The 48,073-nt window shown below is 59.2% G+C and carries 34 protein-coding genes; 20 read left to right on the top strand and 14 right to left on the bottom strand.

Going from position 1 to position 48,073, the window contains the following annotated elements; all coding sequences use genetic code 11:
• On the top strand, positions 1-378 hold a 378-nt coding region (locus EPN96_09115; GenBank protein TAL16442.1), incomplete at its 5' end, for a transposase.
• 113 nt (positions 379-491) lie between these two features.
• On the opposite strand, the gene EPN96_09120 is transcribed toward EPN96_09115, so the two are convergent.
• Positions 492-1,223, bottom strand: a complete 732-nt coding sequence (locus EPN96_09120; GenBank protein TAL16443.1) for a hypothetical protein — start codon at positions 1,221-1,223, stop codon at positions 492-494.
• A gap of 514 nt (positions 1,224-1,737) precedes the next feature.
• On the opposite strand from EPN96_09120, the gene EPN96_09125 reads away from it, so the two are divergent.
• Positions 1,738-2,817, top strand: coding sequence for a radical SAM protein (locus tag EPN96_09125; GenBank protein TAL16444.1), 1,080 nt, complete (start codon positions 1,738-1,740; stop codon positions 2,815-2,817).
• Positions 2,814-3,371 carry an O-acetyl-ADP-ribose deacetylase gene (locus EPN96_09130; GenBank protein TAL16474.1) on the top strand — a complete coding sequence of 186 codons (558 nt, stop codon included), beginning with the start codon at positions 2,814-2,816 and terminating at the stop codon, positions 3,369-3,371. Before EPN96_09125 ends, EPN96_09130 begins: the two co-directional genes overlap by 4 nt.
• A 111-nt stretch (positions 3,372-3,482) precedes the next feature.
• On the opposite strand, the gene EPN96_09135 is transcribed toward EPN96_09130, so the two are convergent.
• A complete protein-coding gene (locus EPN96_09135) occupies positions 3,483-4,004 on the bottom strand; it encodes a hypothetical protein (GenBank protein TAL16445.1) in 522 nt (173 codons plus the stop codon).
• Positions 4,005-4,011: 7 nt separating this feature from the next.
• On the bottom strand, positions 4,012-4,890 hold the full coding sequence (locus EPN96_09140) for a DUF4747 family protein (GenBank protein ID TAL16446.1): 879 nt from the start codon (positions 4,888-4,890) through the stop codon (positions 4,012-4,014).
• A gap of 184 nt (positions 4,891-5,074) precedes the next feature.
• On the opposite strand from EPN96_09140, the gene EPN96_09145 reads away from it, so the two are divergent.
• Complete coding sequence (locus EPN96_09145; protein ID TAL16447.1) at positions 5,075-5,332, top strand: DUF504 domain-containing protein; 258 nt, start codon at positions 5,075-5,077, stop codon at positions 5,330-5,332.
• A 146-nt stretch (positions 5,333-5,478) separates the two neighbouring features.
• Here EPN96_09145 and EPN96_09150 read toward each other — a convergent pair whose 3' ends face one another.
• Positions 5,479-6,537, bottom strand: coding sequence for an MBL fold metallo-hydrolase (locus tag EPN96_09150; GenBank protein TAL16448.1), 1,059 nt, complete (start codon positions 6,535-6,537; stop codon positions 5,479-5,481).
• Between the two features lie 184 nt (positions 6,538-6,721).
• Here EPN96_09150 and EPN96_09155 point away from each other — a divergent pair, with 184 nt between their 5' ends.
• The 4 genes from EPN96_09155 to EPN96_09170 are packed head-to-tail and all read left to right on the top strand — an operon-like array spanning position 6,722 to position 14,838.
• Entirely contained in the window at positions 6,722-7,003 is a 282-nt protein-coding gene (locus EPN96_09155; GenBank protein TAL16449.1) for a hypothetical protein, read from the top strand.
• Positions 7,000-10,971 carry a PAS domain S-box protein gene (locus tag EPN96_09160; protein TAL16450.1) on the top strand — a complete coding sequence of 1,324 codons (3,972 nt, stop codon included), beginning with the start codon at positions 7,000-7,002 and terminating at the stop codon, positions 10,969-10,971. The genes EPN96_09155 and EPN96_09160 overlap by 4 nt, the downstream gene beginning before the upstream one ends.
• A complete protein-coding gene (locus EPN96_09165; GenBank protein TAL16451.1) occupies positions 10,958-12,964 on the top strand; it encodes a tetratricopeptide repeat protein in 2,007 nt (668 codons plus the stop codon). The genes EPN96_09160 and EPN96_09165 overlap by 14 nt, the downstream gene beginning before the upstream one ends.
• Before the next feature lie 2 nt (positions 12,965-12,966).
• Positions 12,967-14,838, top strand: a complete 1,872-nt coding sequence (locus tag EPN96_09170) for a U32 family peptidase (protein ID TAL16475.1) — start codon at positions 12,967-12,969, stop codon at positions 14,836-14,838.
• A 193-nt stretch (positions 14,839-15,031) separates the two neighbouring features.
• Here EPN96_09170 and EPN96_09175 read toward each other — a convergent pair whose 3' ends face one another.
• The 4 genes from EPN96_09175 to EPN96_09190 are packed head-to-tail and all read right to left on the bottom strand — an operon-like array spanning position 15,032 to position 19,498.
• A complete protein-coding gene (locus tag EPN96_09175) occupies positions 15,032-16,651 on the bottom strand; it encodes an FAD-dependent oxidoreductase (GenBank protein TAL16452.1) in 1,620 nt (539 codons plus the stop codon).
• Between the two features lie 4 nt (positions 16,652-16,655).
• Entirely contained in the window at positions 16,656-17,651 is a 996-nt protein-coding gene (locus tag EPN96_09180) for a pyruvate ferredoxin oxidoreductase (protein TAL16453.1), read from the bottom strand.
• An 11-nt stretch (positions 17,652-17,662) separates the two neighbouring features.
• Positions 17,663-18,919, bottom strand: a complete 1,257-nt coding sequence (porA, locus tag EPN96_09185) for a pyruvate ferredoxin oxidoreductase (GenBank protein TAL16454.1) — start codon at positions 18,917-18,919, stop codon at positions 17,663-17,665.
• A gap of 12 nt (positions 18,920-18,931) precedes the next feature.
• Positions 18,932-19,498: a 2-oxoacid:acceptor oxidoreductase gene (locus EPN96_09190; GenBank protein ID TAL16455.1), complete on the bottom strand. Its 567-nt coding sequence runs from the start codon at positions 19,496-19,498 to the stop codon at positions 18,932-18,934.
• 398 nt (positions 19,499-19,896) lie between these two features.
• Here EPN96_09190 and EPN96_09195 point away from each other — a divergent pair, with 398 nt between their 5' ends.
• The 4 genes from EPN96_09195 to EPN96_09210 all read left to right on the top strand — a co-directional run bounded on the left by EPN96_09195 (position 19,897) and on the right by EPN96_09210 (position 24,639).
• Complete coding sequence (locus tag EPN96_09195) at positions 19,897-21,030, top strand: hypothetical protein (protein TAL16456.1); 1,134 nt, start codon at positions 19,897-19,899, stop codon at positions 21,028-21,030.
• A gap of 4 nt (positions 21,031-21,034) precedes the next feature.
• Positions 21,035-21,898 (top strand): right-handed parallel beta-helix repeat-containing protein, encoded by an 864-nt coding sequence (locus EPN96_09200; GenBank protein ID TAL16457.1) that lies wholly within the window; start codon positions 21,035-21,037, stop codon positions 21,896-21,898.
• Between the two features lie 318 nt (positions 21,899-22,216).
• A complete protein-coding gene (locus EPN96_09205; GenBank protein TAL16458.1) occupies positions 22,217-23,128 on the top strand; it encodes a DUF362 domain-containing protein in 912 nt (303 codons plus the stop codon).
• Positions 23,125-24,639, top strand: a complete 1,515-nt coding sequence (locus EPN96_09210) for a 4Fe-4S binding protein (protein TAL16459.1) — start codon at positions 23,125-23,127, stop codon at positions 24,637-24,639. Before EPN96_09205 ends, EPN96_09210 begins: the two co-directional genes overlap by 4 nt.
• A 151-nt stretch (positions 24,640-24,790) precedes the next feature.
• Here EPN96_09210 and EPN96_09215 read toward each other — a convergent pair whose 3' ends face one another.
• The 3 genes from EPN96_09215 to EPN96_09225 form a co-directional block, all read right to left on the bottom strand.
• Complete coding sequence (locus tag EPN96_09215; protein ID TAL16460.1) at positions 24,791-26,191, bottom strand: right-handed parallel beta-helix repeat-containing protein; 1,401 nt, start codon at positions 26,189-26,191, stop codon at positions 24,791-24,793.
• Between the two features lie 93 nt (positions 26,192-26,284).
• Entirely contained in the window at positions 26,285-26,950 is a 666-nt protein-coding gene (locus tag EPN96_09220) for a DedA family protein (protein TAL16461.1), read from the bottom strand.
• A gap of 144 nt (positions 26,951-27,094) precedes the next feature.
• On the bottom strand, positions 27,095-27,391 hold the full coding sequence (locus EPN96_09225) for a TM2 domain-containing protein (GenBank protein ID TAL16462.1): 297 nt from the start codon (positions 27,389-27,391) through the stop codon (positions 27,095-27,097).
• Between the two features lie 146 nt (positions 27,392-27,537).
• Here EPN96_09225 and EPN96_09230 point away from each other — a divergent pair, with 146 nt between their 5' ends.
• A complete protein-coding gene (locus EPN96_09230) occupies positions 27,538-30,192 on the top strand; it encodes a cation-translocating P-type ATPase (GenBank protein ID TAL16463.1) in 2,655 nt (884 codons plus the stop codon).
• A 267-nt stretch (positions 30,193-30,459) separates the two neighbouring features.
• On the opposite strand, the gene EPN96_09235 is transcribed toward EPN96_09230, so the two are convergent.
• Positions 30,460-30,828 (bottom strand): CoA-binding protein, encoded by a 369-nt coding sequence (locus EPN96_09235; protein ID TAL16464.1) that lies wholly within the window; start codon positions 30,826-30,828, stop codon positions 30,460-30,462.
• A 327-nt stretch (positions 30,829-31,155) separates the two neighbouring features.
• On the opposite strand from EPN96_09235, the gene EPN96_09240 reads away from it, so the two are divergent.
• The 5 genes from EPN96_09240 to EPN96_09260 all read left to right on the top strand — a co-directional run bounded on the left by EPN96_09240 (position 31,156) and on the right by EPN96_09260 (position 42,631).
• A complete protein-coding gene (locus EPN96_09240) occupies positions 31,156-33,042 on the top strand; it encodes a DUF11 domain-containing protein (GenBank protein TAL16465.1) in 1,887 nt (628 codons plus the stop codon).
• A 16-nt stretch (positions 33,043-33,058) separates the two neighbouring features.
• Positions 33,059-33,586: a DUF11 domain-containing protein gene (locus EPN96_09245; protein TAL16466.1), complete on the top strand. Its 528-nt coding sequence runs from the start codon at positions 33,059-33,061 to the stop codon at positions 33,584-33,586.
• A complete protein-coding gene (locus tag EPN96_09250) occupies positions 33,583-35,313 on the top strand; it encodes a DUF11 domain-containing protein (GenBank protein TAL16467.1) in 1,731 nt (576 codons plus the stop codon). Before EPN96_09245 ends, EPN96_09250 begins: the two co-directional genes overlap by 4 nt.
• 32 nt (positions 35,314-35,345) lie before the next feature.
• A complete protein-coding gene (locus EPN96_09255) occupies positions 35,346-42,020 on the top strand; it encodes a DUF11 domain-containing protein (protein ID TAL16468.1) in 6,675 nt (2,224 codons plus the stop codon).
• 272 nt (positions 42,021-42,292) lie between these two features.
• Positions 42,293-42,631 (top strand): hypothetical protein, encoded by a 339-nt coding sequence (locus EPN96_09260; GenBank protein TAL16469.1) that lies wholly within the window; start codon positions 42,293-42,295, stop codon positions 42,629-42,631.
• A 182-nt stretch (positions 42,632-42,813) separates the two neighbouring features.
• Here the strand turns inward: EPN96_09260 and EPN96_09265 are convergent, their stop codons facing one another.
• Together EPN96_09265 and EPN96_09270 are read right to left on the bottom strand one after the other, a co-directional pair.
• Entirely contained in the window at positions 42,814-43,911 is a 1,098-nt protein-coding gene (locus EPN96_09265; protein ID TAL16470.1) for a permease, read from the bottom strand.
• A gap of 39 nt (positions 43,912-43,950) precedes the next feature.
• A complete protein-coding gene (locus tag EPN96_09270) occupies positions 43,951-45,426 on the bottom strand; it encodes a hypothetical protein (GenBank protein ID TAL16471.1) in 1,476 nt (491 codons plus the stop codon).
• Positions 45,427-45,599: 173 nt separating this feature from the next.
• Here EPN96_09270 and EPN96_09275 point away from each other — a divergent pair, with 173 nt between their 5' ends.
• Together EPN96_09275 and EPN96_09280 are read left to right on the top strand one after the other, a co-directional pair.
• The gene (locus EPN96_09275) at positions 45,600-46,562 is read left to right on the top strand and encodes a tRNA glutamyl-Q(34) synthetase GluQRS (GenBank protein ID TAL16472.1); all 963 of its coding nucleotides are present in this window, start codon (positions 45,600-45,602) and stop codon (positions 46,560-46,562) included.
• A 140-nt stretch (positions 46,563-46,702) separates the two neighbouring features.
• The gene (locus tag EPN96_09280) at positions 46,703-47,803 is read left to right on the top strand and encodes a nitronate monooxygenase (GenBank protein ID TAL16473.1); all 1,101 of its coding nucleotides are present in this window, start codon (positions 46,703-46,705) and stop codon (positions 47,801-47,803) included.
• The last annotated feature ends 270 nt before the right edge of the window (positions 47,804-48,073 follow it).

The raw sequence follows: 48,073 nt of genomic DNA on the forward strand, positions 1-48,073 counted from the left end.
GTGAAGGAGAACCACCCTTTCGCGATCCTGGCGTGGGTAATTTTACCGGACCATTTGCATTGCATATGGCGGCTCCCGGAAGGGGATGACGATTTTTCCATCCGGTGGCAATTGATAAAAACGAGGTTCACGAGAAGGGCCAGGGAAGAGCGCAAGGTGTGGCAGGGGAGGTTTTGGGAGCACGTGATAAAGGACGAGGGCGATTTGATCCGGCACGTGGAGTATATCCATTACAACCCCGTGAAACACGGGTATGCAAGGTCGCCGATGGAGTGGCCGCATTCGAGCTTCAAGAGGTTCGTGGAAAACGGAATGTATTCGTCGGAGTGGGGAAACGGCGGTCCGGGGTGCGTTATCGGTTGCGTGGGAATGGAGTAACGAGTGTGCGCAACGGTTGGGGACGAAATGAAAAGGCGAAACAGTTAAGGAATTGTCGGCTTTCGTTCCTCAAGCCGACCTACGCGACTTATTAAGGAACTAGATGGCGAGTCTTAATCATCAGGGGCATCTAACAAATTTCCTTCTGAATACAAAGCTCCGTTTACACTGTCAATTTTACGTCTGTGTTCAAAATGTCGTCTAAGTCCAGCATTTGAAAATCTAATTTCCCGCTCCGAAAACCTCTCGACGCCATCTAGCGGGTCTTCATAGGTTTCTGGAAATTCAGTAAATTCATATAAACGCCTTATGGCAGACTCGCTAATAGTTCGCAATTCGGGAACGCCTTGCACTCTTTGTCTCGTCGCTAATCTAGCAGCTTCATCCAGGGATATTTCTCCCTGCAAAGGGTCATAACCATAATAAGCCACTGATGGCAAGTCAAGAAAACGGCTTAGCGTGTGCCGCCAATTATCTAACTCAATTTCGTAAATCTTACGATGATCATTATTAGTAATATTTGACGATAAATCATTTACTCGTTTTAAAATCCTAGCCGCGCCATTCCATATCGCCCTATCGTACGGAGAATCAGATAGCATCTTATCCACTTTTTCGACCGCGGAAACGCACTCTTCAAGGTAAAACTTTGATTTTGAATACCCCCGCTCGTACACAAACACACCAATAGCCAAACTCACGGCGGCAATAGTGCCAAGCGAAGAAGCGATTCCGGCTAATTCTTTATCTTTAGAAAAAAATAAAGACCAGAGGGCAAGAAGCGTTAGAAGTACTGCAAAAACCATGAACAACCAATAAAATGATAAACGCTGCCTTAGGGCCATACTATTTCCCTCCTATTTTTCATCTCCCACTACTCCCACCCTCTAGCGCATCGAATACCCGCATTATACCCTCCTCGATTTCAAAAAAAAGCATAGTCCTACACACAGCGATTATTACGTTTGTGTATGTCTTGGACCTCCTCCCCGTCATCTGAAACCTACCCCTGATACCGGCCTTCCCATAAAATTTTCCGATGTTTTTGCCTTGGGAGTCTTGACATAGTTTTGCCCGGAACTATGCTTTGAAGCGTAGGGGAGATTTGAGTGAGAACCCCGTTAAAACTGACCTCGGGAAAGGATGGTGATCGCCATGAGGAAAGTTCTCGACAAGAAGACGCTGAAAAAGGAGGCCGAGTTCTGGTCGGCCGTCAAGAAAGCGGTCTCGGCTGCGCCTGTGAGGCTATGCCGCAACTGAAAGGGCTGAAAAGGCTGAGTTGCCGGTCCGGCAACAAGACAAGCGTATTGAGGAGGCGGGCACGACGGCCCGCCTCTTCTTGATTTTAATTACCTTTTCATGAAGACCCGCCTCCCGGCGGGGTTGGCGGCTATGGACGTTTCCGGTTCCACCGATCAGGAGTTTTTAATCCAGTGGCACCTGACGGAGCGCTGCAACCTGCGTTGCCTGCACTGCTACCAGTCGGCGGACACCTTTCGCGAGCTTTCGCTGGGCGAGATTACGGAAACGGCGGCGGAGATTCGCGAGATGCTGGCGGCCTGGGAAGACGCTTACGGAATCGGCTTTTCCAAAAGCTATACCATCACCGGCGGCGAGCCTTTTTTGCGCGCCGACCTCTTCGAGGTTCTGGAGACGGCGGGAAGCGCGGGTTTCGGCATTTTTCTCCTCTCCAACGGCATCCTCATAAAGGATAGGGAGGCGTGGCGGCTGGCGGAGCTGGGCGTGGAGGGCGTTCAGATCAGCCTGGAGGGGCCGGGGCTCATTCATGACCGGATACGCGGTTACGGCAGCTTCGAGGCCGCGCTTCGGGGCGTGCGGTCGCTCATCGAGGCCTCGGTGCCGGTGAATCTTAACGTGACTCTCTCCTCCGTTAACGCCGACTATACAGACGAGCTTGTCTCCATCGCGGGCAATCTCGGGGCAAGGCGGATAAGTTTTTCGCGGCTGGTGCCCTGCGGGCGCGGCTCGGCGCTGGCGGCCGAGGTGCTCGAACCGCAGAGGGTCAGGGATATCTACGAGGATTTGTTCAGTCTGAGGATTCCAGGACTGGAGATCGGAAGCGGCGACCCGATAGCCTCGCAGCTTCGCGCAAACGGCGCGGCGGCGGGGGGCTGCACAGCCGCGGGTGGTTGCGCCGCGGGCGTCTCCGGGCTGACGATAATGGCCGACGGCGGCGTAAGCCCCTGCCGGAGGCTCGGCCTGACCATCGGGAACGTGCTGACCGATTCGCTACGGGAACTCTGGGCCTCCTCTCCCGTTCTCGAAGCGCTCCGCGACAAGACACGCTACACCGGCCGCTGCGGGGAGTGCGACCGCTGGGCGGATTGCCGCGGTTGCCGCGCCGTCGCCTACGCCCACGCCCTTTCCTTGGGGTCGGACGACTATCTCGGCGACGACCCCCAGTGTTTTTTCAGATGAGGGAAACCGCCGTCGGCAAGACCAGGCTCGTCTTCGTGCGGGGCGACATAACCCGCCAGGCCGTTGACGCCATCGTCAACGCCGCCAACTCCACCCTCATGGGCGGCGGCGGGGTTGACGGAGCGATACACCGCGCCGGAGGGCCGAAAATCCTCGAAGAGTGCCGGAAGGTAATCGCGCGCATCGGAAGCCTTTCCCCCGGCAGGGCGGTGGCGACCACGGCGGGAAACCTGCCCGCGAAGAGGGTAATTCACACCGTCGGCCCCGTCTGGCGCGGGGGCAACGGCGGCGAAGCGGAAACGCTGGCCAGCGCCTACACCGAAAGCCTCCGGCGCGTCCACGAGGAAGGGCTCCGCACCGTCGCCTTCCCCTCCATCTCCACCGGCGCTTACGGCTACCCCGTCGAAAAAGCCGCCAAAACCGCCATCGAAACCGTCACCTCCTACGTCAAAGCCCACCCCGAAGCCTTCGACGAGGTGCGTTTCGTACTCTTCTCGGAAAGGGATCTGGAGGTGTACGATAGTCATGTAAGGGCTGGGGGATACGCTCAATAACCGTTTCGCTCGCACATTTCAGAAGAATTAGCGGACGTCCTTTACAATGCTAAACGTTTACGATGTCAGGCAACATTTGGAATAGCGGCTTCCATATTCCAATCCTTATGCTTATTCATTGAATTTATTGAACCAATAAGAAAGCCTAAACAGCTCTAATACAGCGGCTAAACCAGTGAATACCGAATATACAAAAATTGTAAAACCGGACCAAGCCAAAGGCCCGGAATAAATATTTAGACCTTTGCCAATTACAGCATAGATAACAGCCATAATTTGCATCATTATGAAATGAGCAAAGGCAGCATTTACTTGAATAAATGGCGAAGGGCCCTTAGCACTATCGCCGGATATAGCTTTTTGAAAAGATTCGTTCCCAAATGCGAGCATTATTGCGTATCCGGCTAAAGTAAAACCTAACATATTAGGAATAACACTTAAGGTTAGGCTATGCCAAGTCCCTTGTTCTTTTGTGTTCCAAAAGGGCCAAATACAGGAGGATAAAATAACTGCAAAATGCAGATACGGCGACCTAACTAGTGCTAAAAATCCGCCATAAACTTCCCAGTGCCGCCTTGCAATCTCTCTAGCGGCTTTGTATGGCTTAACCCATGATTTTAAGCACTCTAACATTAAGAGCTCAGATTCTGGTTAGTTGCCTCAAAAAACGAGAGGCCATATCCTGAAAAAAAGAAAAGGTGGTTTGAATATTTGGATCGTACTCATCAGTCATTGTTCTGGGATGGTCTTGAGTAGACTCCACAACCTTTTCATCATTCCTCCCGTATCCAGTTGCCATTATCAATCCATTTGAACTTGCCACACGCATTAACTTTTTCATCTCTTCGTCCGGCAACAGACTTTCCCCCTTTTGGCCGCTCCAATTCTCTTGTAGTTTTCGAGCTTTTATTCTGTCAAAACGTCGAAAAACCTCCGCTTCATCATCCTCATCAAGAACATCACCCGGATTGGGTTTTGTAATACCTATTTCAATCTTTCTTAAAGTTGGAATCTGCAGAATAATGTCAATTGCCTCAATTGATGTCTCCATCTCTATATCAACATTGCCAAATCTCCCAACTATACTTTTCCGATTGAAAAGGGCAGTCATAAGTTTAAGCATCATCCCAGGAGACATTTCATTGATTTCGTAAATCATTCTATGCTGCTTAGGGAAAAAAGCATAGTAAGATTCTCTTAAATTTGGCTTGAGATTATCTGCAACGGGTTTTACTATTGCTCCGTTTTCATCTTTTTCCGGTTTCCTTGTATCTGTGTTGAGCCAAGCTTTATCAGGATCAATATTTAAAAATTTATAAACTCTTCCTATATAGAAATCATTTCCGTTGCGGTTCATTGTTTGCAGGGTGCCTATCATCCCCCAATCAGATCCCCTAATCTTTATGCCTTTTTTGGTTTTATTAAACATCATCATGAACAAATCCAAATACCTCTGCTCAGAGTGCGGCTGTGTTTTGATGTTTAAAGCGCCAATTCGCAAGATTTTCTTTCTAGCCATAATACAAAACCCTCCCAAAAAGGTTTAAAACCACTCAAAACTTTGCAGTTGTCTTGAGGTTCATATTGCCTCTCGCGGTATTATACTTTAATCAAAAATCTACCATACCACCAAAATGGCCCTCTTTAAACTAATATTGGCACAAGATAAAAAATTTACCGCACTGCTGGAGAGGAAATCGATTTTGCTAACCATTCACGAGCTTCTGAGCAAAATCCGGTGGGACGAGGATTTCGGGCGGGCGAAGTTCGAGCTGGGCTATTGGGACCGCGTGGAGGGAAGGGTCGTGAGGGCGCCGTTTACCTCTTTCGAGTTCGAGCCGGAGAGTTCGTCTTTTACCTTCTTCGACGAGGAGGGTCGCCGCCGGAGCGCGCCGCTTCACCGGGTGAGGTGCGTTTGGCGCAACAGTGAACTCATCTGGAGCCGCAAGTGCCGTCCCTGATCATCCGGCGCATCCTTTCCGCCCCCGGCGTCGTCATATCCTCGCTTAAGGGCTCGCCGTAGCGCTGCTACCTCGCCCTCTCGCTACGGGATTCCTCGCCGAGAACGGAAAACCGCGCCGGTAAGCTCTTTCGGCGAAGGCGTTTTTCAGCGATTCTTTACCGGAACCCCGAGGATTTTCAGCGGCCCGGCGGCCCCCAGCATCTCTTCGTAGAGCGGCATCGGGTCGTGTTCGTAGCGCTTGGAGAAGTGGAAGGGGGCGAGCCGCTTTACCCCGGCGGCGCGGGCGATTTCGACGGCCCCGAGGGTGGTGAGATGCTGGGTGGCGCGGGCTTTCCCGCTGTCTTTCGCCAGAAAACCGGCTTCGCAGAAGAAGGTGTGAGCCCCCTCGGCCAGCGCGATCAGTTTTTCGCGGTTCTCCGGGGTGTCGGCGACGTCGGTGGCGTAGGCCAGCTTGTTTCCCGGCCGCACCAGAACAAGCTCTTCGGCAAGCTCTCCAGCGGTTCTGACTACCCCGTCGGGCAGCGTTATCCCCGCATCCAGAGTTCCGGCGACGATGCATTTTTTCAGCTTTCCCAGCCACGGGCCGGGAGCCAGCCCGAGTCCGGCGAGCTTTTCTTTTCTGACGTTTATCTCGCGGCTTGACTGGAAGGCGTAGGCGACCGAGGGGGTGTGGTGGTCGCAGACTACGGCGCGGACGGTGAAATTTTCCTCCGCGAGGATTGCGCCGCCGGTGACAGGCATATCCTCCAGCTCCACCCTCGCCTTGCCGGGCTTGAGACGCGCCCGCCTCAACCTTAAGTTGTCCAGCTCGCAGACCTCGAAGACCGGGCCGTTCTCCTCTATCCGGTCCCAGGTGACGCCGCCGATAAACCCTTCTATCCGCTTTATCGTTTCCGCCGGGCCGAAGACTTTGCAAGTCTCAAGGTGGCCTATCCGCGAGCGCAGAAACCACAAAAACCCGCCGATGTGGTCGATGTGCGCGTGGCTAAGAAAGACCGCGCTCACCTGATGCGCCGCCCTCGCCGCCAGCCTCGCGGTGTCGCCGAGATCGAAAAGAAGGCTCTGCTTTTGGTAGCGCAGCCGCACGTGGAGGAGCGGGTCGCCGAAGACGCCGCCCACCAGGGTGGCGAAGGCTCCCCCCACCTTGCTTGCGACCGGCGCGGACCGCCCGCCGCCCTGCGGTTCTCCAAATCTCAGAGTCATATTTTCTCCGGGGCGACGTTGCCCGGCATTGAATCCATTGTAAAACTCACCGTGCCCATGCCGATAAGTTTACCAAGGCGGCGGGATTTTGCCGGACACGGGATGGCGGCGTTCCAATGGCCGGTTTAAATTCGGGTTAAATGGTGTATAATTTTTAAAAGACGCTCACCTTTGAAAGCGGATCATGGTGGAAATAGCTGAAACCGGTCTGAAAAAAGAAGCTGTGCAGGAGTCGGCGTCGCAAACCGCTCAGGGGCTCTCCGTACGGGCCGTGTTCAGCTGCACCCTTTTCATGCTCTTCATCAACTGGCCGCTGCTCTCGCTGGTCTTCGAGGCCCCTCCCCGGTACGCCTACCTCATACTCTTCTGCTACTGGTTTCTGGCCATTGTCCTGACTCTTCTGGTAGTGCGCTTCCAGATAGCGCGAAACGGCCTCCACAATGACAAGGGCGGCGAAACCCCATGATCTCCCCCTGGATTCTGGGGTTCTTCGCCCTGGCGTATATCGGGATCCTGTTCGGCGTGGCGCTCTGGGCCGAGGCGCGCGCGGCGCAGGGCCGCAACGTAGTCAACAATCCCTGGGTCTACTCCCTGACCTTCGCCGTCTACTGCACCTCGTGGACCTACTACGGCAGCGTCGGGGCGGCGGCCAACAGCGGCTATCTTTTTCTGGCCATCTACTTCGGGCCGATGGCCTGCGTCTTTTTGTGGTGGAACATCCTGCGCAAGATGGTGAGGATCAAAAACCGCCATCACATCACCAGCATCGCCGATTTCATCTCCGCCCGGTACGACCGCTCCCAGAACGTGGCGGCAATCGCGACCCTTATCGTCGTCGCGGGCATCACTCCCTACATCGCCCTCCAGCTTAAGTCCCTTTTCACCGCCTTTAGGATTCTCGCCGGGCCGGGCGACATGATGAGGGACAATTACGTCGCAATCGCAGTCGTCGTCCTCTTGTCAATGTTCACCATAATCTTCGGAGCGAGAAGACTCGACCCCACCGAGCGCCACAGCGGAATGGTCGCCGCGCTGGCCGTAGAGTGCGTAATCAAACTCGTGGCTTTTCTGGCGGTGGGTCTCTTCGTCACTTACGGTCTCTTTGACGGCTTCGGTGACCTCTTCGACAGAATAAGCCAGACGCCGCTTCAAAACCTGCAGGAAGAGGCCACGAAGGGGTCCAACTACCTTATCTGGACCACCTACACTTTTCTGGCGATGTCCGCCATCCTCCTTCTTCCCCGCCAGTTTCACGTGGCGGTTGTGGAAAACTCCAGCGAGAAACACCTCCTCACCTCGATGTGGCTCTTCCCCCTCTACCTTTTTCTGATAAACATCTTCGTTCTTCCGATTGCGATCGCGGGGCTTTCCCTCGGCATGGGCCCGGAGCAGGCGGATACTTACGTGCTCCGCATCCCGCTTGAGCTCGGCAGCTCGTGGCTCGCCATTTTCGTCTTTCTGGGAGGGTTTTCGGCGGCTACCGGCATGGTCATCGTGGAAACGATGACCATCGCGACGATGATAACAAACCACTGGCTGGTTCCCCTCTCCAACGCCATCAAGCCGCTTAACTTCCTGCGCAGAAACCTTCTCAAGTGCCGCTGGGTCGCCATCGTCGCCACTCTGGGGCTGGGATACCTCTTCGAGCGGACCGTCGGCGAGACCTACATGCTGGTCAACATCGGCATCCTCTCCTTCGCCGCGGTGCTCCAGTTCGCTCCGGCGGTCATCGGAGGGCTTTACTGGCGGTCGGGCAACCGGCTCGGCGCTCTTCTCGGCCTTTGGGGCGGCTTCATAATGTGGGCCTACACCCTTTTGCTGCCCGCCTTCGTCCGCAGCGGCTGGTTCTCCACCGACATACTCATCTACGGACCCCTGGGAATAGGGTGGCTGAAGCCGGAAGGTCTTTTCGGGATGACCGCACTCGATTCCCTCTCCCACAGCGTCTTCTGGACCCTTTTCGTCAACGGCGGCCTTTACGTGGGGATTCCCCTGGTGACCGAGCAGCGTAGCGAGGAGCGCCGGATCGCCGAGGAGTTCGTCGGGGCTCTCGTAATGGAGACCGCAAGGCCCCTTTCCGTCTCCAAAACTTTCGTCATCGACCTTCCCGACAAGATCGAGCGCGTAAGAAAGCTGCTGCTTCAGTACCTCCCGCCGGAAAACTGCCGCGCCATCATCGACTCCTGCATCAAGAAAAGCGGCATAGCGGCCAGGGAGTCGCTTGCCGTGCCTGATCTTGTCCAGTTTTACGACATGGTCGAGACGAATCTCTCCGGCGCGATAGGGGCGGCCAGCGCCCACCGGGCCTTTGAAATGGCCAACCTCCTCACCCCTTCCGAGAGGGAGATTCTCTCCCGCGCCTACGGCGACATCCTCGCGGACCTGAAACTGACTCCGCAGGAGCTTCGCGCGAAGGTGGATTACTACCGCGACCGCGAAATGCTCCTCAAGCGCACCGGCGCGGAGCTTGAACTGAAGGTCGCCGAGCGCGACAGGGAGATAACCGAAAGAAAGCGCGTCGAAGAGACCCTTCGCGCCAGCGAGCAGAGGCAGAGCCTGCTCCTCGAAAGCTCCCCGGAGCCTATTTTCAGCTACGACGCAAACCGCATCGTGACCTTCGTGAACGACGCCTTTGAAAACCTCTTCGGCTGGTCGAGGGAGGAAGTCCTCGGACAGCCTCTCGACTTCTTCATTCCCGAATCGGAAAAGGAAAAAACCGACGAGGCGATAAAAAAACTTGAAAAAGGCGAGACGGTGCTTGGCTTCGAGACCTTCCGCCTGACCAAAAGCGGCGACCTTCTCGAAGTCCAGATAAGCGCCTCCCCTTTCTTCGACAACGAGCGGCGCTGGGCCGGCAGCATCGTCTTCATCCGCGACGTAACCGGCCAGAAGCGCGCGGAGGAGATGCTCCGGCTGCTGGCCGCCGCCGTTCAGCACTCCGCCGAGGCGGTCCTCATCTCCGACGCCACCGGAAAGATCATTTACGGCAACGCCGCCTTCGAGGAGATGTCCGGCTACGGCTGGTCCAGCCTCGACAACATCCAGTCCTTCCTGAATTTTGAAGCCGAGCCGGACAAGGGCGAGGAGCTCCGTTCCGCGCTGGTCTGGCAGCGGGTCTGGAAGGGAAGCAGCATCATCGAGAACAAGGACGGGACGCAGAGGATAGTAGAGGTCACGATCTCCCCCATTCAGGTCGAGGGCAAGGGCGTATCGAATTTTGTCGCCATCTGCCGCGACGTGACCGCCGAACGCCGCCTTGAAGAGCACCTCCAGCGCCGCCAGAAGCTGGACGCCATCGGCACTCTGGCGGGCGGAATAGCACATGATTTCAACAACATACTCCAGCCGATGATCGGGTTTACCGAGATGGCGCTGGGCCGCGTGAAGCAGGATCCGGTGACGGTGGAATACCTCGAGCGCGTTCTTTCGACCGCCGAGCGCGCGCGTTCGCTGATACGGCAGATTCTGGCCTTCGCGAGGCCCGGAGAGGGAAGACGCGAGCCCGTGCACGTCATTCCGGTGCTTGAGGATATCTATAAATTTCTCCGCGCCTCCCTGCCAACCACCCTCGAAATACGCCTGGGCGTCGAAACTAAATCCGACGTGGTGCTGGCCGACGAGACGAACCTCCACCAGATGATAATCAACCTCTGCACCAACGCCGCCCACGCAATGGAGGGTAGAAACGGGATTATGACCCTGTCTCTCAGCGATTTTACGGTGGATTCGGCCATGATCGCCTCCCACCCCGATTTGAAGGAGGGCGAGTACCTGCTCGTAGCCGTCTCCGACACCGGTACGGGGATGTCGAAGGAGATTATGGCCCACATCTTCGAGCCTTTCTTCACCACAAAGGAGAAGAGCAAGGGTACGGGGCTCGGCCTCTCGGTCGTCCACGGCATCGTAAAAGAGCTTGGCGGGGCCATTTCGGTCTACAGCGAAGAGGGGAAGGGCTCGACCTTCAAGATCTTCATCCCGAAGACGAAAGAAGCCGTAAAAGCAGTGGAAAAAACTCCCCAGAAACCCCTTCTCGGCAGCGAGCGCATACTCTTCGTGGACGACGAGGCCGACATAAGGGACCTTGTCAAGCTGACCCTCGAAGGGCTGGGCTACCACATCGACGTAGCCAAAAACGGCCTCGATGCGCTGGAAAAGCTGAAGGCCGACATCTCCTTCTACGACGCCGTAATCACGGATTACACCATGCCCGGCATGACGGGGCTGGCGCTGACCCACGAGATAAAGGGACTTCGGCCCTCTCTTCCCGTAATTCTCTGCACCGGCTACAACGAGTCGCATCCCGGCAGCAAGCTGCCCGGCCTGGAGATCGACGGCTTCCTCTCCAAGCCCTTCACCCTTCGCGAACTGAGCTCGATGATACGCAGCATCTTCGACAAGAAAAAAGAAACGGCTAATCCTGGTGTTCCCCGATAGAAAAAATCCCGGGCCGCATGGCGGACACTCTGCGCTTTACCTCGCGCTGGCCCTGGCGCTGGCGGTCGCGGTGCTTTATTTTCCCTCCCTGAAGTTCGACTTCATCAACATCGACGACCCCGAGTACGTGACTCAAAACGAGACGGTGATAAGCGGACTTGCCTGGACCGGGGTGAAAGCCGCCTCGACTAAAATCATCGAAAACTACTGGATTCCCCTAACGTGGTTCTCCCTGATGCTGGATTCCCAAGCCTTCGGGACAGACGCCAGCGGTTTCCACTTCACGAACGTCCTGCTCCACACGGTTAATTCCCTTCTTCTCTTCGTCTTCCTTCACAGGGCGACCGGGTCGGCATGGAAGAGCTTTTTCGCGGCGTCGCTTTGGGCTCTCCATCCCCTGCGAGTCGAATCCGTGGTGTGGATCACCTCAAGGAAGGACGTTTTGTCGGGGGTCTTCTTTTTTTGCTGCCTGCTTTTCTATTCCGAATATGCAAAATCAAGGCGGGCCTCCTGGTATTTAGCGTCGCTGGCGGCGATGCTGGCGGGACTGGCCTCGAAGCCGGTTCTGGTCGTCGTTCCCCTTGTCTTGTTGAGCGTGGACCTCTGGCCCCTCAAGAGGTTCTGCGAAAAACCGGCTTTTGGAGAGGTGAAGAGGATCACGGTCGAGAAAATTCCCTTCTTCGCGCTTTCGGCGATTTTTTCAGCGGTGACGCTCTACACCCAGAAGTCCTCCCTCAAACCTCTGGCGCTTACGCCTCTTTCGTCAAGGCTCGCGGGTTTCGCCGCTTCCTACCTCCGCTATCTCGGAAAAACCCTCTGGCCCTCCGGCCTGGCGCTTGAATCCAGCGAATCCGCCGTTCCCTTTGCGTTACCAGCCGCGCTGGCGGCGGGGCTTCTTCTGGCGGCGACGCTCTTCTTCTGGCGAGCCCGCAAGGTCTCGGCCGCCATCCCCGCCGGTTGGCTGTGGTACCTTGCGGCCCTTCTTCCGGTGAGCGGCATAGTGTCGGTGGGGGTGAACAATTTCGCCGACCGCTTCACCTACCTTCCCCTCGCCGGGATTGCAATAATGGCGGTCTGGGGAATCGACGCGGCAATCGGCGAAAGAGAAACCGTCCGGCGCGCGGCGTCTCTCGCCTGTCTTTTTCTGGCGCTGGCCCTCTCGACGGCGACCGCCGGATACATGCGCTTCTGGAAAGACTCCGTCACTCTCGGCAGGCATTTAGTCAGCGTCAATGACAGCGCCTGGTCCGAAAGGGTGCTCGCCAGCGCCCTGTCTGACAACGGGAACCATGAAGAAGCGCTGGCGCTCTTCGCAAAATCTCTGGAAAAAAATCCTTCGGACCCCCTGACTTACCGGAACCTGGGAATACTTTACTCGGGGACAAGGCGCTATCAGGAAGCGCTCGAAGCTTTTGAAAAATACCTCTCCCTCTCCCCCGGAAGCGTAGACGCGCGCTTCAATATCGCCGCAAGCGCCATGGAACTCGGGCTTTACGGCCTCGCGCAGGAGCACCTCGATAAGGGCCTCAGGGTCGAGCCGGAGAACTGGCGGCTTGTCTTCAACATGGGGCTGGTCTTCGGCGCGACGGGCAGGCTGGAGGAGGCGCATGAATACCTGACAAGAGCCGACCGGCTTCATCCCCGCGACGCCGGAATTCTGAACGGCCTCGGAACAGTGCTCGCCAGGAAAAAGCGCTTTGAAGAGGCTGCTTTCCATTTCGGACGGGCACTGGCGCTTGACCCTTTAAATTCCGAGGCGAAATTCAACCTCGCCCTGTCTCTCTACGAATCCGGGCAGCTTGAAAAAGCCGGTTCCCACTTCAAAAAAATAATCGAGCTCGAACCGGGTAACGCGGGGGCGCATTTTTACTACGGGCTGATCCTCAAAAAGACCGGCCGGAAAGAAGAAGCGGCGCGCCAGCAAAAAGAGGTGCTGAGGCTGTCGCCCGGCAACGAGGCCGCCCTGAAAGAGCTGGGCGGGACGGAAAGTTGACCTTGGACGGCGGCAACAAAAACAACGGCGGGAACGGGAGAAAAACACTCGAACTGCTTTCGCCCGCCGGAAATCTGGAAACCGGGCTGGAGGCGGTGAACCACGGGGCGGACGCCATCTACATCGGCGGACCCTCGTTCGGAGCAAGGGGAGCGGCCGCGAACCCCGTTGCGGACATCGAAGCCCTCTGCTCCTACGCGCACCGGTATTTCGCGAAGGTCTACGTGGCGCTGAACACCATCCTTCGCGACGAGGAACTCCCCGTGGCGGAGCGGGTGATACGGGAGGTTTACGAGGCCGGGGCCGACGCGCTGATAATACAGGACGCCGGACTTCTCGAACTCGACCTTCCTCCCATCGCCCTCCACGCGAGCACCCAGATGGACAACCGCACACCCCAAAAGGTGCGGTTTCTGGAGGACGCGGGGTTTTCGCAGGTGGTGCTGGCGAGGGAGCTGTCCCTCGGGCAGATCCGCGAAATAGCCTCTGAAACCTCGGTAAAACTTGAGTGTTTCGTCCACGGGGCGCTTTGCGTGAGTTTCAGCGGCCAGTGTTACCTCAGCTTCGCGCAGACCGGGCGGAGCGCCAACCGCGGAGAGTGCGCCCAGCTCTGCCGCCTCCCCTTCACCCTCCTCGGCCCCGGCGGAAAAATAATCTGCAAAGACCGCCATCTCCTCAGCCTCAGGGACCTTAACCGGAGCGGCAACCTTCGCGAACTAATCGACGCCGGGGTCAGTTCCTTCAAGATCGAGGGCAGGCTTAAGGAAATTTCCTACGTGAAGAACGTCACCGCCCACTACCGGCGGCTGCTGGACGAGATTCTGCTCGAAAAATCCGGCTATTCGCCTTCCTCCTCGGGCAAGTCCCGCTTCTTTTTCGAGCCGAACCCCGCGAAATCTTTTAACCGTGGGATGACGGAGTACTTTCTTCACGGGCGAAGCCGCGAGATAACCTCGTTTTTCACACCCAAGTCGGTCGGGGAATCCGCCGGAAAGGTTACTGCGGTAGCGCGGGACTATCTTGAGACCGACGCGACTTTGGAAATACACAACGGCGACGGCCTCTGCTTCTTCACTCCCGGCGGCGAGCTTGTAGGGTTCCGGGTCAACCGCGCGGAAGGGAGCCGCCTTTACCCGGCGGAGAGCGTAAAAGAACTGGCCGCAGGGACGGAGCTTTACCGCAACCGGGATCAGGAGTTTGAAAAGGCGCTTGAGAAGAAGTCGGCGGAGAGAAAGATAGGGGTGAAACTGTTTTTCGGGGAAACTCCCGAGGGGTTTTCCCTTCGCCTCACGGACGAGGACGGGACAAGCGCCGAGGCGGCGGTGAAAACGGAAAGGACCCCGGCGGTGGACCCAAAAAAGGCGCTGGCGACGGCGCGGACCCAGCTTTCAAGGCTCGGAAACACCCTCTTCGAGGCCGAAGAGGTAGAAATAGAAGGTGCCGGAAGGTGTTTTATCCCCGTCTCGGTCTTGAACGGCCTTCGCCGGGAAGGAGTGGCGGCTTTGGAAGAAGCAAGGGCGAAGGCCTATAAGCGCCCGGAAAGAGCGCTGGAGAAAGACCCGCCGCCGCGTTACCCGGTCGCTTCCCTCACTTACCTCGGCAACGTCTGCAACAAAAGAGCCAGGGATTTCTACGCCCGCCACGGCGTAACCGGCATCGACGAGGGCTACGAGTGGCGCGCCGAGACCGGCGAGGTCCCGCTGATGTTCACCAAGCACTGCCTCCGCTACAGCTTCGGCCTCTGCCCCAAAGAAAAAGAGGGCGAGAAACCGGAACCGCTCACCCTCATGATGGGCCAAACCCCCCTCACCCTTCGCTTCGACTGTAAAAACTGCGAGATGCAGGTTGTCGGAAAACTAAAAAGCCGGCCATAACCCGGCTTTTTTAATCATCGCGAAAATTTCTCGCTATATCGAAATAGTTCCTTAATCTTCGTTCTTTCTTACGGCAAAGGATTTTGCCGCCGGGCGAGGAGCCCGCAGGGAGCGCGACGAAGACAGTAGCGTGACTACGGCGAGGAGCGCGACCGAGAAACGACGCTGCCCTTCGCCGAAAGAGGAAGCCGGACTATATCTTCTCGGTCTCCATCTTGATTGCCCCGCACGGACACTCCGACGGGCATATCCCGCACCCCTTGCAGTAATCGTACTTGAACTCGAACCCCTTCCCGAACCCCTTCTTGACGATGGCGTTGTCGGGGCAAAAGCCGTAGCAGTTGTCGCACTCGAAGCAGTTGCCGCAGGAAAGGCAGCGTCGCGCCTCGTAGGCGGCGTGCTCCTCGTCGAGATCGCCGACAACCTCCGCGAAACCGGACTGACGCCGAATAAGATCGAGGGTGGGGCGGACGGTCTTCTCGGCGTCGGAGTAGTACCAGGTGTTGAGCTTGTCGTAGGTGGCTACCTCTTTCTGGGGAGGTTTTACGTAGCTCTCTCCCCTTAGGCAGGCGTCGATGTTACGCGCCGCCTTTTTGCCGTGGCCTATCGCAGTCGTCACCGTGCGATCGGAGGGAACCATGTCGCCGCCCGCGAAGATTCCCTTCGCGCCGGTCATCATCCCGGAATCGACCAGGACGTTGCTGGAAACGATGGAGATGCCCTGAATGTCCCTGATGAAGTCGAGGTCCGGGTCCTGACCCACCGCCTGCACTACCACGTCGGCTTCGATTACCTCGAACTGGCCGGTAGGCTGCGGCCTTCCGTCCTCCGCCGCTATCATCTTCTCCAGGGTGACCGAGGCGCCGTCAATTCTTGAAATCGACCGCTCGTAGAGGAACTTGACTCCCTCGTAGATCGCCTCCTTGACCTCCACGTCGTGGGCGGCCATGCGGTCGCGGGTCCGCCTGACCACTACGGTGGTTTCGAGAGCGCCGAGCCGGAGAGCGGAGCGGGCGACGTCCATCGCGGTGTTTCCGCCGCCGTGGACCACTACCCTGCCGTGGATAGGCGTCGGACGGTCCTCTTCGAGTTCCTTGAGGACGCTTATGCCGTCAAGGATCTTCGGGGCGCCGGTGACGGGGAGGCCGAGGTGTTTTGGAAGGTGCGCGCCGACGCCCAGAAAGACGGCGTCAAACCCTCCCTCCTTCATCGCTGCGGCTACGTCCGTGATTCTCGTGTCGTATTTTATCGTCACCCCCATCTTTTCGATGCGGGCAATCTCGGCGTTGAGCTTCTCCCTCGGGAGGCGGTACTTGGGAATGCAGTAGCGGAGCATCCCCCCGGCCCTCGAAGCGGCCTCGCAGACAACGACCTCGTGGCCGAGTTTCCTGAGATGGTAGGCGGCGGAGAGCCCGGCCGGGCCCGCCCCGACCACCAGCACCTTCTTGCCTGTCGATTCCTGCGGTGTTATCGACCAGCAGTACCGGAGGGCCTGATCGCCCAGGAAGCGCTCGACGGCGTTTATCCCGACCGATTCGTCGAGCTGTCCGCGGTTGCAGCTCGCTTCGCAGAGGTGGTAGCAGACCCTCCCCATCAGCGCCGGGAAGGGGTTATCTTCCATTATCTGACGCCAGGCCTCCTCGTAGCGCCCCTCTTCGGCGAGGAAGAGCCACTTCTGGGTGTTCTCCCCGGCGGGGCAGGCGTTGTTGCAGGGGGGAAGCCGTTCGACGTAGACGGGCTTGGCGTTTCGCCAGGAGCCGGTGCGGTTCAGGAGGCTGGTGCCGACTTCAAGGGTTATGGCATAGGGCTTCATATCGTTACGCTCCGTGGACCGTAAGGCCGAATTTTCTGATGTTCTCGTCCGCGATCGCCTGAATCATCCCGACGCGCTCCTCCGCCCCCTTTTTCATCAGGTGGGCGAAGCGTTTCTGGATTTTGAGGTACTCCGTTACCGGGATGCCCCTCCTGATCTTTCTCGCGTTGGTGATCTGGCCGTTTTCCGCCTCGAAAAGGGGCCAGAGGCCGCACTCCACGGCGAGGCGGGCCGCCTTGATCGTCTCGTGGGTCGCAAGGCCCCAGCCCAGCGGACAGGGAACGAGAATCTGTATGTAGCGCGAGCCGCGCATGCCCATCGCCTTCGTCACCTTGTGCTCGAGGTCGTGGAGGTCGTGGACGCTGGCGGTGGCGACGTAGGGAATCCCGTGGGCCATGGCGATGACCGGGAGGAATTTGCCGGTGCCCATGTCGTTGCCCGGCTCCGGCCCCACCGGCATCGTCGTGGCGGTGCGCGCCCCCGGAGGGGTGGCGCTGGAGCGCTGCACGCCGGTGTTCATGTAGGCCTGATTGTCGTAGCAGATGTAGAGCACGTCGTCGTTGCGGTCGAACATCCCGGAGAGGCAGCCGAAACCTATGTCGGTGGTGCCGCCGTCGCCCCCCTGCGCTATGACGCGCACGTCGGTTTTGCCCTTGGCCTTGAGCGCCGCGGCTACGCCGGTGGCTACCGCCGGGGCGTTGCCGAAGAGGGAGTGAATCCACGGAATCCTCCAGGCGGATTCGGGATAGGGCGTCGTGAAGACCTCCAGGCACCCCGTGGCGTTGGCGGCGATAAGCTTGTTGCCGGTCGCCCGCATCGCCGCGTCTATGGCGAAGCGCGCGCCCAGTGCCTCGCCGCACCCCTGACAGGCCCTGTGGCCGGAATCGAGGGAGTTGGAGCGGTCGGGAGTCGCCTGCACCGAGCGCTGGGCCTTGTCCAGAAGGCGGTTGCCCACCGTGAGAGTGCCTGTCTGATAGAACTTTATCTGCTGGTTTGACATGACATTTTCTCTTAGAAGGGATTCGCGGCGTCAACGACGCCTACGTCTTTAAGGATGTTTTCCGCGGTGGAGCCCGAGCGCCTCTTTTCCCTCTCCCTCGCGAGCTCGCGCTTTACCACCGCGCAGTCGAGATCGAGGAAGTAGGTGCCGCGAAGCTCGTCCTTGCGGGCCTTCCGGAAGAGATTGTGGAGGGAGCGCCTGGTTATCGCCCTTCCGCCGAGACCGGCGACCACGGAGCAAATGGGTGTCGTGGAGTTGCCCAGCGCGGTGCGGAGGTTCGTCGAGACGATGCCGCCCATGCCCAGCGCGAAGGATTTTTCGATGACGATTATCCTTTTGGCGTCCCTCAGCGCCTCGCGCAGGCAGGATGCGGGGAAGGGGCGAAAGGAGCGGATGGCGAGTACGCCTATCTTCACCCCCTCCTCGCGAAGCTCATCCACAACGTCCTTTATCGTCCCTATCACCGACCCCATAGCGACGACTATCGTCTCCGCGTCTTCGGCCCGGTAGGTCTTGATGAGCCCGCCGGAGTCGCGCCCGAAGATATTTTTGAACTCTTCGTTGATGGCGGGAATGAGTTCGAGGGCGCGAAGCTGCTTGTGGTGGGCGAGGTAGCGGACCTCGGTGAAGGCCTCGGGGCCGACCATCGCGCCGATCGACATCGGGGAGTCCGGGTCGAGCGCCTGAACGGGCTCGAAGGATGGCAAAAACCTGTCCACCTGCTCCTGCTCCGGCACGTCGATGCGCTCGTAGGCGTGGGTGAGGATGAAGCCGTCCATGCAGACCATGACGGGGCAGCTGAGCAACTCCGCGAGGCGGAAAGCCTGAATGTGGACGTCCACCGCCTTCTGGTTTGTCTCGACGTAGAGCTGTATCCACCCGGCGTCGCGCATCGACATGGCGTCGGTGTGGTCGTTCCAGATATTTATCGGGGCTCCTATGGAACGGTTTCCGATAGTCATTACTATCGGAAGCCCGAGGCCGGAGGCGTTGTAGACAGCCTCGGCCATGTAGAGGAGCCCCTGGCTGGCGGTGGCGGTGTAGGTGCGCGCGCCGGTGGCCGAAGCGCCGATGCAGACTCCCAGCGCGGCGAACTCCGATTCGACGTTGATGAACTCGCAGTTTTCAAGCTCACCCGCCTTCACCATCTCGCCTATCCCCTCGACGATGTGGGTCTGGGGAGTGATCGGGTAAGCGCCTATGACTTCGGGACGGCAGAGGGCTACGGCCCGGGCGACGGCCAGAGACCCGTCCATTTGCTTTAGCATCTTTAAATCCTCTTAAGATTTTAACGGGGCGGAGGTTTCGTAGGCCGCGCACACCGCCGAAATGTTGGCCTCGCCGAGAGGGCCGGGGAATTTCTCGCGTATAGCGGCCTTCACCGATTCCAGCGATATCTTGCCGGTGAGGCGTGCAAAGCCGCCGAGAAGGGGGACGTTCGGCACCGGCCGCCTGACGTACTTCATCGCCAGCTCGGTGGCCGGAACCGCCAGAATGTTCCCGGGCGGAAGTTGGCTTGCGAACTCTTCTATTCCCAATTCCTCGAAGGACCGGGTAGTATTTACTATGAGAAAGCCATCCGGATTAAAGCCGGTGAAGACGTTTATGGCGCTAAAGAGGGTGGGGTCCTGAATTATAAGGGCGTCCGGCTCCATAATCGGCTCGCGGAGGCGGATTTCCTTATCGTCTATGCGGCAGAAGGCCACCACGGGGGCTCCCATGCGCTCCGAGCCGAAGCTGGGAAAGGCCTGGGCGTGCTTCCCCTCCAGAAAAGCCGATATGGAGAGCATCTCGGCTCCCGAAACCACTCCCTGGCCTCCCCGGCCATGAATGCGGATCTGAAACATTTTTTATCCCTTTCGGCGAATCCATCGCCCGAATCCTTAAATCATATTTAGTATTACTTAAAATATTCATTCCGGTGAAAAAATCAATAGCTTTTTTACTTTCGCTTAAGAAAATCAATTGACTTTAAAATTCCCCCCCTGACGGAGAACCGTCAGAGGGGGAATTTTTATGAACGTGATTCCCTTGGCCCGAACTTTCAAAATGCCTTTCCGGACCGAAAGCCGGTAGATTTGTGGAGCGAAATACGGCCCGAAGCCCTCCGGAGCCATTAAACCTGAAAGAATTCAGTACATTTGTGGCATAATCTCTGCATAATAATTCAGGAAATGAGACGGCTTGCCCCGCCCGTCCGGAAGCGGGAATCGCTTTTATCGCCATGTACCCAAAGGCATCCGCAATGAAGAGAATCCGTCCACTGCCCTGCATTCTCCTTTTCTTGTTCGCGTTCGCGTTTTTCCCTTCGCTTTCGCATGCGGGAACCGGAAAAGAAAGCGGGGGCTCTCCTTCCGGCTCCGGCCTCGAAGGCAAGGTCACCGTTGACGGCGAGGGGCTGCCGGGGGCGAAGGTTTTCGCTTACCCGGCCTTCGGCGACTTTCTGGAGAACAAGCCCGCCGGAGTCTCCCTCCCGGCGGACGGCGGCGGCAGGTACAGACTGGACCTTTCTCCCGGCGTCTACTACGTGATGGCTAAAAAGACCGCGCCGGGCAAAGAGAACGCCCCTCTCTCGGCGGGCGACTATTTTTCCTATCAGGGGTCCAATCCGGTTACGGTAAGCGCCGGAAAATATGCCCGCGCCGGCTTCAGCGCCGTCAAGGCGCCGCCGGACATCGCCTGGGAGGTTTACGAAAGCGGTTCCGACGGGGCGATCACGGGCGTCGTCCTTTACAACGGAACTCCGCTGGAAGGCGTTTACGTGACCCTCTACGTCGATACCGCCGAGGACCTGCGCGGCGTGGCTTACGCCAACTCGATGCCCACCGGCAAAAACGGGGTATTTCGCTTCGCCGGCCTCCCCGAGCTGGAATATTTCGTAGTCGCCCGGAAAAGGGCCTCGGGAAAGGGCGCGGGGCCGCTCGGGGAGGGCGACTATTTCAGCTTTTACCCGCGAAATCCCGTGCAGGTACGGCAGGGGAAGACGGCAAAGATTGAAGTCCCGGTGGTAAGCAAGGCCAGCGAGGCTGTGATGGAAGACAGCCTGTTCGGGGCCACCGCCACCCGGATTACCGGAAAGGCGCTCGACAGGGAAGGCAACCCCGCGAAGGGCGTATACGCTTTCGCCTATCTCGACAAGGTTATGGGTCACCAGAGACCCGAGGCGATCTCGGCCCTAGTAGACGGGGAGGGGCGCTACGTCATCAGTCTCGCGAAGGGCGGCACCTACTACGTCGGAGCCCGCTCGGCTTACGGCGACACCCCCTCCATCGGGGAGTGGTACGGGCGCTGGGACGGCACGGGAGACCACTCCGTGAAAATAGAGACCGGACAGGTGCTTGACGGCATAAACATAACCGTCGAGCGGATACTGCCCTGAGCGGATGATGAAAAACATGACCGCTCTTGTGATTTTTCTTGCCTTGCTGGCCGCCTTCGCGCCCTCTTCGGCCACAGCGCAGGAGCCGCTGAGCCTTGACAGGGCGTACATAACAAAGGACACGACCTGGAGCGGAACCGTCCTGCTTCGCGGACAGAACGTAGTCCAGAGGGGCGTCAACCTGACGATAGAGCCGGGAACGGTTGTAAAATTCGAGTGGAGCGACGAGGACAAGAACAACATAGGCGACGGCGAACTGACGGTAGAGGGGAACCTGATCGCCAGGGGAACGAAGGAAAAACCCATCCTCTTCACCTCCGCCCGCCAAACCCCGGAAAAAAAGGACTGGACCTTCGTGCAGATCTCGGTCAGCAAAAATTCCGCCGTCGAGCGATGCATCTTCGAGTACGCCTTCACCGGCCTGCAGATTCACTACTCGAAGGCGGAGGTGCGGGACAATATATTCAGGGGGAATTACGAAGCCATGCGCTTCTCGACAGCCGACGTGCTGATCGAACACAACGACTTTACCGGCAACGTGTACGGCATACGCACCGAATCCAACGGCTCGCGCACCACCATACGCAACAACAGCTTCAGGGGAAACGGGCACGCCTACTTCCCCGTCAGAAAAACAGGCTCCTCGGTGAGGTTTTTCGACAACAACGTCGAAAACTCCCTCCGGTACAACGTCAACGTCGGCCAGAGCCAGCACGAGGACCTCGATCTCTCGGGTAACTGGTGGGGCAGTGCGGACAAAGAAAAGGTCGCTGAAAAATTCTTCGACAAGACGAAGGACGCCTCCCTCGGGAGGGTAAACTTCGAGCCCTTCCTTCAGAAGCCGGTGGAAGACTCCGGCGTGAGGTAAACCTTAAGCGGCCCGTAAGGCCGTCCAGACTGTTGACAAAGTCATTTGTGGCGAAAAGGAAAGTTTTCCGCACAGAAAACAGAACAATAAGGGAGCACCAGGTCAACAGGCTGAGATTGCGACAAACACAGTATTTTCTTCGAGAACAAGGAAGGCGAGAAAAATGACCGGAGGAATGCTCCTTGTATTTTGAGGATCGTTTTTTGAGCCTGACGAAGTAAATCGGAGAAAAGACGAAGTTTGTCAGCAATCTGAGCGGCCGTAAGGCCGCCTTTTGAGCAGCAGCAGGCGGGATGTTGCCCGTCCGGAGGATAAAAAATGAACCGCAGGGAATTCATTAAAAATTCCGCCCTGTTTTGCGCCGGAACGGCCCTCGTGCCGGGCTACCCCCTCAGCGCTTACGCCGCCCAGGGGCCGCTGGTGGTCATGGCCGAGGGCAAATCCGCGGCTTCGCTCGTGAGGGAGACCGTAAAGGCCCTCGGCGGCATGGAAGCTTTCGTAAAGCCCGGCGAGACGGTCGTGGTAAAGCCCAATATAGGCTGGGACCGCACCCCCGAGCAGGCCGCCAACACCCACCCCGAGGTGGTCACCGAGGTAATCCGCCTCTGCCTCGCTGCGGGAGCCGCGAAGGTCAAGGTATTCGACCGCACCTGCAACGAGCCGCGCCGCTGTTACGTGACCAGCGGGATAGGCCCCGCCGTAGAGGCTATCGGCGACCCGAGGGTCGAGCTTTCCCATATCGACGACCGCCGCTACAGGGTCGTCGATATTCCCGGCGGCGTCTTTCTCACGCGCCAGCCATTTTACGAAGACGCGCTTACCGCCGACAAGTTCATAAACCTCCCCGTAGCAAAACACCACGGCGCCTCTCTCCTCACCCTCGGGATGAAGAACATAATGGGGGTGGCGGGCGGCAACAGGGCAGGTTTTCACAGGAATCTCCCCGACGCGCTGACCGATATAAACCTCGCTATCCGCTCTCACCTGACCATTATCGACGCGACCCGCATCCTTCTGGCCAACGGCCCGCAGGGCGGAAGACTTGAGGACGTGAAGATCGCCAATACCCTCGTAGCGGGAACCGACATCGTCGCCGCCGACAGCGTCGCCGTCTCCCTCTTCGGCAAGACGCCGCTGGATATCCCCTTTCTCGTAACCGCCGGAAAGCGCGGGCTCGGCGTGAACGATCTCGAAAAGATACGGGTGATGCGCCTAAAGGCGGGCGGATGAAACCGAAACTTCTCCGGAGACTGTCGCAGGCGGGAGTCTTCGCGGTCTTTTTCTTTCTTTTTCTGAACACCGAGTACAAGGACAACGACATCCTTCCCTACGCGGTGAATATTTTCCTTCGGCTGGACCCGCTGATGGCGGGCGCGGCAACGCTTGCCTCCCGCACCCTCATACCCATGCTGTGGCCCTCGCTCATCGTGCTGGGCCTGACCGTGCTCTTCGGGCGCTTCTTCTGCGGCTGGCTCTGCCCCCTTGGGTCCATCCTCGACCTGACGAGCTTCGCCATCGGCAAAAAGCGCCGTCCCGGCGCGCCGAAACGGTGGAGGAACGTCAAATTCGGCGTGCTGGCCGTCCTCGCGGGCTCCGCCCTCTTCACCCTTCAACTCGTCTTCCTCTTCGACCCGCTGTGCCTGCTCATCCGCTCCTTCACCGTCTCGATTTTCCCGGCGGCCAATTACGCCCTGAACGGGACGTTCTCCTCCCTCTACGAAACGAGGATCGGCGCGGTGACGGCGGTTTCCGAGCCGGTTTATTCCTTCCTGAAAAACCACTTCCTCACCTTCGGGCAGCAGTATTTTCAGCTTGCGGCTCTGACGGGATTCATTTTTATCGGGATTCTGGGACTTGAGCTTGTCGAGCGCCGCTTCTGGTGCAGAAACCTCTGCCCGCTGGGGGCTCTTCTTGGCCTCTGCGGTAAGCACGCCCTTGTGAAGCGCAGGGTGTCCACCGCCTGCACAAGCTGCTCCGCCTGCGCCAAAAAGTGCCCGATGGGTGCGGTCGATGAGGATTTTACCGGCACAAAGTACGCCGAGTGCGTCGCCTGCCTCGAATGCAAAGAGACCTGCCCCGAAAAGGCGATAACCTTTACCGGCGCGGTCTCACCGAAGCCCTCCGCGCCCGACATCCAGAGGCGGACGGTGCTCACCTCTCTGGCCCTCGGAGCCCTTTCCCTCACTTTTTTGCGGACGGAGGCGAAAGCGCGTTACGGAGACCCGAGGCGGATACGCCCGCCGGGAGCGCTGCCGGAGGAGGAATTTCTGGCGCGCTGCACCCGCTGCGGCGAGTGCATGAGGGTCTGCATAGCCAACGGCCTCCAGCCCGCCATCTCCGAAGCGGGCATTCAGGGGGTCTGGAGCCCGGTGCTGGTGGCTAAAATCGGCTACTGCGAATACAACTGCTCGCTTTGCGGGCAGGTGTGTCCCACCGGCGCGATAAAAAGACTTCCGCTCGCGGAAAAGACGAAGGTGCGCATAGGCCTTGCCGAGGTGAACAGAACCCGCTGCCTCCCCTGGATAGGCGCATCGGAGTGCATAGTCTGCGAGGAACACTGCCCGACGCCGGAAAAGGCGATCAAGCTTCGGACGGAGGAACTGGAGGGGAAATCCTTCAAGAAGCCTTACGTGGACGAGAATCTCTGTATCGGGTGCGGAATCTGCGAGACGAAGTGCCCGCTTGTCGACAAAGCCGCCATAAACGTCACCTCTCGCGGGGAGTCGCGGGCCGCGACTTAGAAGTCTATTGAAAACGTCGAGAGAACCCCGGTTTCAAGGAGACGCGGAGCGAGAAGCGAGACATAACCGGGTGTTAGGCGAGCTTCGAGTGAGCACGCGACACAGAAAACGGGGGTCGAAACAGTTTTCAATAGACTTCTGGATTATCCCCTTACTGTTTTAGACCCTTTGGGCCCGCGTCGGCTACGGGTGCTGAAAGGTAGCCTGAGTAATCTATCTTGTCCTGCACGTACTCCCCCTCCCACCCCTCGTAGGTGCGCTTTTGAACGTCGTAGTAATCCTTGAGGGTCGAGATATCGGCCTCAGCGCCCTTTTTCTTCATCTCGGCGGTGGTCGCCTCCCCCCACCAGTTCCCGGTTGCCTCTACGGCGCCCATGTAGGAGATGTCCTCCTCGACCTTCTCCGGCATCGCCCTGCCCTTCTGGACAAGCTGCTCGTTAAGCGCCTGCGCCGAGCGCGTGGGCTTTTTCGCCGCCCGCCTCTCCCAGTCGGCGCTCATGTTGTCCAGCTCTACGTGAAGCCGGTTTTTGTCGAAGTTGTTGGAGTTCATTATCGCGTAGGAGGAGAGGTGGAGGTAAACGCCCACCCCGTTCTTCTCTATCTGGTTTTTCTCGATTACGGGGCGGCACATCTGAAGGCACGCTATCGCGGTCTTGTTATCTTCGAGCCTGTTTTGGGCAATAACCGGGTTCGAGGTCTGGAAACACTTTATGCCGGTTTTTGCTTTGGTGATGGTGTTGGCGATTACCTCGGGGGAAGCGAACCGGAAGCAGTAGATCCCCGTTTCAACCTCGCTCACCGTATTTCCGTGGATTTTGGTGCCCTCGTTCCCCTGCGAAACCGCGATTCCCTCCACGCATTTTTTTACCGTATTGTCCGAAACCACCGACTGGTCGCCGGTTACCGAAATTCCGGTTTCGCAATCCGTCACGGTGCAGCCGCCCACCCTTATGGCTCCGTGCTGGTTGTTGCTGACTCCGGTTTTCTTGCAGCGCTCGATGCTGGAGCCGTAAATCTCCACGAGGGAATTGAGGGTGACCGTCACCCCGCTCTCCGACATGTCGGAAATCCGACACTTTTCTATCAGAGAGCGCCCCCCGGTGACGAAAAAAAATCCATTCACGCCTTTTTCGACGACCGAATCCGAAAAGGTGACGGAACTGTTCGACACCTCGATCTTCTCGGCCCCCACTATCCGTGCGCGGGAAACGCGGGCGGAGGTGACTCCTCCAAAGACGATGCCCCCCCACTTCTGATCCTTTTTTTCTCCCTCGGCCCCCGGCCCAAGATAGACGCTCCCCCCCGGGCTTCCCTCTACCGACAGGCTTCCCAGCACGATAAGCCTCGCGCCGGGGCCGAAAGCTGCTTTTGTCCCCGGCCTGACCGTCAGGGTTACGCCTTCTTTGACGACCACTTCGGTTTTGAAATCCAGAGCGCCCGACCACTCGGTGTTTTTTTCGAGGATAAGCTGCTCCTCGGCCCTCGAAGTGACGCTAAAGAGAATCGCCAGGCAGAGGGCTATCGCAAATGAGGTTTTTTGGGCGTATTTCATTTTGGTTTTTATTTCTCCCGCTTTGGACTTCGGCGGGCGCAATGGTGAAACAGTCCGCGCCGCAGAGCGAAATATGCTTTTTTCGTGCCGCAGTCACTCGTTTTCCAGGGCTTTTTTTCTGAGTCTGGCCCTGAAGGTCCGAAAGCCGTGGAGAAGCATCGGGAACATCGAGATAAGGATGATTCCGAAGATGACCAGGGTAAAGCGCTGCCGGACAAAGGGCAAACTCCCGAAGAAGTATCCCGCGAGCACGAAACCGTTCACCCAGAGTATCGAGCCGCTGACGCTGTAGGGCAGGAAGCGGGAGTACTCCATCCGCCCCACGCCCGCGACGAAGGGGACGAAGGTGCGGAAAATGGGCATGAACCGCGCGAAAAGGACGGTTTTCCCCCCGTGTATCCCGTAATACCTCTGGGTTTTGTCGAGGTAGTCGCGGCGAAAAAGAATGTTTTTTTCGCTCCTGAATATTCCGGGGCCTATCTTTCTGCCTATCCAGTAATTTGTATTGTCTCCGCATATGGCTGCGGCGGTGAGGAGGAGCATAAGGGTGAAAAGATCCATCGAGCCGAGGGCGGCGAAGGACCCGGCGGCGAAAAGAAGCGAATCCCCCGGCAGAAAAGGAGTGACCACGAGGCCCGTCTCGCAGAATATTATCGTAAAGAGGATCGGGTAAACGTAGGCCCCGTGCTCGGCGATAATCGAGCCCAGCCGGGTATCGACGTGGAGGATGAAATCGATGAAGAAATTTATTATTTCCATGCTTTTCCGTAAGGAGGCCGGCGCGGGGCCGGGTTAAGGGAACCCCGAATGCGCAATGATACGGGGTCCGGCGGATTTTTGCCAGCCGGGTATTTTACTTTAAAAGACCTGAGGTTCCGGCGCGGCGCCTTCCGATCTTCACCTTCAGTATCTGGCCCTGAAACCCTCTTCGGTCATCAGAAGATACGTTATCCCCTCGATAACGCCGAGAATTCCCGGCAACAGGGTCCAGCAAAGGAGAAGATACAGCACCCCGGGGCCGATTCGTCCAAGATAAAACTTGTGGGCGCCAAGCGAGCCGAGGAATATCGCCAGAAGGGCGGCGGTCAACCTGCCCGGGCCGGTGCGGCACAGTATTCTGGCCCCGCAGCGGGGGCATACCTCCGCTCCGGGCCTTAATTCACCGCCGCACTCCGTGCAAAAACCCGTACCCGGCAACATCTCTTCACCTTTCGGCGCTGCAAAAAACAGCGCGTCCGGTGAAATAATACATCCCGCCCGCCCTTCCTCAACCCGCCGGGTTTTGGCCCGCTGCGATCCCTGGAGTATACTCCAGGGAGGTTTTGGTCCACTCACCCGGAGCTTTTATGACGACTTTTTTCAGCAAACCCGCCCAGGCGGTCTTTGAAGAGCTTTCCTCCTCGCCGGAAGGGCTTGAAACCTCCGAGGCCAAAAGCAGGCTTTTGAAATACGGTTCCAACCTCCTACAGGAGCCCGTCAGGGTAAGCCCCCTTTCTCTGCTGTTGTCCCAGTTCAAAAACGTCCTCATTATCATTCTTCTCATCGCAACGGTCCTTTCCGCCTTTCTCGGGCACGGCCTGGAAGCCGCCGCCATCCTCGTAATCGTCCTTTTCGCCGTTCTTCTCGGCTTTTATCAGGAGCTGAAATCCGAAAGGGCTATCGAGGCCCTGCGCAAGATGACCGCGCCCACGGCAAGGGTCCTGCGGGACAAAAGGGAGGTTCAGCTTCCCTCCGCCGAACTGGTCCCCGGCGACGTTATGGTGCTGGCGGCGGGCGACCGGGTCCCCGCCGACGGCCGCCTTTTCCTGGCCGTCCACATGAGGACGGAGGAAGCGCCCCTCACCGGGGAATCGACACCCGTAGGCAAGGACGCCTCCCTCGTTCTCCCGGAAAAGGTCCCCACCGGCGACAGGGCCAACATGGTCTTCGCGGGCACTACCGTCAGCTCAGGCAGGGCGAGGGCGGTCGTAACCGCGACCGGAATGGAAACGGAGTTCGGCAAGATCGCCGGGATGCTCCAGTCCATCGCCCCCGAAGCCACCCCCCTGCAGAAAAGCCTCGAAAAGATAGGACACGGGCTCGCGAAGGCGGCAATCGTCATAGTCGCCTTAATCGTTGTCCTTGGGCTCTTCCGGGGGCAGCCTTTCGTGGAGATGCTGATCTTCGGGATAGCGCTGGCCGTCGCCGTCGTCCCCGAGGCCCTGCCCGCGGTGGTAACTATCTCGCTGGCCCTCGGCGTCCAAAGGATGAGCAGACGAAACGCCCTCATGCGAAACCTCCACGCCGTCGAGACCCTCGGCTCCACAACGGTCATATGCACCGACAAGACCGGCACCCTCACTAAAGGCGAGATGACGGTGCGCGAAATTTACCTCGAAGGGGAGCCGGTTGAAGTCACCGGGGCCGGTTACGACCCGCGCGGGGAATTCAGGGGAAATGCGGGAAACGGCGGGGCTCCCGCCTCCCTGCCGGAACTGCTCTCGGCAAGCGTCCTTTGCAACGACGCAACGCTTTTTCTAAGCGAGAGGGAGGAGTGGGCCATTACCGGCGACCCTACGGAGGGCGCCCTCATCGTCGCCGCCAGAAAAGCGGGGCTCGACGAAACGGAAATAGCGGAAAAAAACCCCCGGATCGGGGAAATTCCCTTCTCCTCCGAGACGAAAATGATGGCGACCCTTCACGCCACCCTCTCGGGAAAGAGGATTTTCATCAAGGGAGCGCCGGAGGTGGTAATTCCGGTCTGTTCCTTTGAAAAAACCGGGGGGGGCGTCGTCCCGCTCGATCAGGCGGGCAGGGAAAGGATCCTCTTTGTCGCGCGGGAAATGGCTTCGCGCGCCCTTCGCGTGCTGGCCTTCTGCGAAAAGGAGTCGGAATCCCTTTCCGGCCTCCCCGAGGGCGGCGTCTTCCTCGGCCTTGCGGGGATGCTGGATCCGCCGAGGGAGGAGGCGAAGGCTGCCGTCGAAACCTGCAAAAACGCCGGCATCCGCCCCGTGATGATAACGGGCGATCACCCGAAAACCGCCGAGGCGATAGCGCGGGAACTGGGCATTTTGCAGGATGGGGGTATCGTCACGGGAAAAGAGCTCGACCTCATGAGTGTTGAAGGGCTCGCCTCGCGTATCGATTCCATCGACGTTTACGCGCGGGTATCCCCGGAACACAAGCTGCGCATCGTTGAGGCTTTCAGGGCGAGGGGCGAGGTGGTGGCGATGACCGGCGACGGCGTCAACGACGCGCCGGCTCTCAAAAGGGCTGATATCGGCATCTCTATGGGTAAAAGCGGCACCGACGTAACGCGGGAGGCCTCCGCGATGACGCTGGCCGACGACAGTTTCGCCTCCATCGTCTCCGCCGTCGAGGAGGGGCGTATTATCTACGACAACATAAAGAAATATCTGAAATACCTTATCTCCTCGAACGTCGGCGAGATAGGGCTTATCGCGGGCGCGGCGCTCATCGGGCTCCCCCAGCCCCTTACCGCGGTCCAGATACTCTACGTAAACCTCGCGACCGACGGGTTGCCCGCGCTGGCCCTCGCGGTGGACCCGCCGGAAAAGGGGCTCATGCTCCGCCGCCCGAGAAACTCGAAAGAGGGAATCTTCTCGAAGCCCCTGGCTCTTCTGATGATGGAGGGAGGGCTATGGTCGATGATGGCGAACATCGCCCTTTTCGGCTGGGCGCTTCGCTCGGGGAGGCCGCTCGACGAGGCGATGACGATGACCTTCGTCTCGCTCGTGCTGATACAGTTTTTCAAGGCCTACAGCTTTCGCTCGGAGCACGAGTCCGTCTTCCGCAACACCCTCGCCAACAGGTGGCTCAACCTCTCGGTCGCCTGGGAACTCGCGCTGCTCGCGGCAATCGTCTACCTCCCCGCCTTCCACAAGCCTTTCGGGACCTTTTCGCTTACTGCGATCGACTTCGCGGAGGCCGCCCTCTGCTCCCTGACCATCGTTCCCGTCCTTGAACTCACCAAATTCATGCTGAGACGAAGGGAAACCTGAAAAACTGCTCCGGCCCGGAGACTTTCGTCACTCCCGCGAAGGCGGGAGTCCAGAAATACCGCTACAGCCTCTGGATTCCCTCATGCGAGGGAATGACGCAGTAAAAAACAGGCGCTCGACTGTTTTATTTTTACGCACGGCAAAGGATTTTGCCGCCGGGCAAGGAGCCCGTAGCGAGCGCGACGCAGACAGTAGCGTGACTACGGCGAGGAGCGCGAGCGAGTAGCGACCAAGCCCCGCGGCAAAAGCCGAAGCCGTTTCCGGCTTCTAAAATTCCCCGCTTGAAAGAAGGACCAGAGTACAGGCTTCTTTGCACGGTATCCCCGCCTTGTTCAGCGCCGCTTTCAGCTCTTCCGATTCCGCTCCGGGGTTCAGGATCACCCTTTTCGGGTTGAGCTTGACGATCTCCTCTATCGAACTCTTGATGTTCGAGGGCCCCACGTACACGCAGACGGTGTCCACCTCTTCTTGTATCTCGCCCAGGGTCTTTAGAGCGGGGAGCCCCTCGACGGGAACGCAATTCACGTTGACGGGAATGACCTTGTGGCCTTTTTCCCTCAGCCGCCTTACCGCCCTGTTCGAGAAGCGCTCGGGGTTGGGGCTGGCTCCGAGAACCGCTACAATTTCCCTTTTCATCGCCGAAACTCCTTGTATTTCACCCTGAAAAGCCTTAAAAAGCCTTTTTTCGCCGGAAAACCCTTTTTCTCTTTATCGGAGCGGTATTTTCGCCGATAGGTATATATAGGGAGAAGATACCGCAGCCACGGCAAAATTTAAGAATATTTTTCGGCCCGGATAAAACGGAGTAACAAAGTTTTAATTGAGCGTATATATTAGTCATAGAGCAGTTTAATCGTGTTTTGCCCCGGCTGACGGAGCGAAACCGGCTGGACTATTTTTTGACGGGGGTAATTTATTCTCCAAACCCAATGCTCGTTGGGCTAAAGAGACTTGGCGGGATTATTGAGGAAAGTACAACTTTATCTTGCCCCTTCCCAGGCGCTCGCCCTCATAAGTGAACGTGTAGGACAACTGCGTAAACTCTCCAACAAAAAATTTCTTCTCTTACCTCTCCTCGCCGCTCTCCTCTTTCCCTCTCTCGCCTTCGCCTGGCCCGCCGACTCCAGCTGGAAGCCGATACTGCGCGGCGGAACCCAGCTTCAGGACCAGATCGGGGACTCCAACAACGAGCGCAACGTCGTCTCGGAAGCCGGAAAGGCCGCGGCCTACTACTACAACGACGGCACAGACCTCTTCTTCCGCATCCGCCTCGACGATTCCCCGGAGGGCAGCGGGGGCCAGGGATACCTCGAACCTTTCGGCTGGGGGATGGAGTTTGACACCGACGGCGTCGTAGATACTTACGAATACCTCATCATGCTGGACGGCATCGCGACCGAGGAGATATCGATCCGCCGCAACACCGTTCAGGGAAACATAGACGACCCCAGCGACAACGCCGAAGTCCAGCTCTACGCCGACCCGCTTTCTCCCTCCAACTACAGAATCGTCGCGGCGGATACCTTCGTCCACTCCACTCAGGATTACTTCATCGACTGGAAGGTCGATTTCGCGGCCTATCTGGCTGCGACGGGGCTCTCCCCCGACCAGCCGATACGCACCTACTGGGGCACAAGCAACAACACCTCCAGTCTCGCAGCCGACCTTTGCGACATCACCGGCTCGGATACCCTTTCGGCAAGCTTCTCGGACGTAGTCACCTTCTGGGGGACGACCGCCACAACAGCCGTCGTTTCCTTCGCGGACGACATCCTCGGAAACGGCAACCCGGCGATAGCCGATATCTCCGACAATCTTTTCGTGAAGGTCGTTGACGGGGACCGGAACTTCACCCCCGACGCGGCGCAGGTCCTTTCAGCCGCAATCGCGGGAGGCGGGGACTCCGAGACCGTCACCCTCACCGAGACAGGTCTCGATACCGGAATCTTCACCGGGCAGCTTCCCACCGCGTACAGCGCCGTGGCGACCGGGTCCGACGGGATATTGCAGGCGCTCGGCGGGACGGTTTTCACCGTCACTTTCATAGACACTATCGACTCCGCCTTTCCCGTCAACCGCGACCAGCCGCGCACGGCCTCCATAACGATGCGCGCCGCCTCCGTGACGGCGGCAAAAGTTGTAAGCTCTCCCTCAGCCGTAGGAAAAGACAACCTCGTCTATACGGTCACGATCACTAGCGCCGGGCCGGGAAACGCCCGCGTCTCCGAGGTGATTGACACCCTTCCGGCGGGCTTCACCTACAGCGCGGGCACCACCTCGGGCCTTACAACCTCCGACCCCGCCGTCGCCGGACAGGTTCTTACCTGGACGGGGCCGTGGATAGTCAACTCCGGCTCCTCGGCTACCCTGTCTTTTACGGCGCAGGCGGGAGGACCGAGAGCTACCGCCTACAACAACGTAACGATGAACGGAAGAAACTTCCCCTCCGTCTCCACCGGCGACACCGCCCCCGTGCAGGTCGTAGCTCCCATAGTCTCCATCGTCAAATCCGCCGACCCCGCCGCGGCTGCTCCCGGCCAGGAGATAACCTACACGATCCACTACAAAAACACCGGCGACTCCTCGGCCCACACCCTGCTCCTTCTCGATTCCGCGCCCCTTAACACCACCTACGTGGCGGGCAGCCTGCGGGCGGGAGACGCTTCCTCGACCTACGCCACCGCTACCCCCCGCACGGACGGGGCGGGAGAGGGAAGCTGGCCCGAGGTGCAGGGAGAGGCCGTAGGCGGAAACATAACTTTCAACATCATCTCCCTCGAAGCCGACGATGGCGTGGCCGATTCCGGCCCGGACGAGGGAAAAGCCTATTTCAAAGTCCTGATCCAGTGATGGAGAGGAGAAAAGAATGAAAAAGAAATTTTTCAGTGAATGGAGTTTTGCAAAAAAGGGAGGGACGCTTCTCGCTTCGGCGCTTTTGCTCCTCCTGTTCTCCTCGGCCGCCCTCGCCGCGCCCAAACTGTCCATAGAGATAACGGCGATAAAGGAGATTACGGCGATTGAAAACGGGAAGAGCGTGGTCAAGAAAGTCCCGGCGAAGGAGGGCTACCCCGGCGACGTGCTTGCCTACGCGATTACCTACAAAAACGACGGCGACGCCAACGCCGTGGGCGCGCAGATCGTCGATCCGATACCGAACGCCACCGCCTACCTTCCCGGCTCCGCCGCCACCGCCGACGCCGAGCTGACTTTCAGCATAGACGGCGGCAAAAACTACTCGGCCGAGCCGGTCACCTACACCATCGCCGACGAGAAGGGCGTCAAGGTCCAGAAGACGGCGACTCCCGAGATGTATACGCACATCAAGTGGAAACTTCTAAAGCCCGTCCTGCCCGGAGGGACGGGAACACTCGAATTCAAGGTTAAAGTCAAATGACGCGGAAAAAAAGAAGCCAAACCGAAACCTACGCGGAAATACCAACAGGAGGTGCACCTATGCGAAAACGAACGTCTCTCATCACAATTCTGGCGTTGGCGCTGCTTGCGGCGACGTCGGCCTGGTCGGCGGGAACAGCCGTCGGGCAGGACATCTCGAACACCGCCAATGTAACCTACTACGACGCGAACGGGACGATAATCGGGAACAACGTCGCGTCAAACACGGTTCACACCACCGTGACTCAGATCGGCGGAGTCGTCGTGGCCGCCGGGGTAACGACGGGAAACGGAGCGAACAACACCTTCGTCAACTACGCGGTTGACATCGAGAACAACGGCAACGGCTCCGACACCATCAATTTTACCGTTGCGACGAGCGCGGGCTGGAGTCCGGCCTCCATCACCGTCTACAACGACGTTGACAACAACGACGCCTACACGGCTGGCGTCGACACGCTGATCCCGGCCGGGTCCTACACCACCGGCGCTATCCTGGCCGAGGCGGTCTTCGACATCATCGTCAGGGTAGAGATTCCCAACGGCGACGTAGCTGCCGGAGGAGCGCCCAACTCGGTTCTGGTCACCGGCACATCAGTGTTCGACAACACCAAAACCGGTTCGGTAACCCTGACGACCACCGCCAACGCCGCGGTCCTCACGGTTGACCTCGTAGCGAACGACACCACCCCGGTTCCCGGGCAGGTGATTACCTTCACCGCCACGATAACCAACAACGGAAACGCGGGATCAAGCGATATCGGTTGCTCCAACCTGATTCCCGGCGGCTTCACCTTCGTCCCCGGCTCAATAGTGCTCGGCGGCCCCGGCAGTATCGATTTCGTAGGAGGCGTCGTCTCAGGAGTCCTTACGGGACCCCTGGCGGTAGGCGCCTCGACCACCGTTGCCTTCCAGGCGACCCTGAACTCCGGCGTCGTTTCCGGGACACCAATAAACTTCGTCCAGTCCATCAGTCATATGGCGGGCACCGCACCTCTTGTTGTGACCGACACCGAACCCCTCACCGTAGGAGCCGGTTCCGGCCTCACCGTTTCCGTAGGCTCCAGCGCCGACACCAAGACCCCCGGCGACGTCACCTCCTTTCCCTTCGACGTGACGAATGGCGGAAGCATCAACGATACCTTCGACCTCACTTCCGCGGGCGGAGCGGCGGGTTACGTCTACACCTTCGGCACCGACGCCACCTGCTCCTCGGCGATAACCGACACCGGCGTCATGGCTCCCGGCGCAACGGCCACCTTCTACGTTTGCGCGACCGTCCCCGCCACGGCGGGCGACACCACCACCAGCACGATCACGATAACGGTGACCTCGGCGGCCGACGTGACCAAGACCTTCACCAGCGGCAACCTCGTCACCACCGTCACCGCCCCCGTGCTCGGGATACTCAAGGCAGTCGATCTCGCCAACGCGGCCCCCGGCGACACCCTGACCTACACGATAACTGTCACCAACAGCGGAACGGGCAACGCCACGGCGATTCTCATCTCCGACGTGGTCCCGGCCTTCACCACCTACACGCCGGGCACCATCCAGGCCGGTTTTTCCGGCTCGGTAGCAGCCAGAACGGACAGCGCCAACAGCGACGGCGCCAGGTTTAACGCCAATACCGTATCCGCCGGCGACGACGGGATGGTTATAAACCTCGACAACGCCTCGGGCGTGAACAAGGTCTACATACTCAGCTATCAGGTCACCGTAGACTAAGGCCTGAAAGGAATTGACGGGAAATATATAAGTTGAACTTCCGCGGGTTTGGCTTAAAAGCGTTAGGTGCGCTCGTAGTTGCCGCTGCGGTCCTCTTCGGAGGACCGCAGACGGCTCCTTGCGCCTCTGCGCCCGCGGGAACGGAGATTATCAACAAGGCCGCGGTCTCTTACAAGGACGCGAACTCAAACTGGCGTCCCTCCGAGGTAAGCCCCGGCGCGGTCTCTTCGGTAACCTCCCTGCCGGTATTGACCATCGGAATCTCGGTAAGTTCAAACCCCGTCAACATGGGCGAGAACTTCGCCCTCACAATAACGTTTCAAAACGAAGGCAACGACGCCGCCAGGAATTGCTCACTCACCCTCGACCTGAGCGAGTTCCTTATTTACCTGGGCAACTCGGGCGGCGGCGTCTACGACCCCTCTATAACCGCCGGAGGCCAGGTATCCTGGGCGCTCGGCGACTTACCGGCCGGTTCCGGGGGCTTTGTCACCGTGCAGACGAGGGTGAAAACACCCTCCGACTACGCCGCGAGGGCGGCGCTTGACATCTCTTCCCGGTCCCTCATCATCAACACCGCCACGATAGCGGCGACAAACACCGCCAGAGCCGCAACGGCTTCGACGGTGGCCAAGGTCGGCGTCGGGCCTAATCTCTCCATCACCAAGGAAGTGGACGACGCCACGGTTGTTCCGGGCGGAACGCTTCTCTACACCCTGCGCTTTGCCAACACCGGCAACGATACCGCCTCAGGCGTAACGGTAACAGACACTTTCCCCGCCGGGACTTCCTACCTCTCCGGTTCCGCAACCGGAGCGGGACTCACCGTAAATCCCGGCTCACTCAGCTGGAGAATCGACGAGGTCGCGCCGGGCGAAACGGGTTTGCTCGTCTTCGCCGTAACGGCCAATGGCGCGGCTGTCGCAGGTTCAAAGATAACCAACGTCGCGACCGCAAGGTCCGACACGACGATCCCGGTAAACTCGAATACCGTCGAATCGACCGTGGTCAACCCCCCCGCCTTCACCCTGACCAATACCCCGGAAAGCCCCGCCGTACCGGTAGGCGGGACCATCAGACTCAAAATGGAAGTCACGAATTCCGGGGTAGTGCCGACGGGCGATCTGACTCTCACAAGCTCCCTGCCCTCCTTTACCCATTTCGTCTCCGCCGACGGCGAGGCGGTCTTCGCTCCGGAAGGAGCGGGGGGGAAGCTGGTTTGGGACCTGGGCTCGCTCGATCCCGGCGAAACGGCGGTGCTTAGCGTCGTCCTTCTCCTCGACAGGGCAACCCCCGCCGGTACCCTCATCGACACCACCGCAACCGTCTCGGGCTCCATGACCGACGAACTTTCCGCAACCGCCAGCGTCACTGCGCTCGCGAGAACCGGCGCGGTTCTCACCTTCACCGACACCACCGGCGCTCCGGTGCTCTTTTACGAGATCGGAGACACCGTATGCCTCCGGGTCAGCGACCCTGACCGCAACAACTCGCCGCTCGTAAGCGACTCGGTTACCGCTATTCTCGGCTCCGCCTCCTCGGGCGACGTTGAAACTCTTACCCTTATCGAAGAGGGCTTGAACGCAGGAACCTTTTACGGGTGCATGGACTCCACCGGAATCGCAACGCCTTCCGGCGACGGCGTCTTCACCGCGCCCCGCAACCTCACCTTCACGGCGACCTACACAGATCCGCTGGACGACAGCCCGGTCACCGTGGCGACGGTGTGGATAAATCCCAACGGAGTGGTCTTCGACTCCGGCACCCTGAGCCCGGTTGCAGGCGTAGAGGTTACCCTGCTCGACGCGGACAACCTCCCCGTCGCCGTGCCCGCCGGGTGGCAGAACCCCTTCCTGACGAAGGAAGACGGCGTCTTCTCCTTCCCCGACCTGCCCCCCGGAGAGTACCGGGTAGAGGTCGAAGGCGGGCGCAGGTACCAGTTCCCCTCCGCCGTTCCCGAAGGGCTCATGCGAAGCCTCTACAGGGTAGTCCCGGCCTCGAAGGGAAGGAGTTTCTCCCTTTCGGTGAGAAGCTCGCTGGGCTTCGACATTCCCATCGATCCGGCGAACCCCCCGGATCTCGTCGTCGAGAAAAAGGCCAACCGCACTTTTGCCTCCATCGGCGACGTAATCAGGTACACGGTCACCGTGGAAAACCTCTCCGGCCTGCCGGTGACGGCCGCGAGCGTGACCGACGTTCTGCCGAAGGGAATTCATTACAAGAAGGGGACCTCCCGCCTCGACGGGGCCGACGTGGCCGATCCCGCCGCCGACGAGTCGCGCACCCTTGTCTGGGACCTCGGCGATCTGGCCGTGGATCAGAAAATTACTCTCGACTACGTCACCGTCGCCGGAGCCGGAGCAAAAACCGGCAGGGCGGTTAACAAGGCGACGGCAGGCGGCACGGTGGGCGGAATTCCCGCCGTCGCCAACACCTCTACCTCGGGAGTAAACATCTCCGAAGGCGTCTTCACATCGAAGGGAACGATTATCGGCAAGGTCTTCGAGGACAAAGACTGCGACACGCTTGCCGGCGAAGGCGAACGCGGCTTCGGACAAATCGCCATCTACATGGAGGACGGCCGGAAGGTCGTCACCGACGAAAACGGCCTCTACTCGATACCCAGAGTAACCGCCGGAACCCACGTCCTCCTGCTGGACAAGACCACCATCCCCGAGGGGTTTTGCCCGTCCCCGGTCGGCTCAAGATTCATGGGCGACGCCGAATCGCAGTTCGTCGAGATCTTTTACGGCGATCTCGCCAAGGCCAACTTCGGCCTTTACGCCTGCGAAAAGGAAACCCCGGCGAAGTCCAGTCTCCTCGAAGAGCTGAAAGCCTCGGAACCCTCTGCGGGAAAGACCGAAGCTACGGCGGGCAAAAATGAAACCGCAAAGATAGCTTCCCTTCCCGGCGAACTGAAAGGTTCCACGGAGCCTGAAACTCCGAAGGGCGTAAAGGAAGAGGTCAAGGCCGGGGCGGACGAGCCCATTGAAAAACGGGTTGCCGCGATGGAGCGCGGCCTCGAAATCCTCTCCCCGAAAGAGGGCGAGGAGATATTCGGCGGGCAGGTGACGATTCTCGTCAAGGGCGACTCAAACGCCCCCCTCGTCCTCGCGGTAAACGGCGTGGCGGTGGGGGAATCGCGCATTTCAAAACGAATGAACGTCGAGGCGCGCCGTTTCAGGGTGCTCGAATACCTGAACGTGCCCCTTTCCGAAGGCAGCGAGAACGTCATCGAGGCCTTTGAAATGCGGCCCACGGGAAAGCCCGGCAACTCACGCAGGATAACCGTCAAGGCCATAGGCAAGGCGGCTTCGATACGCATCTCCCTCGACCCCCCGGAGGTTCCGGCCGACGGAAAATCCGAAGTGAAGGCGATCCTCGTCCTTCTGGACGCTTCCGGCCTTCGGGTTCCCGTAGACACCCACATAACCTTGGAAGCGAGCGCGGGGACGATAGTCGAAGAGGACTCCGACAAAGCAAGCGCGGGCCATCAGGTGAAATGCACCGGAGGCACAGCCTCCTTCACGATCAGGGCCCCCTCCGCGACCGGCAGGGGAACCGTAACGGCAAGGGCGGGAGACGCAACCGGAACCGCCGAAACCTACTTCTCGCCGAACCTTCGCGAGATGCTGATCGTCGGCTACGGCGAGCTTTCCCTGACCCCCGGCGAAAGCAGGGGCGATTTCGACACCGGCGGCAGAGGGGCCTTCTTCGCGCAAGGCAAGATTCTGGACGACGTTCTGCTCACCGCCTCCTACGATTCGGACAAGGCGGAGGACGGCTTTTTCTCCACCGGCGGCGAGGGGAAGGACACCGAAGAAGATTACCCGGCCTACGGCGACGAATCGGAGAATTCCAGCGAGGCGAGATCCGCCGGCAAGCTCTTCGTGAGGCTGGACAAGGGAAAGAACCACGCCCTTTACGGCGACTACGAGACCGCGCTCACACAAAACCGCCTCTCGGCTTATACCCGAACCCTTACGGGAGCCGAGATCGAGGGGCAAACGGGCAAATTCGGACTCTACGGCTTTTACAGCCTGACAGACAGGACCCAGGCGATCGACAAGATGCGGGCGAAGGGCGTCTCCGGCTACTACTTCCTCTCGCGCTCGCCCGTCGTAACCGGAAGCGAGCGGGTGGTAATAGAGACAAGAGACCGCGACAGAACCGATTCGGTGTTAAAGAGCAAAACCCTTACGCGCTTCACCGACTACAGAATCGACTACAACCTCGGCACGATAATGTTCCTGCGGCCGGTGCCCAGCATCGACGCGGATCTCAACCCGATTTACATAATCGTCACCTACGAGAGCGAGGGCGGACCCAGGGAATTCGCCGTTACCGGCGGCAGGGCTTCCTACTCTCCCTTCGGCTGGCTCGAACTCGGCCTGACCGCCCTCTCCGAAGAGCAGCAGTTCGAGGATTTCGAGCTTCTCGGGGCGGACCTCACCGTCAAACTCCCCTACGAAACCACCCTGAAGGTCGAGAGCGCGAAGACCCATTCCGCGCTCGACGACGGGGGCGTCCTCCAGCCCGCGGACGGCTCGGCGCTCGACGTGGAACTGAAATCAAGCCCCTCGCGAAAGACCGGGGTAACGGCCTACTACCGCGAGATCGGCGAGAAGTTCAACAACCCCTCGGCGACCGGAGTGAGCCGCGGAACGGTCAAATACGGCGTCGATGGCTCCGTGCAGGCTTCCGAAACGGTTAAGCTCACCGGCGAATACTTCAACGAGGAAGACAACCTCAACGACATGAGCCACTGGGGAGTCTCGGCGGGCGGCGAAAAGACTTTCGGCCCGGCGAAAGCCGGTATCGAGCTTTCCCACGAGGAATCGGACGACAGGAAGGTCCCCTCGGCAAGCACGAAGACCCGCGAGCCCTTCGACATAAGCGTCCAGACCCCCGAAGAATCCACCGCAGCCCGCATCTTCGCGGAGACGAGGCTCGGAGAAAACATTTCCGTCAGCGCCTCCCACAAAGAAGACATAACCTCGAAGAAAAACAACCTCACCGGAGTTGGCGCGGACTACCGCATCGACGACAGCAACCGGCTCTACCTGCGCTCCGAGTATCAGGTGACGGACAGCGACGACTACGTCCGCACCGTCTTCGGCGCCGAATCGAAGATTACCGAAAACACCGTGGCCTACAACGAAAACAGGATGGAGAACGGCCAGTCCGCCACGAGAAACGTAGAGGTTCTCGGCCTTCGCAACCGCCTCCTCCTCGCGGAAGGGCTTTCGGGCGATTTCTCGGCCGAGCAGCAGTTTACGGCCACCAGAGGCGAAGGTTCGGAAGACCCCGACACTCTCGCCCTCACCGCCGCCGTCGAATACGTGCCCAGCGAACGCCAGAGGATAACGGCCCGGAGCGAATTCCTCACCCAGACCTCCAGCTCGGGTAAAAATTCCCTCCTTTGCGAACTGGGGATAACGAGAAAGCTCACGAGCGACCTCTCCCTCCTCGCCGACGGCAGGTACTTTGAAGACTCCACAAGAGAGAGCGATTTTCGGGAAAGAAGAGTGCGGCTCGGGCTCGCCAGAAGGCCGCTTTCCGGCGACCGCCTGAACGGCCTCGCCCGGATAGAATACCGCCTGGAAACCGGCGACGGCGCAGACAACGATTACGAGGCTGAAAACTACATCGCCAGCCTCGCGGGAAATTATCAGGCGAACGCAAAGACTATACTCAGCGCCAAGTGGGCGGGCAAGGCTGTCAGCGACCTTCGTGTGGACACTTATACCGATCTTGTCAGCCTCGGCGTCACCCGCGACCTCGGCGACCGCTTCGATCTGGGCGGAAAATACAGAATACTCAGAAGCCCCTCCGTCTCGGCCGTCGAACAGGGCGGACAGGTAGAGGCGGGGTACCGCGTGGACAAGAACATCTGGCTGACCGCAGGCTGGTCCTTCGACTCCTTCGACAACGACCTCACCGGCGAAAACATCGAACGGGAAGGGGTTTTCCTGAAGCTCCGCGTGAAGTGGCCGGTAAGACCGGGATTTGACGCGGGCGAAGAGGCGAAGGTCTGCGGCGGCACGGGCGAGCGGATAACGCTGGTCGCCGCGAACCCGCCGGTGGAGATCCTCCCGGCAGTCGAAATCACAGCGGCCGTGGAAACCCAGCCGGTTACGATTCTCCCCTCGCCCGAAATCGTCGCGCTGGCTGAAAACCCAGAGGTGGCGATTTTGCCTTCGCCGGAAATTTCCGCAACCGTCGTAAACCCCCCGGTGGCGATTATGCCCGCGCCAAATATCGTCGTAACCGGAATCAATCCGCCGCTTACCGTCCTTCCCGCGCCGGAGCCGGTGAGAATAGTGACGGAAGACCCGTACGTCTCCGTGCCCACCTCGTCCATCGAGTTGAAGGTGCATTTCGACACCGGCAAGGCGGACATCAAGGACGAGTACCGGCAGGAGATAGCGGCGGTGGCCGAACTTCTCGTCGCTTCCCCCGAGGTCACCGTCCTCATCGAAGGCCACACCGACAACGTGGGCAGCGAAAGGTACAACCGGAAGCTCTCCGAGAAGCGCGCCCTGGCCGTCGCAAACCGCCTCATCCAGTGGTACGGGGTAGCGCCGCAGCGCATCCAGGTCATCGGCTACGGAGAGGCGAGACCCCTTGAGCCGAACGTCACGGATGCCGGGAGGGCCAAAAACCGCCGTATCTACGCGGTGATACCGATCGGCTACCGGCCTTGATCCTCGAAAACTGCTCTTTCCCCCGGCTGTCTTGGCTTTGGCTTTTTTCGCCATGCATCGTTGCCTGACGCAAAAATCCAAAGCCAAATGAAAAAGCAAGTGTGCTGCCTCATCCTCCCCGCACCGTTGCAGCTTAGCGAAGGCGGGTCGCCCGCGTCACCTTGAACTCCGGACTCCCCGCAACGTTTTCGGAAGACCCCTAACTCTGTGGGCAACGGCGGAAAACGAGTGTATCCTGCGCCGGAACAACTCCCGCAACGCAAGGAGCGCTCATGGAACGCTACGGAGTCCTCGTCCTCCTCTTTTTCTCCAACATCTTCATGACCTACGCCTGGTACGGCCACCTAAAGGATTTCAGAAAATCCCCCCTCGTGGCGGTCATCCTCCTGAGCTGGGGAGTGGCCTTTTTCGAGTACTGTTTGCAGGTTCCCGCAAACCGGTTCGGCCACTCCTATTACACCGTCGCACAGCTGAAAGTGATGCAGGAGGTGATAACGATGGTGGTTTTCGGACTCTTCTCGGTTTTTTATTCAGTGTCCCGTGCGGCTAGTGGCTTCCGGCAATTTGGGCGTCGATTCGCCCGAGCCGCCAGGAGCGAAGAGCCCGAATAGCGGGCTCTCTTCGGGCGATAAGCGACGACGCGGGTCGGGATGAAGCGGCGGCCAAATCGGGAGGAACTAGCCACACGGGACACCAGGGGAGCAGTAGCGGACGGATTACCTCTGGAGCGGTCTTTGCCTGGTCGCGGCGGCGTATTTTATGTTTCGGGGCGTGGCGGTGAACTGAGGGAGAATCAGGCGGTCCGGCGGGAGAGACAGCGCTTTTTGTAAGCGCCGTAAAACCAGACCAGCGCCAGAGTAACGGCGCAAAGAGCGCCGACCCACTCCGGCAGCGCTTCGGTGAGGGTCCCCATGCGGGCCGAGGGGTTGATCTTCATCGCGGCGTAAACCGCGTCGAGGAGCCAGCCCATCAGGAGGGCCGAAACGCCTATGGAGAGAAGGTAGCGGACGGTGGTCTTCTTCCCGAAGACCCTGGAGAGCGCCATTATCGAGGCGGCGTTGGTCGCCGGACCGGCGAGCAGAAAGACGAGGGCCGCTCCGGGGCTCAGCCCCTTCGCTATCATGGCGGCGGCGACTGGGGTGGAGGCGCTGGCGCAGATGTACATCGGTATGCCGACCGCCAGCATCAGAAGGTGGCTCTGAAAGCCGGTCCCCACGTATTCGAGAAAGAAACCCTCCGGAATGACGGCGGTGATTACGCCCGCCAGTATCAGTCCCCCGAAGAGCCAGGGAGCTATCCCCAGATAGAGAGGCCCGAAGGCGAAGGAAACCCCCTCCGCCAGAATTCCGAAGAAGGTGTTGCTCTTCCCCCGCACCGTCGAGAGCGAAACCTCTGTCACTTTCGCCTCCTCCTCCCTTTCTCCGAACACCGCCTCGGAAACCCCCGCGACCACCGCCGAAAAGAAGGCGCAAAAGGGCCTCGCTACGGTCATCAGAGGATCCATCAGGGCGCTGGTCAGCAGTATCGAGTCTACGCCGGATTCCGGCGTCGAGACGAGGAAGCTGAGTATCGCGGGCTTTCCCGCCCCCTTGGCCCGAAGCCCGAGGGCGGTCGGCACCACCGCGCAGGAGCAGACCGGAAGGGGGACGCCGAAAAGGGCGGCCTTGAAGATGGGGGCGAACCTTCCCCTCCCGAGGTGGGAGGCGACAAAATCCCCCGGAATAAATCCGTAGATGAGCCCCGCCGCCAGAAACCCGAAGAGCAGCCAGGGGCCGGAATCGGAAAAAGTCTTCAGTATCTCGCTGATAATATCGTTAAACAATTCGTCACCTGAGTTTAGGTTTTTTAAAAATATACCCTGCGTTGCGGCGAAAAGGGGCTCGGCGGTGATTTTATTTTGCGCGGGGGCTTGTCCCCGGGAAGGCGGGCGTTACTTCAGTTTCGCGGCTATCCGGTTGGCGTACTGGCGAAGGAGCGGTTCGTCCAGTATTTCGCAACTCTCACCCTGAAGGGCGATAAAGCCGCGCATGGCGAAGATGCCGAGGGCGTCGTTAAGAGCCCCGTCGATCTCCTCGTCCTTGACCAGTTTTTCCGTCTCTCCGCCGATTCCGGCGAAGATATCCCTTATGGCGCTTACGGCGAAGACGCTGGAGCCGCCGGGGCCGTCCTTGTACTTGCAGATGGCCGCCGCGAGGCGGTAGGTCGGGGTGATGACCACTCCCGCCGCGACCATCGCCATAAGTTCCTCGGCCAGTTTCCCTCTCGACTGCTTCTCGGAGGTCAGCTCTACCGGCGCGCCGAAACGGACGTCTATCTCGGAACGCGAATAGGCCTTGTACTGCTTGTCGAGGCTGGCGAGCTGGGAGAGAAGGTCCTTGTGGGAAATGTTCTTTCCCGTGCGGCTCGCCTCGATGTCCTTGTCCTCGGGCACTATCGTATAGGCCAGCGAAACCGGGACAAGGTAAACCGAGCGTCCGTTTTCTCTCGCGTACGCGAAAATATCGGCCATTATGCCGAGTTTCGGCTTTCCTATCCTGCCGTCCCGCGAACGGGTTCCCTCCGGGTAGAACATCAAAGGCTCGTTATGATTCCATCCGTATTTCAAATACTCCGTGTGGACCTTCCTGTAGACCGGGTTCTGGAACCACTTTATCTCCCTGAAAAACCCGCCCTCGCCTATGTATTCGCGCCGTATCCTGTAGGCGTTGAGCCTCGGAAGGGCGAGCGCGGAGACCCCGCGGAACAGGTTATCCCCGGCGGCGATCTTCGGCTGGGGCAGCCCGAAGGCGCTGAGCGCGAGGCAGATCGGGATGTGGTCCGCGTTGGAGAGGTGATTCGGGAGAAAAATTACGGGGGCTTTCTCGGTGAGGCCCTTTATCTCCTCGGCAAGGCCGGGCCTGGCCTCGGAGATGCGGAGGCTCCTGGCGAGGTTTGGGAAGAAGCGGTAGGAAAGCTGCTTGAAGAGCAGGAAAAAGGCGGGGTCGAACTCCGCCGCCATGTCGTCGGCGTAGTAGCTCGAAAGGTATTCGATGATCTCCAGAGGGTTCTTCAGGGCGGACAGCTCGCTGATTTTGCTCTGGAAATGCTTGAGCAGCCTTCTTTGCCTGTGGAGGCGCTCCGGATGCCCCTCCAGCGGCGCGTCGAGTATCTTTTTCTTGAGGGATTTTATCTGCGCGCGGAAGTGGACGAGCTGATAGGCCTTGGCGGTGCGGGCGGCCACGGCGGCGTCGAGGCGCTTCTCGGAGTAGCCCTTGACCACCCCCTTCGCAACCGCGTCCACGACCTCGTCCTTGGTCCGTATCACGCGGTTGTTGGATACCATCCCCGCGAACCATCTCACCGGGGGTATCTTGCCGGCCTGTATGAAGAGCTCAAGGAGCTTTTCGGGAATTTCTTTCTTTTCCACTGTCTTCCCCGGAAAGGATTGCCTTAGAAGCGCTGACGTCGATTCTGACTTTTGCCATATAATGCCTTCTTAGCTTTCACTAGCCAAGCATTTTGCGACGGATTTTTTTCGTCCCCTCCGGCCGCCGCCGCCCTTGGCTGGAAAACCGGCGGCCAATCGTTTATCCTCTGCCCATGACATCAACTCTCTCCCCGACGCTCGCCGTGGGGCGTTTCGCCCCCTCGCCCACCGGCCCGCTCCATCTCGGCTCGCTCGTCACCGCAGTCGGCAGCTACCTCTTCGCCCGCTCACGGGGTGGTCGGTGGCTCCTGCGCATCGAGGATATAGACACGCAAAGGGTGGTAAAGGGCTGCGACGGCGACATCCTTCGCACCCTCGAAGCGCTCGGCCTTTGCTGGGACGGCGAGATAGTCTACCAGAGCAAGAGAACCGAAAGGTACGAGGCGGCGCTTTTTTCGCTCCTCGAAAAGGGACTCGCCTACCCCTGCGGCTGCACCCGTAGCGAGATAGCCTCGGCCCCTTCCGCCCCACACCCCGGCGAGGAGGGGCCGCCCTACCCCGGCTTTTGCCGGAGAGGAATAAGGGAGAGCAAAATCCCCCGCTCGACGAGGGTTTGCACCGGTGACGGCGAAATATCCTTCACCGATCTTTTGCGCGGGAAAATCGCTTACGACCTCTCAAGGGTTTCCGGGGACTTCGTCCTGAAAAGGGGTGACGGAATCTTCGCCTACCAGCTCGCCGTCGTTGTAGACGACCACGACGCCGGAGTGACTCAGGTGGTGCGCGGGGCGGACCTTCTCTCCTCCACCCCGAGGCAGATTCTCCTCCAGAAATATCTCGGTTTCCCGGTCCCCTCCTACGCGCACCTGCCGCTGGTTCTCGGGCCGGAGGGCCAAAAGCTCTCCAAGAGGGAAAGCGCCGTGTCTCTACTTGACGGCGTAAACCCCCGTAAAAAGGGCTCCGGGCTCATCGCCTCCGCACTGGCCTTCCTCGGCCATCCCCCGCCGCCGGGTCTCGACTCCGCTCCACCTGAAGAAATGCTCGCCTTCGCCGTTGAAAACTTCGACCCGGCCCGCATCCCCCTCGCCGATTCGCCCCTAAATCTTAAAAATATCTTGACGGCTTGCGCCCCCTGAAAAGATTTTTATTATGATATAGCAGGATTTTTCTCTTTCGGCGGTTAAACCGGGTATATTTGAGTTGGGCAGGCTTGACCACAGCCCGAAAAACTGAAATGATAGAATACCGTTTTAATACTTTAAGCACCGGATAATATATGCAGTTACCTTCACTCAAGATTCGCGACGTCATTCGCCCCTGCCCGGTTATTCAGGGCGGGATGGGCGTCGGCATATCCCTTTCGAGGCTCGCCAGCGCGGTCTCCCACGAAGGCGGGCTCGGAACGATATCGAGCGCCGCCCTGGACCGGCTTGTTTCAAAGGCCCTCGGCAGGAAGGTCTCGACGAGGGAAGCGGCCGCCCACGAAGTCGCCGAATCTAAAAAGGGCGGGGAGCCCGTGGCGATAAACATAATGGTCGCCCTCGAATCCACCTATGCGGATTCGGTTCTCGGCTCCCTCGACGCGGGCGTGGACGCGATAATCTCGGGAGCCGGCCTCCCCCTCGCTCTGCCCGCCCTTGCGAACGACCACCCCAACGGCAATAAAACCGCCCTCGTGCCCATCGTCTCCTCGGGCAGGGCGCTTCGCATCATCTGCAAGAGATGGCAAAAGCTCGGCAGGCTTCCCGACGCGGCGGTTGTCGAAGGTCCGCTCGCGGGCGGACACCTCGGGTGGAAAACCACGGACGAGATCTTCTCCCCCGAAGCCCGCCTCGAAAACATCCTTCCCGAATGTCTCGAAGTGGCGAAGGAATTCGGCGGCTTCCCGATAATCGCGGCGGGCGGCATCTTCACCCACGAAGACATCGTCCGCTACATAGCGATGGGCGCTTCGGGGGTCCAGATGGGTACGCGCTTTCTGGCCACCGAAGAGAGCGGCGCTTCCGAGCGCTTTAAAAAGGCCGTCGTGGAGTGCGAGGAGAAGGACATCCTCATAGCAACCCAGCCCGGAAGCCCTTGCGGCCTTCCCTTCAGGATACTGAACAACTCCCCGATGTTCCTCGAAACCCTGCGCGGCATGAGAAAGACGATCTGCGACAAGGGCTACGCGATGCTTGGCGGAAAATGCGCCGCCCGCGAGCTTCCCGACCGCTTCTTCTGCATCTGCAACGGCCTTCTGAGTTCCGCGGGCTTCGAGCCGGGCAAAGAACCCGAGCTTTACACCGTCGGAGCCCTCGCCGGGATGGTCGACAGGATCATGTCGGTGGCCGACCTTATGAAAGAGCTTTGCGGCACTGCGGCGACGCAGGAAAGCTAGCTGTAGACAAACTACCTTCGAGTCCAAAAACATTTCATTAACCTGTTTTTGGACGAGCCTTCTTTTCGTCTTTCCCCGTGGCCCGTAGGTGACGCAGGGAGCGGAGGCGGAAAGGGCGGCGGGGGGGTCTTAGCGAGCTTTTGCGAGCGGGTGCCCCCTCACGCCCCCGCCGTAGCGACCGGTCGCTCGTAGAGCGAGCGGCTCCTTCCGGGCCGAGTTTTGCCCCACTTTTTCGACAAAAAGTGGGGCGCGGGTGCGGGGCGCGCCAAG

Source organism: bacterium (assembly GCA_004322275.1).
Taxonomy (GTDB): domain Bacteria; phylum Desulfobacterota; class Deferrisomatia; order Deferrisomatales; family BM512; genus SCTA01.

Bases quoted from the DNA above. Each gene is read 5' to 3' on its own strand.
- EPN96_09120 (TAL16443.1), bottom strand. From the start codon at position 1,223: ATGGCCCTAAGGCAGCGTTTATCATTTTATTGGTTGTTCATGGTTTTT.
- EPN96_09125 (TAL16444.1), top strand. From the start codon at position 1,738: ATGAAGACCCGCCTCCCGGCGGGGTTGGCGGCTATGGACGTTTCCGGT.
- EPN96_09130 (TAL16474.1), top strand. From the start codon at position 2,814: ATGAGGGAAACCGCCGTCGGCAAGACCAGGCTCGTCTTCGTGCGGGGC.
- EPN96_09135 (TAL16445.1), bottom strand. From the start codon at position 4,004: ATGTTAGAGTGCTTAAAATCATGGGTTAAGCCATACAAAGCCGCTAGA.
- EPN96_09140 (TAL16446.1), bottom strand. From the start codon at position 4,890: ATGGCTAGAAAGAAAATCTTGCGAATTGGCGCTTTAAACATCAAAACA.
- EPN96_09150 (TAL16448.1), bottom strand. From the start codon at position 6,537: ATGACTCTGAGATTTGGAGAACCGCAGGGCGGCGGGCGGTCCGCGCCG.
- EPN96_09155 (TAL16449.1), top strand. From the start codon at position 6,722: ATGGTGGAAATAGCTGAAACCGGTCTGAAAAAAGAAGCTGTGCAGGAG.
- EPN96_09160 (TAL16450.1), top strand. From the start codon at position 7,000: ATGATCTCCCCCTGGATTCTGGGGTTCTTCGCCCTGGCGTATATCGGG.
- EPN96_09175 (TAL16452.1), bottom strand. From the start codon at position 16,651: ATGAAGCCCTATGCCATAACCCTTGAAGTCGGCACCAGCCTCCTGAAC.
- EPN96_09180 (TAL16453.1), bottom strand. From the start codon at position 17,651: ATGTCAAACCAGCAGATAAAGTTCTATCAGACAGGCACTCTCACGGTG.
- porA (TAL16454.1), bottom strand. From the start codon at position 18,919: ATGCTAAAGCAAATGGACGGGTCTCTGGCCGTCGCCCGGGCCGTAGCC.
- EPN96_09190 (TAL16455.1), bottom strand. From the start codon at position 19,498: ATGTTTCAGATCCGCATTCATGGCCGGGGAGGCCAGGGAGTGGTTTCG.
- EPN96_09195 (TAL16456.1), top strand. From the start codon at position 19,897: ATGAAGAGAATCCGTCCACTGCCCTGCATTCTCCTTTTCTTGTTCGCG.
- EPN96_09200 (TAL16457.1), top strand. From the start codon at position 21,035: ATGATGAAAAACATGACCGCTCTTGTGATTTTTCTTGCCTTGCTGGCC.
- EPN96_09205 (TAL16458.1), top strand. From the start codon at position 22,217: ATGAACCGCAGGGAATTCATTAAAAATTCCGCCCTGTTTTGCGCCGGA.
- EPN96_09210 (TAL16459.1), top strand. From the start codon at position 23,125: ATGAAACCGAAACTTCTCCGGAGACTGTCGCAGGCGGGAGTCTTCGCG.
- EPN96_09215 (TAL16460.1), bottom strand. From the start codon at position 26,191: ATGAAATACGCCCAAAAAACCTCATTTGCGATAGCCCTCTGCCTGGCG.
- EPN96_09220 (TAL16461.1), bottom strand. From the start codon at position 26,950: ATGGAAATAATAAATTTCTTCATCGATTTCATCCTCCACGTCGATACC.
- EPN96_09225 (TAL16462.1), bottom strand. From the start codon at position 27,391: ATGTTGCCGGGTACGGGTTTTTGCACGGAGTGCGGCGGTGAATTAAGG.
- EPN96_09230 (TAL16463.1), top strand. From the start codon at position 27,538: ATGACGACTTTTTTCAGCAAACCCGCCCAGGCGGTCTTTGAAGAGCTT.
- EPN96_09235 (TAL16464.1), bottom strand. From the start codon at position 30,828: ATGAAAAGGGAAATTGTAGCGGTTCTCGGAGCCAGCCCCAACCCCGAG.
- EPN96_09245 (TAL16466.1), top strand. From the start codon at position 33,059: ATGAAAAAGAAATTTTTCAGTGAATGGAGTTTTGCAAAAAAGGGAGGG.
- EPN96_09250 (TAL16467.1), top strand. From the start codon at position 33,583: ATGACGCGGAAAAAAAGAAGCCAAACCGAAACCTACGCGGAAATACCA.
- EPN96_09260 (TAL16469.1), top strand. From the start codon at position 42,293: ATGGAACGCTACGGAGTCCTCGTCCTCCTCTTTTTCTCCAACATCTTC.
- EPN96_09275 (TAL16472.1), top strand. From the start codon at position 45,600: ATGACATCAACTCTCTCCCCGACGCTCGCCGTGGGGCGTTTCGCCCCC.
- EPN96_09280 (TAL16473.1), top strand. From the start codon at position 46,703: ATGCAGTTACCTTCACTCAAGATTCGCGACGTCATTCGCCCCTGCCCG.